This window comes from Acidovorax sp. FJL06 (assembly GCF_003852545.1).
Classification (GTDB): Bacteria; Pseudomonadota; Gammaproteobacteria; order Burkholderiales; family Burkholderiaceae_C; genus Acidovorax.
The window spans coordinates 283-56539 of the sequence record NZ_QAJR01000002.1; the positions used below are offsets into that span (position 1 = coordinate 283).

General features: G+C 66.9%; 50 protein-coding genes and 2 tRNA genes (1 of these 52 cut by a window edge). 17 read left to right on the forward strand and 35 right to left on the reverse strand.

Annotated elements, in window-relative coordinates:
* A partial coding sequence (locus DBV10_RS01090) for an ATP-binding protein (RefSeq protein WP_233589759.1) occupies positions 1 to 1405 on the forward strand: 1405 nt, incomplete at its 5' end.
* On the opposite strand, the gene mnmH is transcribed toward DBV10_RS01090, so the two are convergent.
* Together mnmH and selD are read right to left on the reverse strand one after the other, a co-directional pair.
* Positions 1402 to 2529, reverse strand: coding sequence for a tRNA 2-selenouridine(34) synthase MnmH (gene mnmH, locus DBV10_RS01095; RefSeq protein WP_124509787.1), 1128 nt, complete (start codon positions 2527 to 2529; stop codon positions 1402 to 1404). The two genes, DBV10_RS01090 and mnmH, sit on opposite strands and share 4 nt — an antisense overlap.
* A complete protein-coding gene (gene selD / locus DBV10_RS01100) occupies positions 2529 to 3581 on the reverse strand; it encodes a selenide, water dikinase SelD (protein ID WP_124509789.1) in 1053 nt (350 codons plus the stop codon). Before selD ends, mnmH begins: the two co-directional genes overlap by 1 nt.
* A gap of 289 nt (positions 3582 to 3870) precedes the next feature.
* Between selD and DBV10_RS01105 the strand changes: the two genes are divergently transcribed.
* Positions 3871 to 4983 carry a GGDEF domain-containing protein gene (locus DBV10_RS01105; protein ID WP_233589760.1) on the forward strand — a complete coding sequence of 371 codons (1113 nt, stop codon included), beginning with the start codon at positions 3871 to 3873 and terminating at the stop codon, positions 4981 to 4983.
* Between the two features lie 98 nt (positions 4984 to 5081).
* Here DBV10_RS01105 and DBV10_RS22735 read toward each other — a convergent pair.
* Positions 5082 to 5175 (reverse strand) — tRNA-Ser (locus tag DBV10_RS22735).
* A 137-nt stretch (positions 5176 to 5312) separates the two neighbouring features.
* Between DBV10_RS22735 and DBV10_RS01110 the strand changes: the two genes are divergently transcribed.
* The 6 genes from DBV10_RS01110 (at position 5313) to DBV10_RS01135 (ending at position 10591) form a co-directional block, all read left to right on the forward strand.
* Positions 5313 to 6632 carry an integrase family protein gene (locus tag DBV10_RS01110; RefSeq protein ID WP_124509793.1) on the forward strand — a complete coding sequence of 440 codons (1320 nt, stop codon included), beginning with the start codon at positions 5313 to 5315 and terminating at the stop codon, positions 6630 to 6632.
* Between the two features lie 452 nt (positions 6633 to 7084).
* The gene (locus DBV10_RS01115; protein WP_124509795.1) at positions 7085 to 7984 is read left to right on the forward strand and encodes a hypothetical protein; all 900 of its coding nucleotides are present in this window, start codon (positions 7085 to 7087) and stop codon (positions 7982 to 7984) included.
* 384 nt (positions 7985 to 8368) lie between these two features.
* Positions 8369 to 8773: a hypothetical protein gene (locus DBV10_RS01120; protein WP_233589761.1), complete on the forward strand. Its 405-nt coding sequence runs from the start codon at positions 8369 to 8371 to the stop codon at positions 8771 to 8773.
* Entirely contained in the window at positions 8766 to 9872 is a 1107-nt protein-coding gene (locus DBV10_RS01125; protein ID WP_124509797.1) for a plasmid recombination protein, read from the forward strand. The genes DBV10_RS01120 and DBV10_RS01125 overlap by 8 nt, the downstream gene beginning before the upstream one ends.
* Positions 9873 to 9877: 5 nt before the next feature.
* Entirely contained in the window at positions 9878 to 10315 is a 438-nt protein-coding gene (locus DBV10_RS01130; protein WP_233589762.1) for a hypothetical protein, read from the forward strand.
* A gap of 6 nt (positions 10316 to 10321) precedes the next feature.
* Positions 10322 to 10591 (forward strand): hypothetical protein, encoded by a 270-nt coding sequence (locus tag DBV10_RS01135; protein ID WP_124509799.1) that lies wholly within the window; start codon positions 10322 to 10324, stop codon positions 10589 to 10591.
* A 252-nt stretch (positions 10592 to 10843) separates the two neighbouring features.
* Here the strand turns inward: DBV10_RS01135 and DBV10_RS01140 are convergent.
* The 3 genes from DBV10_RS01140 to DBV10_RS01150 all read right to left on the reverse strand — a co-directional run bounded on the left by DBV10_RS01140 (position 10844) and on the right by DBV10_RS01150 (position 13258).
* Positions 10844 to 10933: transfer RNA gene (locus tag DBV10_RS01140), tRNA-Ser, on the reverse strand.
* Between the two features lie 33 nt (positions 10934 to 10966).
* Positions 10967 to 12283 (reverse strand): serine--tRNA ligase, encoded by a 1317-nt coding sequence (serS, locus tag DBV10_RS01145; protein WP_124509801.1) that lies wholly within the window; start codon positions 12281 to 12283, stop codon positions 10967 to 10969.
* 33 nt (positions 12284 to 12316) lie between these two features.
* Positions 12317 to 13258: a threonine/serine dehydratase gene (locus tag DBV10_RS01150; RefSeq protein ID WP_124509803.1), complete on the reverse strand. Its 942-nt coding sequence runs from the start codon at positions 13256 to 13258 to the stop codon at positions 12317 to 12319.
* A gap of 171 nt (positions 13259 to 13429) precedes the next feature.
* On the opposite strand from DBV10_RS01150, the gene DBV10_RS01155 reads away from it, so the two are divergent.
* Positions 13430 to 14140: an HPP family protein gene (locus DBV10_RS01155; RefSeq protein WP_124509805.1), complete on the forward strand. Its 711-nt coding sequence runs from the start codon at positions 13430 to 13432 to the stop codon at positions 14138 to 14140.
* 122 nt (positions 14141 to 14262) lie between these two features.
* Here the strand turns inward: DBV10_RS01155 and ispH are convergent, their stop codons facing one another.
* Positions 14263 to 15258, reverse strand: coding sequence for a 4-hydroxy-3-methylbut-2-enyl diphosphate reductase (gene ispH, locus DBV10_RS01160; protein ID WP_124509807.1), 996 nt, complete (start codon positions 15256 to 15258; stop codon positions 14263 to 14265).
* Positions 15258 to 15722, reverse strand: a complete 465-nt coding sequence (locus DBV10_RS01165; RefSeq protein WP_124509809.1) for a peptidylprolyl isomerase — start codon at positions 15720 to 15722, stop codon at positions 15258 to 15260. Before DBV10_RS01165 ends, ispH begins: the two co-directional genes overlap by 1 nt.
* A gap of 89 nt (positions 15723 to 15811) precedes the next feature.
* Between DBV10_RS01165 and radC the strand changes: the two genes are divergently transcribed.
* A complete protein-coding gene (gene radC, locus DBV10_RS01170; protein WP_124509811.1) occupies positions 15812 to 16525 on the forward strand; it encodes a DNA repair protein RadC in 714 nt (237 codons plus the stop codon).
* 185 nt (positions 16526 to 16710) lie between these two features.
* A complete protein-coding gene (locus tag DBV10_RS01175; RefSeq protein WP_370451082.1) occupies positions 16711 to 17457 on the forward strand; it encodes a Smr/MutS family protein in 747 nt (248 codons plus the stop codon).
* Between the two features lie 99 nt (positions 17458 to 17556).
* Here DBV10_RS01175 and DBV10_RS01180 read toward each other — a convergent pair whose 3' ends face one another.
* From DBV10_RS01180 to DBV10_RS01195, 4 genes are all read right to left on the reverse strand, one after another.
* On the reverse strand, positions 17557 to 19554 hold the full coding sequence (locus DBV10_RS01180) for a bifunctional 2',3'-cyclic-nucleotide 2'-phosphodiesterase/3'-nucleotidase (RefSeq protein WP_233589767.1): 1998 nt from the start codon (positions 19552 to 19554) through the stop codon (positions 17557 to 17559).
* 140 nt (positions 19555 to 19694) lie between these two features.
* Positions 19695 to 19910, reverse strand: a complete 216-nt coding sequence (locus tag DBV10_RS01185; protein ID WP_124509815.1) for a hypothetical protein — start codon at positions 19908 to 19910, stop codon at positions 19695 to 19697.
* A gap of 2 nt (positions 19911 to 19912) precedes the next feature.
* Positions 19913 to 20386: a RidA family protein gene (locus DBV10_RS01190; RefSeq protein WP_124509817.1), complete on the reverse strand. Its 474-nt coding sequence runs from the start codon at positions 20384 to 20386 to the stop codon at positions 19913 to 19915.
* Between the two features lie 110 nt (positions 20387 to 20496).
* Positions 20497 to 21918 (reverse strand): MFS transporter, encoded by a 1422-nt coding sequence (locus tag DBV10_RS01195; RefSeq protein ID WP_124509819.1) that lies wholly within the window; start codon positions 21916 to 21918, stop codon positions 20497 to 20499.
* A 115-nt stretch (positions 21919 to 22033) separates the two neighbouring features.
* Here DBV10_RS01195 and DBV10_RS01200 point away from each other — a divergent pair, with 115 nt between their 5' ends.
* On the forward strand, positions 22034 to 22879 hold the full coding sequence (locus DBV10_RS01200; RefSeq protein WP_124509821.1) for a helix-turn-helix domain-containing protein: 846 nt from the start codon (positions 22034 to 22036) through the stop codon (positions 22877 to 22879).
* Positions 22880 to 23026: 147 nt separating this feature from the next.
* On the opposite strand, the gene DBV10_RS01205 is transcribed toward DBV10_RS01200, so the two are convergent.
* The 3 genes from DBV10_RS01205 to DBV10_RS01215 form a co-directional block, all read right to left on the reverse strand.
* Positions 23027 to 23446: a group II truncated hemoglobin gene (locus DBV10_RS01205; RefSeq protein ID WP_124509823.1), complete on the reverse strand. Its 420-nt coding sequence runs from the start codon at positions 23444 to 23446 to the stop codon at positions 23027 to 23029.
* 81 nt (positions 23447 to 23527) lie between these two features.
* A complete protein-coding gene (locus DBV10_RS01210; protein WP_124509825.1) occupies positions 23528 to 26047 on the reverse strand; it encodes an ABC transporter permease in 2520 nt (839 codons plus the stop codon).
* A gap of 64 nt (positions 26048 to 26111) precedes the next feature.
* Complete coding sequence (locus DBV10_RS01215) at positions 26112 to 27788, reverse strand: C13 family peptidase (RefSeq protein ID WP_124509827.1); 1677 nt, start codon at positions 27786 to 27788, stop codon at positions 26112 to 26114.
* Between the two features lie 142 nt (positions 27789 to 27930).
* On the opposite strand from DBV10_RS01215, the gene DBV10_RS01220 reads away from it, so the two are divergent.
* Positions 27931 to 28986, forward strand: coding sequence for a DMT family transporter (locus DBV10_RS01220; protein WP_124509829.1), 1056 nt, complete (start codon positions 27931 to 27933; stop codon positions 28984 to 28986).
* A 39-nt stretch (positions 28987 to 29025) separates the two neighbouring features.
* Here the strand turns inward: DBV10_RS01220 and DBV10_RS01225 are convergent, their stop codons facing one another.
* From DBV10_RS01225 to apbC, 19 genes are all read right to left on the reverse strand, one after another.
* On the reverse strand, positions 29026 to 29373 hold the full coding sequence (locus DBV10_RS01225; RefSeq protein WP_124509831.1) for a hypothetical protein: 348 nt from the start codon (positions 29371 to 29373) through the stop codon (positions 29026 to 29028).
* Between the two features lie 65 nt (positions 29374 to 29438).
* Positions 29439 to 29897, reverse strand: a complete 459-nt coding sequence (locus DBV10_RS01230; protein ID WP_124509833.1) for a chromate resistance protein ChrB domain-containing protein — start codon at positions 29895 to 29897, stop codon at positions 29439 to 29441.
* Positions 29894 to 30814 (reverse strand): Fe-Mn family superoxide dismutase, encoded by a 921-nt coding sequence (locus tag DBV10_RS01235; RefSeq protein WP_124509835.1) that lies wholly within the window; start codon positions 30812 to 30814, stop codon positions 29894 to 29896. The genes DBV10_RS01230 and DBV10_RS01235 overlap by 4 nt, the downstream gene beginning before the upstream one ends.
* 25 nt (positions 30815 to 30839) lie before the next feature.
* Positions 30840 to 32039 (reverse strand): chromate transporter, encoded by a 1200-nt coding sequence (locus DBV10_RS01240; RefSeq protein ID WP_124509837.1) that lies wholly within the window; start codon positions 32037 to 32039, stop codon positions 30840 to 30842.
* A 130-nt stretch (positions 32040 to 32169) separates the two neighbouring features.
* Positions 32170 to 33150 (reverse strand): formate dehydrogenase accessory sulfurtransferase FdhD, encoded by a 981-nt coding sequence (locus DBV10_RS01245; protein ID WP_124509839.1) that lies wholly within the window; start codon positions 33148 to 33150, stop codon positions 32170 to 32172.
* A gap of 161 nt (positions 33151 to 33311) precedes the next feature.
* Positions 33312 to 33692: a hypothetical protein gene (locus DBV10_RS01250; protein WP_124509841.1), complete on the reverse strand. Its 381-nt coding sequence runs from the start codon at positions 33690 to 33692 to the stop codon at positions 33312 to 33314.
* A gap of 11 nt (positions 33693 to 33703) precedes the next feature.
* Positions 33704 to 34912, reverse strand: coding sequence for a formate dehydrogenase subunit gamma (locus DBV10_RS01255; RefSeq protein WP_124509843.1), 1209 nt, complete (start codon positions 34910 to 34912; stop codon positions 33704 to 33706).
* An 8-nt stretch (positions 34913 to 34920) separates the two neighbouring features.
* Positions 34921 to 35163 (reverse strand): hypothetical protein, encoded by a 243-nt coding sequence (locus tag DBV10_RS01260; protein ID WP_124509951.1) that lies wholly within the window; start codon positions 35161 to 35163, stop codon positions 34921 to 34923.
* Positions 35163 to 35780, reverse strand: coding sequence for a formate dehydrogenase FDH3 subunit beta (gene fdh3B, locus DBV10_RS01265; protein ID WP_124509845.1), 618 nt, complete (start codon positions 35778 to 35780; stop codon positions 35163 to 35165). Before fdh3B ends, DBV10_RS01260 begins: the two co-directional genes overlap by 1 nt.
* Before the next feature lie 22 nt (positions 35781 to 35802).
* Positions 35803 to 38772: a formate dehydrogenase subunit alpha gene (locus DBV10_RS01270; protein ID WP_124509847.1), complete on the reverse strand. Its 2970-nt coding sequence runs from the start codon at positions 38770 to 38772 to the stop codon at positions 35803 to 35805.
* A 14-nt stretch (positions 38773 to 38786) separates the two neighbouring features.
* Positions 38787 to 38996: a twin-arginine translocation signal domain-containing protein gene (locus DBV10_RS01275; protein ID WP_124509849.1), complete on the reverse strand. Its 210-nt coding sequence runs from the start codon at positions 38994 to 38996 to the stop codon at positions 38787 to 38789.
* 147 nt (positions 38997 to 39143) lie between these two features.
* On the reverse strand, positions 39144 to 39779 hold the full coding sequence (locus DBV10_RS01280; RefSeq protein WP_124509851.1) for a molecular chaperone: 636 nt from the start codon (positions 39777 to 39779) through the stop codon (positions 39144 to 39146).
* Complete coding sequence (locus DBV10_RS01285) at positions 39776 to 41845, reverse strand: 4Fe-4S binding protein (protein WP_124509953.1); 2070 nt, start codon at positions 41843 to 41845, stop codon at positions 39776 to 39778. The genes DBV10_RS01280 and DBV10_RS01285 overlap by 4 nt, the downstream gene beginning before the upstream one ends.
* Positions 41805 to 42506 carry a DUF3306 domain-containing protein gene (locus tag DBV10_RS01290; RefSeq protein WP_124509853.1) on the reverse strand — a complete coding sequence of 234 codons (702 nt, stop codon included), beginning with the start codon at positions 42504 to 42506 and terminating at the stop codon, positions 41805 to 41807. The genes DBV10_RS01285 and DBV10_RS01290 overlap by 41 nt, the downstream gene beginning before the upstream one ends.
* Complete coding sequence (locus DBV10_RS01295; protein WP_124509855.1) at positions 42499 to 43080, reverse strand: DUF3305 domain-containing protein; 582 nt, start codon at positions 43078 to 43080, stop codon at positions 42499 to 42501. Before DBV10_RS01295 ends, DBV10_RS01290 begins: the two co-directional genes overlap by 8 nt.
* Before the next feature lie 66 nt (positions 43081 to 43146).
* Positions 43147 to 46032 (reverse strand): formate dehydrogenase subunit alpha, encoded by a 2886-nt coding sequence (gene fdhF / locus DBV10_RS01300; RefSeq protein WP_124509857.1) that lies wholly within the window; start codon positions 46030 to 46032, stop codon positions 43147 to 43149.
* Complete coding sequence (locus DBV10_RS01305) at positions 46029 to 47927, reverse strand: NADH-ubiquinone oxidoreductase-F iron-sulfur binding region domain-containing protein (RefSeq protein ID WP_124509859.1); 1899 nt, start codon at positions 47925 to 47927, stop codon at positions 46029 to 46031. Before DBV10_RS01305 ends, fdhF begins: the two co-directional genes overlap by 4 nt.
* 192 nt (positions 47928 to 48119) lie before the next feature.
* Positions 48120 to 49076 (reverse strand): LysR substrate-binding domain-containing protein, encoded by a 957-nt coding sequence (locus DBV10_RS01310; protein WP_124509861.1) that lies wholly within the window; start codon positions 49074 to 49076, stop codon positions 48120 to 48122.
* Between the two features lie 25 nt (positions 49077 to 49101).
* Positions 49102 to 50193, reverse strand: coding sequence for an iron-sulfur cluster carrier protein ApbC (gene apbC / locus DBV10_RS01315; protein WP_124509863.1), 1092 nt, complete (start codon positions 50191 to 50193; stop codon positions 49102 to 49104).
* Positions 50194 to 50309: 116 nt separating this feature from the next.
* Between apbC and DBV10_RS01320 the strand changes: the two genes are divergently transcribed.
* Both DBV10_RS01320 and DBV10_RS01325 read left to right on the forward strand, forming a co-directional pair.
* Complete coding sequence (locus tag DBV10_RS01320) at positions 50310 to 50876, forward strand: restriction endonuclease (RefSeq protein ID WP_124509955.1); 567 nt, start codon at positions 50310 to 50312, stop codon at positions 50874 to 50876.
* 269 nt (positions 50877 to 51145) lie between these two features.
* Positions 51146 to 52423 carry a patatin-like phospholipase family protein gene (locus DBV10_RS01325; RefSeq protein WP_124509864.1) on the forward strand — a complete coding sequence of 426 codons (1278 nt, stop codon included), beginning with the start codon at positions 51146 to 51148 and terminating at the stop codon, positions 52421 to 52423.
* Positions 52424 to 52583: 160 nt separating this feature from the next.
* Here DBV10_RS01325 and DBV10_RS01330 read toward each other — a convergent pair whose 3' ends face one another.
* Positions 52584 to 53711 carry an SMP-30/gluconolactonase/LRE family protein gene (locus DBV10_RS01330; RefSeq protein ID WP_199740017.1) on the reverse strand — a complete coding sequence of 376 codons (1128 nt, stop codon included), beginning with the start codon at positions 53709 to 53711 and terminating at the stop codon, positions 52584 to 52586.
* Positions 53712 to 53886: 175 nt separating this feature from the next.
* Between DBV10_RS01330 and metG the strand changes: the two genes are divergently transcribed.
* Complete coding sequence (gene metG, locus DBV10_RS01335) at positions 53887 to 55977, forward strand: methionine--tRNA ligase (RefSeq protein ID WP_124509866.1); 2091 nt, start codon at positions 53887 to 53889, stop codon at positions 55975 to 55977.
* Between the two features lie 40 nt (positions 55978 to 56017).
* Positions 56018 to 56257, forward strand: partial view of a hypothetical protein gene (locus tag DBV10_RS01340; protein ID WP_233589769.1) — the 5' portion only. Its footprint extends 9 nt past the window's final position; only the first 240 of its 249 coding nucleotides appear in the window; it begins with the start codon at positions 56018 to 56020; the stop codon falls past the right edge of the window.

The following is a 56257-nucleotide window of genomic DNA, read 5'->3' on the forward strand; positions in this document are numbered from 1 at the left end:
CGTGGCCGCAGCCCTGCTGGCCTTGCTGCTGCTGGGCCCCCTGGCCGCGCTGCTGACCAGCGCCGGGCTGGCCCTGGCCACGCTGCTGCTGAGCGTGTGCCTGCCCTGGTGGGCGGGCCTGCAGTTTGCGCCAGCCGCCGCCTTGGCGGGCCTGGTGCTGGCCTACCCGCTCTGGAGCTGGCGGCGCCTGAGCGCTGCCGCGCATTTTCTGCGGCTGGAGATGGAGAACCTGCAGCAGCAGGGCCTGTCGATGCGGCTGCGCAAGCGGCCCGGGGAATCGGCCGATTTTCTGGAGCGGCGCATCAACGCGGTCGAGCGCGCCTCGCGCCAGCTGCGCGACCTGCACCACTTCGTGAGCGAAAGCCTGCAGCAACTGCCCTCACCCAGCCTCGTCTGCGACCCCGAGGGCCTGATCCTGCTGGCCAACCGGGCGGCCCGCGAGCACCTGGGCGGCGATGCGCAGGCCCCGCTGCAAGGCCAGTCGGTGGTCGATCTGCTGGCCGACTTGGTGCAAGCGGGTAGCCGCCAGCCGCTCATCACCCAGGAACATCTGCGCGACCGGTCCCTGCCCGAGCACAGCGAAGGCAGCGATGCACAGGGCCGCAGCCTGCTGGTGCAATGCAAGCCCTTCACCGACCTGGCCAACGCAGGCTGGCTGCTGACGCTGGTGGACCTGACCGACATGCGCCGCGCCCTGCAGCAGCGCGACCAGGCGATGAACTTCATCTCGCACGACATCCGTGCGCCCAATGCCTCCATCCTCACGCTACTGGAGATGCAGCGCGCCTACCCCGGCCGCATGGCGGGCGATGAACTGCTGCTGCGCATTGAGCGCTATGCACAGGCGTCCCTGGGCATGGCAGAGAGCTTCGTGCAACTGGCCAGTGCGCAGGCGCAGGAGTACCACATGGCGCCGCTGGACCTGGTCGCCCTGCTGGCAGAAACCACCGACGACCTCTGGGCCCTGGCCCGCGACCGCCAGGTGGACCTGCGCATCACCACGGCCCCCGAGACAGCCCTGTGCGAGGGCGACCGCGCCCTGCTGCGCCGCGCCCTGGCCAACGTGATCAACAACGCCATCAAGTTCAGCCCGGAAGGCAGCGTGGTGCAGTGCGCCATCGCAGAACGCGGCCCGCACTGGGTGCTGTCGGTGCGCGACCAGGGCCCGGGCATTGCGCCCGAACTCCAGGGCCAGCTGTTCACCCCCTACCAAAGGCTGCACGACCGCAGCCACCCCACCGTGCACGGCGTGGGCCTGGGCCTGGCGCTGGTGTCTACCGTGGTGCAGCGCCACGGCGGCAGCCTGGAGGTGGACAGCGACACGGGGCGCGGCGCCGAGTTCCGGTTGGTGCTGCCTCGGGGCGAGGGTGCGCCAGAGGGCGACGAGAACGGCAGCGCCGACTAAGCCGCCCTGCCACCTGCTGCACCTGCCGTGAAGGCAGACGCGCGCAGATAGTCCAGCACCGCCTGCCGGTCGCCCTGGAACACGATGCGGTCCGCCCGCTGGCGGCGCTGGTAGGCATACATCGGGTCGTAGTAATCGCGCACCAGCGCCGCGATCCAGTCCCGGTGCAGCGCAAAGTCGGCATGGTCTTTTTGCCGCACCAGCGCCGCCACCATGGTCGCGCGCAGCACCCGGTGCCGGTCACCGCCGAGCCGCTTGGCGAGTTTGTCCAGGCTGTCGAGCAACCGGGCAGCAAACAGATCCGCGCCTTCCGCCTCGCCAAAAGCCGCCACAAAATCGGCGCATTGCTGCACCACATAGTCCTGCAGGATGCGTTCGACCCGGGCCTCAAAGCCATCATCCAGGCACACGATGGGTGCCTGCTCCAGCCGCTGCCGCAGCGCCAGCGGCACGGAACAACTGCCCACATGCCGCCCCTCGTCTTCGAGCACAAACGCCCTATGCCCCTGGTTGCATTTCTGGAACAGGTCGATGGCCAGCCGGTTCTCGAAATCAATCTGCGAGGGCTGACCACTCACGCGGTGGCCAAAGCTGGAGCCCCGGTGGTTGGCATGCCCCTCCAGGTCCAGGCCATGGGCCAGCTGCGCAATCACCTCGGTCTTGCCGGTGCCGGTGAGGCCGCTCAGCACCACAAAACCGCACTGCACCGAGGCCGCCTCCAGGGTGTTGATGAGAAAGCCGCGCAGGGCCTTGTAGCCGCCCTGCACGCGGGGGTAGTCGATGCCGGCCTCGCTTTTCAGCCACTGCTGAACGATCTGGGAACGCAGGCCGCCCCGAAAACAATAGAGCACCCCCCCGGGGTGGGCCTGCGCAAACTGCGCCCAGGCGGCAACGCGGGCCTGCTTGGTGGCCCCGGACACCAGCTGGTGCCCCAAGGCAATCGCCGCATCCTGCCCCCTGTGCTTGTAGCAAGTGCCCACCTGCTGGCGTTCGCCATCGTCCATGAGCGGAAGATTGACCACCCCGGGGAATGCGCCCTGCGCAAACTCCACCGGCGCGCGCACATCCATCATGGGCACGCCGTTCAGGAAGATCTGCCGAAAGTCCGAAAGAGCACCCGCCATCAGCGCAACCCCACGGCCAGGGCGCGCCGCTGCGTCATCTCGCCAAGGGGCGCCAGGACCAGGCCCATCTCGCCTGCTACCGCCAGAAACTCGCTCTCGCCCTCAGGGCTGACGGCCACCAGCAGCCCGCCGCTGGTCTGCGGGTCGCACAGCAGGTGCTTCTGCGCCTCGGTGAGCGGCGCAATCTTGGCGCCATAGCTGTCGAAATTGCGCTGCGTGCCGCCGGGCACGCAGCCCTGGTCCATATAGTGCTCCACCCCCGCCAGGCGGGGCACGGCGGCGTAGTCGATCTCGGCACTCAGGCCGCTGCCCTCGGCCATCTCGACCAGGTGCCCCAGCAGGCCAAAGCCCGTGACATCCGTCATGGCCGCCACCCCCGCGAGCCGGCCAAACCGGCTGCCGGGCTGGTTCAGCGTGCACATCAGGTCGCGCGCCACGCCCACATCCTGCGGGCGCAGCCGGGCTTTTTTCTCGGCCGTGGTCAGGATGCCAATGCCCAGCGGCTTGGTCAGGTACAGGCGGCAGCCGGCCGTGGCCGTGTCATTGCGCTTGAGGTGGCGCTTTTCCACCACCCCGGTCACCGCCAGCCCAAAGATGGGCTCCGGCGCATCAATGGAGTGTCCGCCGGCCAGCGGAATGCCCGCTGCATCGCACACCGCACGCCCGCCGCGCACCACCTCGCGCGCCACCTCGGGCGGCAGGACATTGACCGGCCAGCCCAGGATGGCAATCGCCATCAGCGGGTCCGCCCCCATGGCGTAGATGTCGCTGATCGCATTGGTGGCCGCGATGCGGCCAAAATCAAAGGGATCGTCCACGATGGGCATGAAAAAGTCGGTGGTGGACACCACCCCGCGCTCGCCGTCCAGCGCGTACACGGCCGCATCGTCGCGCGAGGTGTTACCCACCCACAGCCGGGGGTCCAGGTTCTGCGCCCCGCTGCCCGCCAGGATCACGTCCAGCACCTGGGGGCTGATCTTGCAGCCACAGCCGGCGCCATGGCTGTACTGGGTGAGGCGGATCGGAGGGGCCGTGGTCGGTTCTTGGGACATACAGGGTTCTTTCGGGTCATCGGGCGCATTGCGCAACCCCCCATTCTGGCGGTGCAGGCCCGGCGGCTCAACCGGCTTGTGCGATCCATGGAAGCTGCTGAACGCTATACCAAGCCGGACATAGTCCCGACCCGGTCGCCCCCTAGAATCGCACCAGGCCGGTGCAATCAGCGCCTGCGCGCCGTTCGCACGCGCTCCGCCCGGTTCCGCCGCGCACCACCCTCCACCCCACCGCTGCCCCCAGGTCAGGAATCCAATGCCCAGTCTTGATCTTCGCTCCTTGACCATCATGGCCGGACTGATCGGCATCGTCATGGGCCTGGTCCTGCTGGGTTTGCGCCGCAACTACCCCGCCTCGATCCGTGGCATGCGACTGTGGGGGGCTGCGCCCCTGGTCTGCGCGGGCTCCACCCTGTTTTACGGCCTGGACGGCGTGCTGCCCGCCTCGCTGGTGGCATTGATCGGCAATGCGCTCCTGCTGTTGGGCGTCACGCTGTTCCTGCTCGGCAGCGAGCAATTGCACGGACTGCCCCCCTCGTGGCGCCGCTGGGCCATGGTGATCGTGGCCACCTTGCTGCTGCTCACCCTCTTCATGCTGGTGTATCCGGACTACCGCATCCGGGTGCTGATCTTCAGTGGCACCCTGGCAGCCATCGTGGTCGAACATGCACGGCTGCTGGGCCGCCATGGCAAAGGCTTTGCCCACCGCTTCACCGCCATGGCGCTGTGGGGGCAGGCGGCGGTGCTGGTGTGCCGGGCCGCAAGCACGCTGTGGCTGGACCAGGCCGACACGCAGCGCTTTGCGCAGTCCACGGTCCAGACCGTGTACATCGCCACTTTCAGTTTCTCGGTCTTGCTGATAAGCATCGGCGTGCTGCTGATGGCCGGCGAGCGCGTGCGCGCAGAGTTCGAGTACCTGGCCACCCACGACTCCCTGACCGGCGCGCACACCCGCAGGGCGGTGCTGGCCGCCTGCGCCGACGAACTGGCCCGCTGGAGCCGCTACGGCAGCCCGTTTTCATTGCTGATCCTGGACATCGACCACTTCAAGCGCATCAACGACGCGCATGGGCACCTCGCGGGCGACCAGGTGCTGGCGCATTTCGTCCAGATCATCCAGGCCCACCTGCGATCGGCGGACCGGCTCGGGCGCTATGGGGGCGAGGAATTCATGGTGCTCCTGCCCGAAACCGACATCGAAGCCGCCACCCATGTGGCCGAACGCATGCGCGCATCGCTCGACGCAACGCCGGATTCGGCGGGCCGTCCGCACTGCACCGTCAGCATCGGACTGACCACGGTGCAACCGGGGGACGGCAAGGTGGACACCCTCATCGCACGCGCCGATGCGGCTCTCTACGAAGCCAAGGCACAGGGCCGAAACCGGGTCCAGGCCGGCTGAAAGCCGTCAACGGGGGCAAGACAGGGCAAGGGCGCAACAAGGCCCAGAAACCAGAAAGGGTTTGCTTCTATTTTCATAGCAGCAAACCCTTTGGATACTGGCGGAGAGGGTGGGATTCGAACCCACGGTAGTGTTGCCACTACGCCTGATTTCGAGTCAGAACACACCATCTTTTGCCAACCTTGACCATCCTAGATACAATCTATGTAAATCAATGACTTAGTCTGATTTTTCGCTTTCGCTCCTTGATTGAAATAGGCTGTATTTTCGGAAATAGTCTTACATCCTCCCTTACATCCTGCCCAATGTAAGACCACAAGGGGCACCGCATGGCAAAGATTGCATTCACCGCTGGCCGGGTATCGGGTTTCAAATGCCCGCCTGACAAGAAACAGGCTTTCATGTGGGATGCGACCGCGCCGGGGTTGGGACTGCGGACAACGCCTGCGGGGAAGCCTGCCTATGTGTTTCAGAGCGTGTACCAAGGCAAAGACCTGCGCATCACCATCGGGAGCCCTGCCTCCTGGAGCATTCCAGACGCCCAGGCTAAGGCCCGCGAACTGCAGCGACTGATTGATGAAGGCAAAGACCCCCGCGACCTGAAGCGTGACGCCCTGGCCGCCCAGGCCGAACGGCGAGCCGCTGCCGCTGCCAAGGCTGTGACAGTGGGTGAGGCTTGGGCCGCCTACCTTGAAGCCCGCCGCCCACGCTGGGGCGAACGCCATTACAGCGAGCATCTTTTACTGGTAAAGCCCGGCGGAGTTGCATCCAAGCGGGTAGCAGGTGGTGTGACTGCACCCGGCATCCTGCATCCGCTGGTGGGGCTTGCGCTGCGTGAGTTGACCGCGCCCGTTATCGAGGCATGGGCCGCCCGCGAGACACAAACCCGCCCGGCGGCTGCCCGCCTTGCGTGGCGCTGCCTGAAAGCATTTCTAAGCTGGTGCACAGAACAGCCGGAATATGCGCCAGTGCTACCCAGCGCGAACCCGGCAAAAACGAAGAAGGCCCGCGAGTCACTGGGTAAGGCAGGAGCAAAGCAAGACGCATTGCTAAAGGAGCAACTGCCCGCGTGGTTCGCAGCCGTTACGCAGCAACAAAACCCAGTGGTGGCCGCATATCTGCAAACGCTGCTTTTAACGGGTGCCCGAGCTGGTGAGGTGCTGGGGCTGCGCTGGGAGGACGTGAATACAAAATGGCGCGGCCTGACCATCCGAGACAAGGACGCCAGTAGAGGCGGTGTGGACGGCGTGCGCGTCATCCCCTTGACTCCTTACGTTTGGCACCTGCTGCAAGCTCTGCCGCGCCGCAATGAATGGGTTTTCTCAAGCGCCAGCGCCAAAGGTGGCCGCATTGTCATCGCCAGAAATAACCACCATGACGCCTGCGCCGTGGCTGGCATTGAAGAGCTGACCATCCACGGCCTGCGCCGGTCGTTCAAGAGCCTGACCGAGTGGCTAGAAATCCCTGCTGGTGTCGTTGCTCAAATCATGGGACACAAGCCAAGCGCGACCGCTGAAAAGCATTACACCGTGCGCCCGCTAGACCTGCTGCGCGTACATCATGAGCGCATCGAAGCATGGATTCTGGAACAGGCGGGCATCCCTTTCGATGCCAAAGCCGAACCGGGCAAGCTGCGCGCTGTGAACTGACATGCGCGAAGCCATGGCGCGTTTCCATCCATGGCAAAACAAGCGGGGCTAGCATGTGCAGCAACACAGCGCCAGCCCCTGACCATCAACCACTATCAAGGAGTGAATCAATGGCTTTGCAGACTGTAAATCAATCGTTCAGACAAACCGACATAGACGACCTAGACGCACTTAGCCAAAAGACGGCCCAGTTAGACGCCCTTCTTTACATGACCTACGGCGAAGGCGGGGAAGTGTTCCGCCGAAGCTCAGACACCGTTCAAGACAACTATCTTTGGGCGTGTGCTGAGATTGCGTCCGAAGTCAGGAAGTTGGCTCAAAGGCTCAATAGCCCAGGGTAGGCCGACCGTTTCGCCCCAGCTAGGCAGGGCCGCAATCCTGCCGAAAAGTCGGACACCTTCACCGACCTGCTGGGGCTCCTTATGAGGGCCGCACTTTGAAGGGGTGTGACCGTGAGCGAAAAGAAGTTTCTGCATTGGCTGCCAGTAGAAGAAAGCAAGACAGTGCGCTTTTCAGAACTGGCGCACATGATTGCAAAGGCCATGCATCCCGGCGACCATGAGTTATCGGCCTATGCCAGCGCCCGCGAAAATCTGGACAGAGACTTAGAGCAAGCAGTAAGAGATGATGTGTTGACTGTGCGCAATGCCTCCGGATTGGGCCGCCACACGTTCCCGTATGGTGCTGCCCTGCAACGTGCCGTGGTCATTCCAAGCCTCGATTTAGAGCCATTCTTGAATGCACGGGGCATTGGATTACTTCTCATGCCGCATGGAAGCGGGCCTAAATATTGGACGCTGGAGAACGCCGCCCTTGCACTGCAATCGCAAGAGGGCTGGCACGGCGGAACGCGTGCCGAGTTTCTTGACCAATTGGAAGGAGCTGCCCAGCGTGACGAGCTTACCGTCCGCGACCCGCGAACATGCTTGCCGGTTAAGTCGCCGCGAGCCCGCACATTCTGGGAGTTGGTAACGCCTGCGGATGTGAATGCGTGGCTTGAAAACCTGGCTGCGCCCTATCGGTGGAATGTGGTTGCGTCCGAGGTAGAGCAGGAACTCAACCCACCGGAGCCCATCGGCCCAAGCAATGCGAAAAAACCGCAAGAACGGCCCATGAAAAAGGTCGCCTTAGTGGCTGCGCTCCAACATGAGTGGGCATCAATTGAAGCCGACCTGAGCGATGCTTCCCGTAACGGGCTTAAGGAAGCGGCACATGCTGGAAAACATGGCGAATGGTTCCAATCCAAAGCACGCGCGTGGGCGGTGAGCAGGAACAAGATTAGGCAAGCTGCGCTACCAATTCACCCGGCAACGTGGCCGGGGGGCGTCACGCGAAACAGGCTCTCAGGGTGATGTGACCGAGTCCCGAATATCGGGGTTTTGTCGGGTCTTTTTCGGGAAATTTCGGGGCTTTTGCAATTCATCCCAGCCAGCCAATCAAGGCGGGCGAAAGGTGAAAAATGACAGCACAGCAAGCCCCGTATGAGTCGGGAAACAAGCACAGCGAATTCCCCCCGCTGGAACAGGTGACTAAACCGAACCTGACCACAAGGGAATTTTGCTTTTACACAAATCTGGCAGAACAGACCGCATGGCTGTATGCCTGCAAGGAATCGGGACCGGTGCGTCCCATCCGTATTGGCCGCCGCCTTAACTGGCCGACCCAGGCAGTAAAGCAACTTTGTGGGGTGGCGTAATGATGGCCGCCGCTATCAATCACGCCTTGCTGGCGCTGTGGTGCGCTATGCCTTCCCGCTGGTTCAAGCGTGGGAGGGCTGCCAAGTGAAAGCACCAAAGAAAAAGCCCCAAACCGTTGCAGCGGACAAAGGGCTTTCCAAAGAACACACACCGAAGTTTACCGGCACCGACAACCCGCGCCACCTGCGCGCAATCGCTGCCCTGCTGCGCCGCCCTATGCCGCGTGAGAGCCTGGACAAAGAGGCCGGTTGCAGCAATGGGCCTGAGCTGGTTGCAGAGCTTCGCCGCCGTGGGCTTGAGGTGCCATGCCAGCGCATCAACTTTGTGGACCGCGACGGGTTTATGTGTCGTCCTGGCGTGTATTTCCTGACTATTGCCGACCGCAGCAAGCTGCACAAATGGAAGGCGCGCCGCAACCAACAGCAAGGGGGCGCGCATGGCTGAGTGCATCGCCCACTTTGCCGTGAAGAGCATCGGCCTTTCGCGTGTGAATGGCCGCAAGCCCTGCACCTTGCTGGAGGCCGCCCGGCACAACCTGCGCGAGATACAGGCAGAGCAAGGCTCTACAGGGCACATCGACCCGACCCGCACATACGGCAACACCGTTTTGCATGGGCCTGCTACGGCTGCCGAGGTGTGCGCCCATGCCGAGGCGTTACAGACCGCTGCGGGCATCATTTGCGGGAGTCTGCGCCGTGACCATTGCCAAGCCATCGAGGCGGTTTTTAGCCTGCCTCAACAGCCCGCAGTTCCTGACCCTGCCGATTACTTCGCAAAGTGCCTTGCGTGGCTGGCTGGTGCGCTGGCCCTGCCGGTCCTGAGTGCGGTAGTACACCGCGATGAGGCGGCAGTGCACCTGCATGTGTTGCTGCTGCCCGTGAAGGATGGCGCGCACGTAGGCAGCGCACCTATCGACCGCGCAGCCTTGAAGCACCTGCGGGAAAGGTTCTTTGCCAAGGTGGCCGGGCCTGCTGGCCTGAAACACTCAGGCGCAAAGGTGCGCGGCATGGCGAAGCAATGGGCCGTTGCAGCGGTTTTGCAACGCTGCGATGTGCTGGGGCTGCCCGCCGCGAACGGGCCGCTGTGGCCCTGTATGGTGGCCTGCATCGAGCGTGACCCGACTGCCGCAATGCTGGCACTGGGAATCGACGCGAACTCCATCCGTCCATCGGACACGCCGCCGCAGAGCGAGCCCCCGCAAAACCCCATAGGGATTGAATCAAACCCAATAGGGTTTCAAAACGAGGGGGGGAAATATCAAACCCTATCCTGTGTAGGGTTCGCCCATTCCCCATCCTCAAATGAGCCCCTCCCTGCCATCACATCGCCGGGGAAGCTTTGGGACATCGTGGGCCGCCGTTCGCAATGGACGGCACCACATCAAAACCGCTTGCGTGTAGCCCGCGCAGCGCAGCAACAGGCCATTGCACGGCACTCGCACAAACTGCCCCCGCAAAGACCGTCACCCACCCTGCGCATTGGTGACGATGGTTTGACCCGAGAGCGCGACGAGTACAGCCACGACCTGAGCGCGTGGGAATGACGCCCATGCAATCGACCACAACAAAACAAGCCACGCCCATGCAAAACAAACTCACCCACCACCATCTGACCGCTGAGGCTGTGAACGACGAACACGGGCCAGCCATCTTGCTGACCCAACAGGACGGCATCGAAGAGCCGCATTCCTTGCTGGTGCATCCGTTCCAGCTTCGCGCAGTCTGCGAGCAGTTCGGAATCATCGCCAGCGACCCGCAAGCGGCAAAGAGCATCGCTACCTTGCAGCGGCGCATGAAGGGCCTGCATGAGCGTATCGAGGCCCTCGCTGATTGGATGGCACAGCACAGCGACCACCGTAACGCCGACCTGAGCCACGAAACGACCCAGCTTCACGCGCTGCTAGACCTTGCGGGTGAGTGGTGCGCAGACTTCGAGAACGAGCAGGCAGCGCCGGGCATGACCGCCGCGCAAGGTTCATTGCTCTGAAAAACAATGAAAACAATCAAGGCGAATCAAACCACCGCAAGAGCTGGCCGGGTGCGGGTGGACTACATGCCGGGCGCTGCTGCCGTGGAGGCGCTACAAGCCGCGCAAGGGCTTTTCCCGAACAGTAACACCCAGGCACTGATAGACCGGCTGGTTATCACCGGGTTGTCTGCGCTGATGCAAGGCCACTGGAAGCCGCCGCCGCTGTATGGCCGCGACCGCGATGCGTGGAAGCTGCCTGACGACCTGCGCAGTAGTCCGGGTAAGGGGGCTTAAAGAAACCACCTGAAAGCCCTCTGGTTCCGGGAGAGCCGACCTAAAGTACCGCGAAGTGCGGAGGTAAACCCGGAACGTTCCGCGCGTGCGCGCGAGCCCCCTGTTATGTCAGACCCTAAAGAGCCCCTAACGTGGGGCTCTTTTGTTGCTAGGCACGGGGCTCCGTTTGGGAAATCGTCTTACATTCGCCCTTACATCGGACGGGAAAGAAAAAACCCCACTACCAAATTGATAGCGGGGTTTCTTTTGTACTGGCGGAGAGGGTGGGATTCGAACCCACGGTAGTGTTGCCACTACGCCTGATTTCGAGTCAGGTACATTCGACCACTCTGCCACCTCTCCTGTGTGTCGAAGCCTGCGATTATAGCAAGCTTTTCACGCTGCCAGCACAGCAACGCCGCCGATGTACGGGCGCAACACTTCTGGCACCACCACGCTGCCGTCGGCCTGCTGGTAGTTCTCCAGCACCGCCACCAAGGTGCGGCCCACGGCCAGGCCGGAGCCGTTGAGGGTGTGCAGCAGTTCGTTCTTGCCCTGGGCGTTCTTGAAACGGGCCTGCAGGCGGCGCGCCTGGAAGGCTTCGCAGTTGCTCACCGAGCTGATCTCGCGGTAGGTGTTCTGCGCGGGCAGCCACACTTCCAGGTCGTAGGTCTTGGCGGCGCCAAAACCCATGTCGCCGGTGCACAGGCTCATCACACGGTAGGGCAGACCGAGCTTTTGCAGCACGGCTTCGGCGTGGCGGGTCATTTCTTCCAGCGCTTCGTAGCTCTTGTCGGGGTGCACGATCTGCACCATTTCCACCTTGTCGAACTGGTGCTGGCGGATCAAGCCCCGAATGTCACGCCCGCCGCTCCCGGCTTCCGAGCGGAAACACGGTGTGTGGGCCGTGAGCTTGATGGGCAGGTCGGCCTCCGGCGTGACCACATCGCGCACAAAGTTGGTCAGCGGCACTTCGCTGGTGGGGATGAGGTACAGCGCGGTGTTGTCCGGCACGGGCTCGCCGTCCTGGCCGCCCTTCTTGGCGGCAAACAGGTCGCCTTCAAACTTGGGCAACTGGCCCGTGCCCTTGAGCGAGTCGGCATTCACGGCATAGGGCACATAGCACTCGGTGTAGCCGTGCTCCTGGGTCTGCACGTCCAGCATGAACTGGGCCAACGCGCGGTGCAGGCGGGCGATAGGGCCCTTCATCACGGTGAAGCGCGAGCCCGAGAGCTTGGCGCCCATGTCGAAATCCAGGCCCAGCGGCGTGCCCAGATCCACATGGTCCTTCACCTCGAACGCAAAGCTGGCGGGGGTGCCCCAGCGGCGCACTTCCACATTGCCGGCTTCGTCGCTGCCCACGGGCACGGATTCGTGCGGCAGGTTGGGCACGGCCACCAGCATGGCCTGCAGTTCGGACTGGATCTGCTCCAGGCGGGCAGCGGATTGCTCCAGCTCTGCCTTGCCTGCGGCCACCTGGGCCTTGATGGCTTCGGCGCCGTCCTTGTCGCCCCGGCTCATCAGCATGCCGACCTGCTTGGACAACTGGTTGCGCTGGGCCTGCAGCTCTTCGGTGCGGGTCTGCAGCGTCTTGCGCTCGGACTCCAGGGCCTGGAAAGCGGAGACATCCAGGAAGGCCTGGGGCTTTTTGCGGGTTTCCAGCCGCGCGATGGCGGTGTCGAGGTCTTTGCGGAGGAGAAAAATGTCAAGCATGGGCTGGATTTTAAAGGGGTGGTCGGCCTGGGCTCAGGCGAGGCTGGTGGGGTCAAAGTTGGCGCCGCAAAGAATGAGGGCCACCGTCTCCTGCGGCTGGGGCCGGTAGGCGCCGGTCTGCAGCGCCGCCAGGCCCAGGGCGGCGGCAGGCTCCACGGCCAGTTTCAGCTCCTTCCACAGCCAGCGCTGTGCCGCACGGATGGCGTCGTCGGGCAGCAGCAAAGCATCATGCACGTGGCGCTGGCTGACCTCCCAGCCAATAGCGCCAATGCGGCGGGCGCCCAATGAATCAGCAGCCACGCCACCCACGTCCACATCCACGGGCTGGCCCGCCGCGCGCGCCGCGTGCAGGGTGGGGGCGCGTTCAGGTTCGAGCGCCACCACATGGGCGCGGCTCTCCACCCACGCGGCCACGCCGCCGATGAGCCCACCGCCGCCCACGCTGACTAGCACCGTGTCGGGCAGGCGGCCGCCCTGCTCTTCGATCTCCAGCGCCAGGGTGCCCGCGCCGGCCACCACCTCGGGCTGGTCGTAGGCATGGGCCTGCAACGCGCCGGTGGTCTTCTGGCGGGCCACGCAGGCTTCAAAGGCCTGGGAATAGGCCGCGCCGGTGACGACCACATCGGCCCCCAGCGCGCGCAGGCGGGCGCGCTTGGCCTCGGGCGAGACCTCGGGCACAAACACCTCGCAGCGCACGCCCAGCGCCTGGGCGGCGGCGGCCACGGCGATGCCGGCATTGCCACCGGACGCGATGATCACGCCGCTCTCGGGCACGGGGTTGGCGAGCAGCCGGTACAGCATGCCGCGCGCCTTGAAACTGCCGCCCACCTGCAGGTGTTCGAGCTTGAGCCAGACCTCGGCGCAGTCCACCCCCAGGGATCGGCCGGACACGCGCATCAAGGGCGTGGTGCGCAGAAAGTCAGGCTGGGTGGCCAGTTGGCGGCGGGCGGCGGCGATGGCGGCGCGGTCGATCATGCGAAGGCTTCCAAAAGAACAGGAGGGGCAGTGTAGAGGCTGGCGGCAACATGCCGATACCCCCCTCGACGCAGCGGCCGCTGCAGATGCGGCCGGCAACTGCCGATAACATGGACAGAGCAGCCCCACGCGAACGCTGGTCGCGGGTCTGCCTGCCTGCAGGAGGAAAACATGTTCTTTGTGTTCGGCCCGTCGGGCCAGATGTACCGGGGCGGCCCGGAGAACCTGGCCCAGATCTCGTCGGTGCGGCGCGTGCAGCGGCCCCAGGCACTGCACACCCGGGCGCTGGACCTGCCGGGGGAACCCGTGCCCGTCTTCCCTGCCCCGCCCCACGCGGCCACGGCAGAAGCAGCCCTCCCTGTGGTCAACCTGCGCCTGCAGGACGCCGTGAGCGCCTACTCACAAGCCGAACAGGGCCCCCAGCACGCCCGCCAGCCGCTGACCCGGGTCAGCGACGTGATGACCGTCGGCGCGCTCAGCGTGCAGCCCCATGCGCGCGTGAACGATGCCTGGCAGACCCTGGCCGAGCACAAGGTGGCACAGGCCCCTGTAGTGGATGTGCTGGGCCGCGTGATTGGCCTGCTGGTGCGTGCCGACATGGCACCGCTGGACCTACTGCCCGAACCCGGCGCCGTGAAGCAGGCCATCGACCTGGCCCGGCGCCCGGTGGCGGAGGTGATGGTGAGCCCCGTGCCCACCGTCTCGGCCGACACCGAGCTGCGCCGCGTGGCGGCCGTGCTGCTGGACACCGACCTGCCGGGCCTGCCGGTGACGGACGAAGCGGGCGTGCTTTCGGGCTTCATCTCGCGCACCGACATCCTGCGCGCCGTGGCGGCCGACCCGCCGCTGGACCTGTGGAGCGGGCCTGCGGTGCCGCTGTGACGGAAAATTTGAATAGAAAGGGCCGCTACCGCGCTATGGACAAGCGATAAAAGCTATCAATTAAGGAGCGAGAAGGGCGCCTGTGAGCGCCCTTCTTTTCTCTACTGAACCGCCCGCCACCGTCAATGCGCAGACGGCCCCGTCTCGGGCGCACGCTCACGAATCTCCAGCCCTGTGGCCGCGTCGATCTTGAGGCCCTTGGGCAGCGGGAACTTGATGGTCTCCTCGATGCCCGCCATGCTGCGCACCGACACCGCCCCCAGCACCTTGATGCGGTCGATGACCTGCTGCACCAGGATTTCGGGCGCGGAAGCGCCCGCCGTGAGCCCCACGCGCGCGCGGCCCTTGAACCACTCGCCCTGCAGCTCGTCGGCACTGTCCACCATGTAGGCCGTGGTGCCCAGCTTGGCCGCCAGCTCGCGCAGGCGGTTGCTGTTGGAGCTGGTGGGGCTGCCCACCACAATCACCACGTCCACCTGCGGACTCAGCACCTTGACGGCGTCCTGGCGGTTCTGCGTGGCGTAGCAGATGTCCTGCTGCTTGGGCTCGCGCACGCTGGGGAAGCGTGCGCGCACAGCGGCCGAGATCTCGGCCGCATCGTCCACGCTCAGGGTGGTCTGCGTCACCACAGCGAGCTTGTCCGTCTGCCCTGGCTGCACGCGCGCCACGTCGGCCACGTCTTCCACCAGGTGGATGCCATGGTCGAGCTGGCCCATGGTGCCCTCGACCTCGGGATGGCCCTTGTGGCCGATCATGATGAACTCGTAGCCCTCTTTGGCGAGCTTGGCCACCTCGACGTGGACCTTGGTCACCAGGGGGCAGGTGGCGTCAAAAATGTGGAAACCGCGGTCCTTGGCCTCCTGCTCCACCGCCTTGCTGACCCCATGGGCGCTGAAGACCAGCGTGGCGCCGGGCGGCACATCCGACAGCTCCTCGATGAAGATCGCGCCCTTGGCCTTGAGGTCGTTCACCACATAGGTGTTGTGCACGATCTCGTGGCGCACGTAGATGGGGGCGCCAAACTTCTGGATGGCGCGCTCCACGATCTCGATGGCGCGGTCCACGCCCGCGCAAAAACCGCGCGGTTCGGCCAGCAGGATTTCTTGCGGGGCCTGCATCACAGGATTCCGATGAGCTGCACTTCAAAGGTCACGGGCTGGCCCGCCAGCGGGTGGTTGAAGTCGAACAGCACCGCGCCGTCTTCACGCACTTGCTGCACGGCGCCTGCATAGCTGCCCAGGCCGTCGGGCGTGGGGAACTGCACCACATCGCCCACGTTGTATTTCTCGTCGGGGTCGCCCAGCTCGTTCATCAGCTTGCGTGCCACCCACTGCTGCATGTCGGGGTTGCGCTCGCCAAAGGCCTCGCCCGCAGGCAGCTCGAACGTGGTGCGCGTGCCTTCGGCCAGGCCCAGCAGGCGCTGCTCCATGGCGGGCGACAGCTCGCCCGTGCCCAGGGACAGGGTGGCGGGTTTGTCGGCAAAAGTGTTGATCACATCGCCCGCCGGGCCGGCCAGGCGGTAGTGCAAGGTGAGGAAAGAGCCCGGCTGGACGGTGGGCAAAGCGGCAACGGTTGTGGTCATGACAGTCTCGATAAACTCCTGCGATTGTAGAAAACCGGGCAAAGCCCTACCGCTGCCACCGCTGCTGGCGCGTCCCACCTCCTCGTCCCATGGCCCTCAAAGACCTGCCCGCCGACGCCCAGCCCCGCGAAAAACTGCTGGCGCGCGGCCCCGCCGCCCTGGCCGATGCCGAGCTGCTGGCCATCCTGCTGCGCACCGGCATCGTGGGCAAGGGCGTGCTGCAGATGGCGCAGGAGCTGCTCGACCCGCCCGGCATCGACCCGGACACCGGGGTCCTCACCGGGGGTTTTGGCGGCATGGCCGGGCTGCTGCACACCAGCGCGGCCGACCTGGAACGCATCAAGGGCCTGGGCCCCGCCAAACGCGCCGAACTGGTGGCCGTGCTGGAGCTGGCGCGCCGCGCCCTGGCCCAGCAACTGCGCGAGCGTGAGGTGTTCGACTCGCCCGATGCCGTCAAGCACTACCTGCAGCTGCACCTGGCCGCCAAGGGCCACGAGGTGTTTGCCGTGCTGTTCCTGGATGCGCAGAACCGCCTGCTGGCGCTGGAGGAGCTGTTTCGCGGCACGCTCACCCAGACCAGCGTGTACCCGCGCGAGGTGGTGCTGCGCGCGCTGCACCACCAGGCCGCCGCCGTGGTGCTGGCCCACAACCACCCCAGCGGCAGCGTACAGCCCAGCCGCGCCGACGAGGCCCTGACCCAGACCCTGAAGACCACCCTGGCCCTGGTGGATGTGCGCGTGCTCGACCATGTGATCGTGGCGCCGGGCCAGGCACTGTCGATGGCGGAAAAGGGCCTGGTGTGACCGCCCCTGCCCCCGCGCCGGACCACCCGCCGACGGCGCTGCAGGCCGCACTGGCCCGTGCTGCGCGCGGCAACGAAGGCGCCACGGATGCTACTGAGCCCGCCCCGGCGCCCGCTGCCCCCACCATCCCCCGATCCACCCGGCGCGCAGGCCTGGCAGAGAAAAAAGCGGCGGCCAAGGCCGCCATGCGCCCGCTGCGCCACGCCCCCGCTGCGCCCGCAGCCGCAGACAACCCCGCACCACCCCGGCGCCGCGCCCCCCCGGCCCCGCGCCGCGCGGGCGAACGCATCACCCAGCTGCAAGACCTGGCCACCGTGGCCCGCCGCCTGCGCGAGGATCAGGAGCGCCGCGAGGCCGAAGACCAAGCCCGGCGCGAAGCCGCGGCCCGGGCCGAGGCCGAGCGCCACCTCTTCAGCCGCAGCGTGGGCCCCGTCACCCCGCTGCGCAACCCCAACCTGGCGCGCCTGCGCCGCCACCAACCGCCGCCGTTGCCGGTGCAGCACTGGCTGGACGAAGAACGGGTGCTGATGGAATCGATCAGCGACGACTTCGATGTGAGCACCCTGCTCGACACCGACGACCAGCTGAGCTTTCGCCGCCCCGGCATTGGCGTGGAGATCACCCGCCGCCTGCGCGCGGGCCACTGGAGCATCCAGCGCCAGCTCGACCTGCACGGCCTGCGCGTGGACGAAGCCCGCGAGGCGCTGGGCAACTTCATCCGCCACGCCCACAAGACGGGGCTGCGCTGCGTGCGCGTGGTGCACGGCAAGGGCCTGGGCTCCCCTGGCAAAAGCCCCGTGCTCAAGGGCCGCGTACAGCGCTGGCTGGTGCAGAAAAACGAGGTGCTGGCCTTTGTGCAGGCCCGGCCCATGGATGGGGGCGCGGGCGCACTGGTGGTGTTGCTGCAGCCCGTGCTGCACAGGCATTCATAAAAAAATAGCCGCTAGTGCCCGTCCAACAAGCGCTAGCAGCTATCAAAAAAGAAGCATCTCACTCCCACCTGGGGAGGCGACGCTCTCTGCAGGCAAGGCCTACTTGGACAGATCCACGCCGTACTTCGACGTGCCCTTGCCCGATCCGTCATCGGCCGCCAGCAGCGTCACGTTCGCCAGCCCTGCGGCCTGCGCCACGGCCAGCGCATTGGCGCCCGAGCTGAACACCACGGGCCCCGCCACGCTGGCCTTGGCAAAACGCCAGCTCTTGGCCGCGCCGTTGGCCGCACGGGTCACCGCCGGGTTCTTGCGGATGTAGTCGATCACCACGTCGCGGTTGGCATCGGGCGACGCCCAGATCGTGCCCGAGCCGTCCAGCTTGTCGATGAAGCTCTTGCCGCTGGTCGCGCGGTAGTTGTTGGTCGCAACCACGAACTCTTGGGCCACGTCGATGGGCTTGCCCAGGTAGCTGAGGTTCTTGATGCGGCTGCCCACGGGCTGGGTCACGTCGATCTCGTACTGCACGTCGGCCGTGGTGAACATGTCGAAGTTGTAGCCGGGGAAGCTGCTGATGAGCGCCTGCTCGCCGGTTTTGGCCGGGTCGATCTGGTTGAAGCGCTTGGCAGCGGCTTCAAGCCAGTTCTTGATGTCGCCGCCGTTGACCTTCACCGCGTACACGGTGTTGGGGTACAGGTACAGATCGGCCGCGTTGTTGATGGCCACCGGGCCCACGGCCACGTCGGTGTAGTCGGCGCTGCCCTGGAAGCCGCTCTTGAACGGTGCGCTCACCGACAGCACGGGCAGCTGCGCATACTGCGGCAGGCTGGCCTTGAGGTAGGCCGCCACATAGGCCTGCTGTGCCTGGTTCACGATCTGGATCGCGCCGGGGTCGCCCAGGTCGGCAAACAGCGTGCTCATGCGGAAGTCGGTCTGGCCGATGGGTGTCTTCACGTACTGAATGGCCGCCTGGTGCTGTGGCTCGATCAGCGGCGCCACCGCAGGGTCTGCATCCACATACACGTTGGCACCCGCCGCGTTCTTGCTCTGGATGTTGCGCAGCTCGCTCTTGCTGGCCGACTTGTTGACCGTCCATTTGCTGCCATCCCACTGCAGCGCCAGTTGCACCACACCCAGCGCCTTGCCCCAGGAGCTGGCCATCACGGCCGGCACGCCGTTCACCGTGCCGGCCTTGTGGTCCACACCCGGCAGGTTGAAACCGGGCGTGGCCGCCGTGTCGGGGAACACGCCGTGCTGGTGGCCCATCACCATGGCGTCGATGCCGGCCACTTTCGAGAGGTGCAGGCCGGGGTTCTCCATGGTGGGCGAATAGGCCGCGCCATCCAGCCCGCCGTGCAGCAGCGCCACCACGATGTCGGCGCCCTTGGCGCGCAGCTCGGGCACGTATTTGGTCGCGGCCTCCACCGCGCCTTCGGCGCTCACCTTGCCTTCCAGGTAGCGCTTGTCCCAGTTCATGATGCCAGGCGTGGTGAAGCCGATCACGCCGATCTTGATGGGCAGCTTCACCTCTTTACCGTCCGCGCCCTTCGCCGTCAGCGTGCGCTCCAGCACCGTGTAGGGCTGCACCAGCGGCTTCTTCGTCTTGTTGCTGGTCACGTTGGCCAGCACCATGGGGAAGCCCGCACCCGCGCACTTCTTGCTCGCGTCCACGCCGTCGACCTCCAGCCCGCCGCCCAGCACCTGGTTCAAAAACGGCAGGCCGTAGTTGAACTCGTGGTTGCCCAGCGTGCCGGCGTCAAAACCCAGCGCGCCCATGGCCTTGTACATCGACAGCTGCTGCGTGCAGGGGATGGGGCTGATGGTGGCCTCGTAGTCCGCCAGCGCCGTGCCCTGGATGGTGTCGCCGTTGTCCACCAGCAGGGTGTTGGCAAACTCCTTGCGCGCCGCGCGCACCAGCGTGGCGGTGCGCTCGAAGCCGTAGCTCTTGTCTTCGGCGAGCTTGAAGTAGTCGTAGCTGCGCACATTGAAGTGCAGGTCCGTGGTTTCCAGCACGGCCAGCGTGGCCGTGGCGCCCGCGTTGGTGTTGTCGCTGCCACTGCCGCAAGCGGCCAGCGATGCCGCCAGCGCCACCAGGCCCATGGCGGCCACGCGGCGTGAGAGCCGCGCAGGAGAAGAAGTCGAATGGTTTAGCGTGTGTTCAAACATGAACAGTCCCGGGATAAAACAAGGGACCGAGTGTCTGGCGGGGGTTTGACAGCGGTGTGACGTGGTGCCGGGCTTTAAGCGATGCGGTGCACGTCGCCGTTGTGTGGCGAAGCACTTTCGTGGAACAGGTCTTCGAGGAACTGCGCCAGCTCCGGCTCTTCCACAAAGTCGGGGATCACGAAGCCTGCCGGCGTGCGCTTGCCGTCGCCGCCCACGCGGTAGGCCTGCCACAGCGCGCCTTCGCGCCGCACTTCGACGATGCGGCCGAACACATTGAAACGGGGGTGCATGGTCAGGGCGCCACCGAGGCGATCAGGTCCACCTCCACGGTCGCGTTCTTGGGCAGCTGCAGCACCCCCACCGAGGTGCGCGTGTGCGCCCCGGCCTCGCCCAGCACGGTGAAAAGAATGTCCGACGCACCATCAGCCACCTCGCTTTGCTGCGTGAAGCTGGGCGCCGACTGCACGTACACCGTGATGCGCGGGATGGCCTGCACGGCATCGAGCGAACCCAGCGCACGCTGCAGCAGTGCCAGCGCCCGCATCGCACACACCTTGGCGGCCTTTTGCGCATCAGCCAGCGAGGCCCCGGCCCCCGCAGCGCCGGTGACGACCACGGTGTCGCCCACGCGCGGGATCTGCCCACTCAGGTAGATGTGGTGGCCATCGCGCACCAGCGGCACATAGTTGCCACCGATCTTGATTTCGCCATCGAAGCTGTAGCCCAAGGCCTGGGCTTGTTCCTGAAAACGGGCATCGCGGGACATGGCAGGCGGTTCTCCTTGAAAACAATGGCGAGTAGCTGGGAAGGTCCGGCCCCGCCGGTGGGCCGGACGCAGGGGCACATCGCCATCATAGGCACGCCCGCCCTACCCCCTCATCCCTTGCGCAGGCCCAGTGCCACCAGCCCGCACAGCAGGCTGATCGCGGCCGTCAAACCAAACGCCGCGTGGTAGCCCGCCAGCAGTGCGGCCTGCAGCCCCGCCCCTTCAGCCCCCTGCCCCACGGCACCGGCCAGGGTGGCCACGCAGGCCACCCCCAAGGCGCCCCCCAGGTGCCGCGCGGTGTTGGCCAGCCCCGAGACCAGGCCTGCATCCTGCGGCGGCACGCCCCGCGTGACCGCCAGGGTGGCCGACAGGATCACCATGCCCAGCCCACTGCCCACCAGCAGCATGGGCCCCAGCACGTCCACCAGATAGTCGGGCTGCAGCGGCAGCACACCCAGCCACGCCAGCCCGGCCGCTGCCATCATCGCGCCCCACACCGGCAGCCGTCCGACCTGGCCGTTCGCCAGGCGCCCCGCAAAACACTGGCGCATGGCGGCCAGCGCCACGGCCATGGGCAACAAGGCCAGGCCCGTATCGCGCGGCCCATAGCCCACGGCATGCTGCAGCGTGGCCGACAGCAGGTAGATCGACGCCGCGAGCGTGGCGCCCAGCGCCAGCATGAGCACATTGCCGGCGCGCAGCCCGGGCAGCGCAAACACCGACAGGCGCACCAGCGGGTGGGCGCTGCGCCGCTCCACCGCCACAAAACAGGCGCACAGCACCACGGCGGCCACCAGGCTGCCCAACACCCACGGGTCGCCCCAGCCCCGGTGGGCCGACTGCGTGATGCCCCACACCAGCGCAGCGCAGCCCAGGGTGGAGAGCAGCGCCCCCGGCCAATCCAGCCGCTGGGCCTGGCCCGCGCGCAACGGCGGCAGCAGCCCCCAGGCCACGCCCGCCATCAGCGCGGCCCCCACGGGCACATTGACGAGCATGACCCAGCGCCAGCCCACCGCCTCGGTCAGCAGCCCCCCGGCCACCACGCCAAACGCAAACCCCGCAGAGTTCAGCGCCGCCCAGAGCGACATCGCGCGGGCGCGCGCCTGCGGGTCGTGGTGGGTGGCGGCCATCACCAGCGTCATCGATGAGGTGGCCAACACGGCGGCGCCCACCCCTTGCACGGCCCGCGCGGCCAGCAGCAGGGGGGCGCCCTGCGCCCACCCGGCCGCCAGGCTGGCCAGCGTGAACAGCGCCAGCCCCCACTGCAATACCGGCCGGCGGCCATAAAGATCACCCGCGCGGGCCGCTAGCAGCATGCAGCCGCCCAGGGTGAGCAGGTAGGCATCGATCACCCACTGCTGGGCACTGAGTGCCAGGCCCAGGTCGCGTTGCATCGCAGGCAGGGCCACGTTGACGATGGACCCGTCCACCACCACCATGAACGAGGCAATGCAGGCCATGGCCACAATCAGCCAGGCAGGAAGCCCCGGGCGCAGCAGGGCGGCAGGAACGGGAGGGGAAACGGAAGACATGGCAATTGCTCCAGAAGTCAGACAGAAGAAGCCCGCAGTCTCCCGCCGCCACGCCCGAACGTGATAACGTTGTTCAGACCAAAAACAATGCATTTGGGCCACGATACCAAACCCCATGTCCCGCGCCCCCGCCAACCCCGTGAACGCAGCCCTGCGCGAACTCAGCGAAAGGGCCGATGGCCCGCCCCTGTTTGCAGTGTGGGGCGACCACCGGCCCGCCAGCGACTTTCAGCTGGGCACGCGCGAGACCGACTGGCACAGCCACCTGCGCGGCCAGATGTTCTGTATCGACAACGGCCTGATCCATGTGCGCACCCACCAGGGCTCGTGGCTGCTGCCCCCGCACCGCGCGGGCTGGATCCCGCCGGGCATGCTCCACACGGCCAGCATCAGCGGCGTGACGCGCGGCTGGAACGTGGTCATCACCCCCGAGGCGGCGCGCAGCCTGCCGCAGCAGCCCTGCGTCTTCGGGGTGAGCGAACTCCTGCGCGCCCTGGTGCGCCGCGCCACGGACTGGGGCGCACACGACCCGCCCACGCCCGCCCAGCGCCGCCTGGCGCGGGTGCTGCTGGACGAAATACAGGCCGCCCCCCACGAGCCGCTGCACCTGCCCCTGCCCAGCGATCGGCGCCTGCTGCGCGTGGCCCAGGCCGTGCTGGCCGCACCGGGCGACACCCGCACCCTGGCCGACTGGGCCGACTGGGCCGGCATGTCGCCCCGCACCCTCAGCCGCCTGTGCCAGGCCGAACTGGGGTCGAGCTTTGCGCAATGGCGCCAGCAGGCCGGGCTGGTGCACGCGCTGGAGGCCCTGGCGCGCGGCGAGGCCGTGGCCCAGGTGGCCGATGCGCTGGGCTATGCCACCCCCAGCAATTTCATCGCCATGTTCCGCCGCGTGTTCGGCACCTCGCCCGCCCGCTACTTCGCCCAGCGCGCGGGGGACGATCCGCTGGAGGGGGAGTGATCGAACCCTATGGCTTGGCACGGACACGGCGGTGAGCCGTGCCGGGGCAAAGGGTCAGACAGGGATGTGCGCTCGGCCACGGCGGGTGTTCGGGCTTGTCGAGACCCCGACGGGTGGCGGGGAGCGGCGCCCAGGCGGCAACAGGCTCTAGACCCCTTTGTTGCGCATCCAGTCCGCCGTGCCCATGAAGCTCTCCTTGAGCCGGGTGCGCAGGTCCTGCGGCACGCCGGTTTCGCCCATCGCCTGGTCCATGCAGGCCACCCACTGGTCGCGCTCCTTGATGCCGATGGCAAACGGCATGTGGCGCATGCGCAGGCGCGGGTGGCCGAAGCGGCTCTGGTAGTGGTCGGGGCCGCCCAGCCAGCCGCAGAGGAACCAGAACAGCTTTTGCCGCGCGCTGGCCAGGTCGCTGCCATGGGCGGCGCGCAGCTCGGCGTAGGCGGGTTCCAGGTCCATGAGGTCGTAAAAGCGCTCGACCAGCGCGTGCACGCGGTCTTCGCCGCCGATCCACTCAAAAGGGGTAGACACAGCGGCGGCACCAAGGGGGTTGTCGGCTTCGGAATTCATATCTATCAAAACAGGCCTTAGCGCTTATCCATCAAGCGCAACAAGCTATCAAATTCATATCTTTCGGGGTGCGAGCCAGGCCTACTCCGCCGCGCGGCGCAGGGTGTCCACCACGGGGCGCAGCAGCACCTCGCGCAGGCCCCACCAGCCCGCGGCCAGTGCCAGCACGGCCCCTGCCAGCGCACCGGCCAGGGGCACCCAGGGGGCGGCCGTCCAGGTGAAGTCGAACACGAAGCGCGCCAGCGCCCAGCCCACGCCCACCGCCACCACACTGGCCAGGAAGCCCGCCAGCAGGCCCACGCCCACCAGCTCGGCGCGCTGCACCTGGCGCAGCAGGCTGGCGCGTGCGCCCACGGCGCGCATGATGGCGTATTCGCGGGCGCGCTCCTCGCGGGTGGCCGTGACGGCGGCAAACAGCACCACCAAGCCGGCGGCCAGCGTGAAGGCGAACAGGAACTCCACCGCTCGGATCACCTGCTCCAGCACGCGCTGCACCTGGGCAATGGTGGCGCCCATGTCCACGTTGGTGATGTTGGGAAACTGGCGCACCAGCGCGTTGTCGAAGCCGTGGGTATCGGGCGCACGGTAGGCCGCCAGGTAGGTGACCGGCACGTCCTTAACCTCGGCCACGGGGTACATCACGAAGAAGTTGGCGCGCATCGAGCCCCAGTCCACCTTGCGCAGGCTGGTGATGCGCACCTCGTCCTGCACGCCGCCCATGTCGAATTTCAGGCGGTCGCCCAACTGCAGACCCAGGGTCTGGGCGATGCCTTCCTCCACACTGACGGCGCTCTCTTCCCCCGGTGTCCAGCGCCCGGCCACGACCTGGTTGTGCGCGGGCTGTTCCACGGCGTTGGAGAGGTTGAACTCGCGGTCCACCAGGCGCTTGGCGCGGTCGTCGGTGTAGTTGTCCGGGCCCACCGGCTGGCCGTTCACCGCCACCAGGCGGCCCCGGATCATGGGGTACCAGTCGTAGCGCACCACGCCGCTGTCCTTGAGCGTCTGCTGGAAGGCGTCGGCCTGGTCGGGCATCACGTTGATGACAAAGCGGTTGGGCGCATCGGGTGGCGTGGCCTGGCGCCAGCTGCTGATGAGGTCGGTGCGCAGCAGCACCAGCAGCACGAGCGCCAGCAGACCCACGGCCAGGCTGCTGACCTGCACCACGGCATAAGCCGGGCGCGCCGAGATCTGCCGCGTGGCCAGCACCAGCCAGCGCGGTGCAGTACTTTCGTTCACGCTGCGCCGCAGCAGCTTGACCGCCACCCATGACAGCCCCGCAAACAGGGCCACGGCCCCGGCAAAACCGCCCACGGCGATCAGACCCAGCTTGATGTCGCTGCTCACGGCCAGCAGCAGCGCCGCAAACCCGGCCACGCCAATGCCCAGCACCGCCAGCGAGGCAGGCTTGAGCCCGCCCACATCGCGCCGGATGACGCGCAGCGGCGGCACCTGGGCCAGTTGCAGCACCGGCGGCAGGCCAAAAGCAAACAGCAGCGTGAGCCCCATGCCCATGCCAAACGCCACGGGCCAGAGGCTGGACGCGGGCAGCGCCGACTCCACCAGCCCCGCGAGCAACAGCACAAAGGCGTAGTGCACCGCATAGCCCAGCAGCACGCCCAATGCGCTGGCAAACAGGCCCACCAGCGCAAACTCGGTGGTGTAGGCACCGGCAATGGTGCGCTGGCTCTGGCCCAGCACGCGCAGCATGGCCGAGGCATCGAGGTGGTCGGCCGCAAAACCGCGCGCGGCCAGCGCCACGGCCACGGCCGAGAGCAGGGCGGCGAGCAGTGCCACGAGGCTCAGGAATTTTTGCGCGCGGTCCAGCGTCTCGCGCATTTCGGGGCGACCGCTTTCGAGCGATTCGACGCGCACGCCGTGCACCTCGGGCTTCTTGGCTTCGGCCACCGCCCATTCGTTGAAGGCTTTGACGGCAGGCGCGGAGCCCACCACGGCGAACCGGTAGGTCAGGCGGCTGGCGGGCTGCACCAGGCCGGTGGCAGGCAGGTCGCGCTCGTTCAGCATCACGCGCGGCGCAAAACTCATGAAGCCCGCGCCCCGGTCGGGCTCGATGACGATGATGCGTGCGATGCGCAACTGGGCATCGCCCAGCAGCAGCTTGTCGCCCATGGCCAGGTTGAGCGATTCAAGCAGGGGCGCATCCACCCACACGTCGCCCTGCGCCGGGATGTCGCGCGTGGACTGCTCCAGCGCGCCCGGGGCATCGGCCACCGTGAGGCTGCCGCGCAGCGGGTAGCCGGGCTGCACGCTCTTGAGCGCCACCAGCTTGCTGGCACCACCCTGCGCGTCGCTGGCGCGGCCCATGGTGGGGAAGCCCAGCGTGGTCACCGACTGCAGCCCCAGCGCTTGGGCACGCTCCACAAACGCAGCGGGGGTGGGGTTGTCGCTGGCCACCACGGCATCACCGCCCAGCAGTTGCAGCGCATCGCGCTGCAGCCCGCCTTGCAGGCGGTCGGCAAAAAACCCCACCGAGGTGAGCGCGGCCACCGCCAGCGTGACCGCCACGATCAGCAGGCGCAGCTCGCCCGCGCGCAGGTCCCGGCCCAGGGTGCGCCAGCCAAGGCGGAAAAAAGACAGATTCATGGCATGGAACCTTAGCGCAAAGCGAACGGGCGGGCAGGCCGTGGGGTGTTTGCAGGGGGCTGCGCTACGGGGCGCGGCTGGCAGGGGCGGCCACCGCCGCCGTGGTTGCTGCCAGGCTGCCGCCGCTGGCCTCGGGCTCCGCCGTGGCCGTCTGCAAGCGCTGCTCCAGCGCCTGCAACACCGGGGCGATCTGCTTGCCCACGCGGATCTGCGGGTTGGAGAAACCATCGGCCTTGCCCGCCTCCACCTCGCGCTGCCGGATCAGCGGCACGGCCTTGGCAAACGCCTCGGTGAACGAATGGGTCTGGCGCAGTTGTTCATTGAACACCGCGCGGCCAAAAAAGGTCAGCTCCGACAGCCTGCCGCAGCCATACGAGGTGTGCGTGGCATCGGCCGCCGTCATGACGAGGGTGCTGTCGGTGGCCAGGGGCTCGATCCAGCCACCGGCGAAGCAGGCCGACACCGCAATCACCCGGTGGCGGATGCCCGCCGCATCCAGCGCGGCGCGCAGCATCTCGGGGGTTGCGGGCGCCACCTGCAGCGGCCAGTGCGAGGCCGCCAGCGCGTGGTCGCGTGCGCCGTGCGAGGTCAGGTACACCACCAGCACGTCCTGCTCGCGGTCCATGCGGGCCGCCAGCGCGGCAATGGCCCGCTGCAGGTTCTCGGGCGTGGCCCAGGCATGGGTCTCGGCGGTGTCGGCATGGTTGAGCAGGTGCAGCACCCGGCCCTGGGCATCAAAGCGCTCCTGCAGCAAGCGGCTGACCATGGTGCTTTCGCGGCGGAACACGTCTTCGTCGGCATAGGGGGCAAACACCAGCCCATAGACATCGACCACCCCGGGGCGCTCGGGCGCGAGCGCCTCCACCTGCTGCTGCCACAAAATTTGCTGCTCTTCAAACATCGCCTGGGTCAAGGCCAGCGGCACGGGTTCGGGGGCCTGCGCCTCGTCGGCCGATGCGGGTGCGGCATCGGCCATGGCCTGGGCCTCCGGCTCCCAGGGCTGGTCCTGGAACTGCCACATGCCCACCCCAATCACGGCCGCCAGGGCCACCGCAAACACCGCCGTTCGCACCCGCGAGCGGATGAAACGCGCGCTCACCACCACCAATGCGGCCAGCACCCACAGCGTGAGCCCCCCATAGGCCACCCAGAACACAATGGCCGCCACCATGCCGTCCCACAGGCCGGGCCGGTGCACGGCTGTGGCCATGAGCGCATACAGCACCAGCAAGGGCACCAGCGGGGCCCAGGCCGTCAGCACATACCAGGCCGCCAACCCGCCCGTGGGTGCGGGCACACCCGACACCCATGCCGCCGCGCCCGCAGGCGCACGCTGGGCAGGCGCCATGGCCCACCAGGCCAGCCACAGCAGCACCAGGCTGCTCCACATCGGCGTGAGCCAGCCGCGCAGATTGAACTGTGCCGGCCCTTCCACCTGCCACCGCGCGGCCGCCACCAGCAGGGCGCCGCCGACCAGCGACAGCACCAGCAACTGCCAGGGCGTGGGCGCAGCCGCCGCCGTGCGGGGCGGCAAGAACAGCGCGGCACGCAGGCCCTCGCGCATCCAGCCCCACAGCGGCAGGCGCTCCGACGCCGCAACGGGCGGGGCGGGCGGCTGCGCAGGCGTGTCTTGTGGCGGACGATTCAGCGGGACTTCGATCTCGGTCTGCGCAAGTTCCGGCCCCCACTGGCTGGGCAAGGTGTCGGCCCAGGTGCTGCTGCTGGCGTTCAAATCTTTCATGCGCGCATCATGCCATTGGGGGATGACGGGGACGGGGGTGCAGCAGCGGCTGCAGGCCTTGGACACGGGGCTCAGCGCACTCGGGACTGCTTCTCTTCAGATGCACGCAGCCCCCGGGGTTCGTGATGAAATCGCTCACACCATGACGCGTGACCTTTTGCACCTCCCCGCCTTGCGCGGTGGCTTGCTCGCCCTGCTGGCTGCAGTTCTTTTTGGCATCAGCACGCCTGCGGTGCAGAGGCTGGGAGCGGGGCTCGGCGCCTTCACGACGGCGGCGCTGCTGTACGCAGGAGCGGCCCTGGTCGGGGCCCTGTCGCTGCAGGCCGCTGCGCACGAAGCGCGGGTGCAGAGGGCCGACATTCCGCGCCTCCTGGCGATGGCCGGCTTTGGTGCAGCGCTGGGGCCGGTGGCCCTGGCCTGGGGCCTGCAGCACACGAGCGGGGCCAGCGCATCGCTCATGCTCACGCTGGAAGCGCTGTTCACCGCCACGCTGGCATGGTGGCTGTACAGCGAAACCATGGACCGCCGCGTGTGGGCCGCCATGCTCTTGCTGCTCGCAGGAGGAATGGCACTGGTTCTGGGCCAGGGCCTGCAGGGGGGCGTGCAGCTGCTGGGGCTGCTGGCCGTGCTGTTGGCCACCGTCGCCTGGGGGGTGGACAACACCTTGTCCCGTGGGCTGGCTGAGCGCGACCCCAGCCAGGTGGTGATGGCCAAGGCCACCTTGGGGGCCGCAGCGACGGCGGCCTTGGCGGTGGGGATGGGAGAACCCCTGCCCCCGTTGTCCGCTGCCTTGGGGCTTCTCGCCGTGGGGGCCACAGGCTACGGCCTGAGCCTGCGCTTTTACCTTCTGGCCCAGCGGGCGTTTGGTGCGGCGCGCACGGGCTCGGTGTTCGCCTTCGCGCCCTTCATTGGTGCTGCCGTGGCCTTCGGCTTCGGGGAGCGCTCTGCCGGAGGGCTGATGCTGCTGGGTGGGGCGCTCATGCTGGCCGGGGTGGCGCTGCACCTGGCGGAAAGCCACGGGCATGAGCACACGCACGAAATGCTGGAACATGAGCACGCCCACCGCCACGATGACGGACACCATCTGCACACCCACGATGCGATGCCACAGGGCAGCCACAGCCATTCACATGTGCATGAGGCGATGACACACGCCCACGCACATGCACCCGATGTGCATCATCTGCACAGGCACTAGGCGCCCCCTTTCATTTCCCCCACACGCGGGCCGCACCACTCATGGCGGGGCCGGTTGCAACCGGGCCGCGCTCTTTCTGACCGTGCCTGCATACACCACGCTCCCGGCATCGCGGTACTGCAGTTCGTCCCCCACACGCACCACATCAAAGCAGACCGGGGACTCCTTGCTGACCTCGGGCAGCAAGAGGCACAGTTGGTTGTTCTGTGCGCTCCAGCGCCCGTTGCGCGTGCGGCCGTTTTCCGAACGCTCCAGGCGGCCATCCAGAAAGTAGTCATGCCCCCAATGGCGCCCGTCGGAGACGTGGCGTCCCCCCACCATGGAGCGGATCTGCGCCGTGGTCAGTTTGGTTTCAGGGGGCGCCGCGCAGGCAAAAGGCACCAGCATTCCGCACAGAAAATGCACCCACAGTCCCCTTTTGAAGCGGCGGGGCCACCGCACAGCCGCCGCCGTCATGCCGCCATGCTCGGAGGCCAGTTATGGGTTTCTGCCTGGCAGGATTGGCACCACGCATAGAGCGCGTCGTACATCACCATGCCATGCCCGAGCATCTCGTGGTCATTGCTGAAGGTCTTGGACAAACCGAGCGAGAGCGCGTACAGCCCCGCAGACTGCGGCGCCAGGTCCAGCCGGGAGGTGTCCGCGCCCCGCACGATCACGGCCAGTTGCTGCAAGGCGGGATCGGTGAGCGCGTACTTCTTGAGAAAAGCATCGAAGCTGCACAGCTCACCGTCGTGGGTCATTTCGACGCCGGGCACGTCGTAGGGGATGGCTCCCGTGTCCTGGGCCACCTGAAGCACCGAGGCCGCAGGCACATAGAGGAATTCTGGCGCCTGGTCGATGAACCGGGCAATCAGCCAGGGGCAGGCAATGCGGTCGATCTTCGGGCGTTCGCGGGTGACCCATTTCATGCGGCACCCCCTTGCGCCTGCAGAGGCAGGCCAGCGGCCTGCCAGGCCTCGATGCCGCCCACGATGTAGCGCGCATCCATGCCCCGTGCCCGCAGCGCCAGGACGGTGGAGCGGCCAATGTCCTTGCCGCGCAGGCAGTACAGCAGCACCGGCTTCGTGGCGTCCAGTTCCTGGCACCACTCCAGCACACGTGCCGGATCGCGCCAAGAGGCCCCGGCAATGACCTGCGGGCTCTGCAGGTAGTCCTCCTCACGCCGCACGTCAAACGCACCCGGCGCACCGGCTAGCGCAGCGCCCGTGTCGAAGCCGAAGGCCAAGGCATCCGCCTCGACGGCCGCCCCGTAGCGCTTGTAAACCTTGTCCCACTGGATGTTGGCCATGAAGGCATCCACATAGGCGCCCGCCTTGGCACCAAAGTCCAGGTGGTACGCATGCTCGTACATGTCCAGCGCCAGCACCGGCGTGGCACCCGCCAGGAGCTGCGTGTGGTCGGCCGCCCCGTGGTTGATGAGGCGGCTTTCGCGGGAGGACCAGGACAGCAGCGCCCATCCCGACCCTCCCCCCATGGCCTTGGCCAGCCCGGTGAACTGGCTGCGCCAGGCCTCGACGGAGCCAAAGTCGCGCGTGAGCGCAATGGAGAGTCCGCAGGAAGGCAGCACGCCGTTGCCGCCCAGGTTGTCGAAATACAGCTCATGCAGGAAGGCCGAGTTGGCGGCGATCAACTCCTCGCGCTTGAGGCCGTTGATGGTGAAAGTGGCGGCGGTGTTCCAGTCCAACGCTGAGAGTTGGCTGCGTATGGCGTTCAGGCGCTTGACGGCACCGGCGTAGTTGTTCTCGTGGTGGCTGGTGATCAGGCGATTCGACAAGCCAGAAAGCTGATCGGGGTTCAGCACCAGGGGGCGGATTGGGTAGTTCATGCAGTTCTCCTTCAGATGGTCCGAGTCAGACGTGGGCAACAAGTGGATAGACAACCAGGCCAATCAAGGCGGCGGCCAGCACCACCACTGGCTCGGGCAGCTTCTTGAAACGCCACAGGACCGCAGCGGTGGCGAGAAACAGTGCAACAGTGGGCAGGTCCACGATGGACCGCTGGCCCAGCACCACCACCGCGCCAGTGATCGCGCCCACGGCGGCGGCGGTGACGCCATCCACGAACGCGACCACGCCGGGGTGCTTGCCGTGTTTCTTGAAGTACGGCGCCGGGATCACGGTGAGCAGGTAGCAGGGCAGAAAAGTGGCAGCCGCCGCGACGACCGCGCCCCAGAAGCCGCTGGTCAGGAAGCCGATGAACCCGGTGGTGATGACGACCGGCCCCGGGGTGATCATGGCCACGGCCACCGCGTCCACAAACTGCCGGTCCGTGAGCCACGCATACTCCTTGACCACGCCGCCGTACAGAAACGGCACGATGGCCAAGCCGCTGCCAAAGACGAAGGCGCCCGCATAGGTGAAGTACGCGGCAATCTGCCCCAGCCTGTGCCAATCGAGGTGCTCCAGGCTGAGGGCCCCGGCGACAGGGGCCACCCACGCCATGCTGTGCAGTTGCCCGCCGGTTCGCTTCAACGGGCCGCGCACGGCCCACACCAGCAGCCCGGCGCCCAGAAAGACCCAGATCACTTCGGACTGGGTGACGATGGTCACGCCGGCGCTGACCAGGTAGATGGCCCCGAGCAGCCTGTCCTTGCCCACGCTCTTGGTCGTGAGCTTGTAGGCACTCAAGGCAATGATGCCGATGACGGAGGCACCCACGCCGTAGAAAACGGCCTGCATCCACGAGAGACCGCCATACGCCTTGTAGGCCACACCCAACGCCACCACCATCACAAAGGACGGCAGCACAAACGCGAGGCCGGCCAGCGTGGCGCCCCACAAGCGGAAATGCACGTATCCCAGGTAGATGGCCAACTGCGCGGCCAAAGGGCCCGGCATGAGCTGGGCCAGGGCCATGCCCTCCTTGTAGTCGGCGTCCGAAATCCAGTGGCGCTGCTCCACCAGATCGCGGTACATGTAGCCAACCAAGGCCACCGGGCCGCCAAAGCCGAGCGTGCCCAGGCGCAGCATGTAGCGCACCAGTTGCCACAGCGTGTAGCCCGGCAAAGCCGTTGCCTGTTCAGCAGGGGGAATCGAAGGGGACGAATTCAAGTCGAGCTCCTAACTGGGCGCAGTGGCCCATGATCAGGAGCAGTACTTGGGACAGGGGCTGTCCTAGGGTACGGGGAGACCGCTCAAGTCCCCGCAGCGCAAAGTATAGCCCGGCAAACCGGGGGTCACCTCAAACCCTATCGCCATCCCCAGCGCCCGCACCAGCACTAGCACCGACCGCTGGCACCACCGCCTGTTGCGCCAGCTCCGGCTGCAGCACCAGCCGGTGCGTACCGCTATAGCAAACAAAACGGCGGTTGGTGGCCCGCCCAATGGCGCACAGGCCCAGCTGCTGTGCCACCGCATGGCCCATCTGCGTCATGCCGCTGCGGGACACCACGATGGGCACGCCCATCTGGGCGGACTTGATGACCATCTCGCTGGTGAGCCGGCCCGTGGTGTAGAAGACCTTGTCGGCGCCGGACATGGGCACAGCCGGCGCGCTTGCCACCACATTGCCCGGCACGGCGCGGGCTGAAGGTGGGGTGGCCTCGGGGTTCATCCACATCCAACCGGCGATGGTGTCGATGGCGTTGTGGCGGCCCACGTCTTCCACGAAGGTCAGCAGCTCCTCGCCTTGGAACAGGGCGCAACCATGCACCGAACCCGCGGATTTGTAGGTGGTCTCCTTGAGGCGGATGGCGTTGACGATGCCATAGAGCTGGGCCTGCGTCAGTTGCGCCTCGGGCAGTGCAATGCGGTCCACCTCGTCCATGAGGCCGCCAAACACGCTGCCCTGGCCGCAGCCCGTGGTGACCACCTTGCTGGCGGTGCGCTCTTCAATGCGGGCAATGCCATGGCGCGTGCGCACGGCGGCGGCGTGCACTTCCCAATCGACGGTGATGGATTCGATGTCGAACACCGATTCGACCAGCCGTTGGTTGCGCAGATAGCCCAGCACCAGCAGCTCGGGCTGCGCGCCCAGCGTCATCAGGGTGACCAGCTCGCGCTTGTCCACATAGAGGGTGAGGGGCCGCTCGGCGGGGATCTGCACCTGCTCGCGTTCGCCCCGTTCGTTGACGACCTCCACATGGTGGGTGAGGGGCGCGTGGGCTTGTGTGAGGCGCGGCAGCACGGGGGGCGCTGCGGGGGGCTCAGGGGCATCGGGCATGGGGGACGAATCGGAAGGCGGCAGAGACCAGGTCATGGGGTGAATATACGCACTGCCGCAGGGTGGCACGGTCGGCAATTCCACAAATACAAAAGCCGCGCCACCAGGGTGACGCGGCTTGCAGCCGGCACGCAGACCCCAGGCCTGCGGGGGCCGATCGATCAGGACTTGGACGCGGGGGCCGCAGCCGCTGCAGGCGCCGGGGTGCCGGGCGCGGTGCCGGTTGCGGCCGGGCTGGCCGCCGCCTCGGCGGGCTTGGGGGCGGGCGGCGTGTAGGCAAAGGGGCCGGGGTCGGCACAGGCGGCCACGGCTGCGGCAGGTTTGGCCGATGGCGTGGCCTTGCGGTAATGCGCCGCCACCTTGTCCTGCGACAGGCAGAGCTTGTAGTTGTCCACCTTGCCCGCCCAGGCGGTCTTGGCAGTGGCTTCTGCGGCCTTGGCGGCAGCCTCGGGCGATGGGGCGGGGAGCTTGGCGGATGCCAGGGTGCACACGCCTGCAGCGCACAGCGCCAGCAAACAGGAACGGATGGTGGGTGTCGTCATGGTGCGGGTCCTCATACCTGCGCGGGCTGCTGGCCCGCTGTTGGCGTGGCGGCGGCATCGGCCGCTGGCTGGCCGGCGGCGCTGCGCTGGCGGGGGATCTTGCCCGCCTGCACGTCGTCGTGCCACAGCTCGTGGTGCTCCTTGGCCCAGGCCTCGCTCACGTAGCCGGTCTTCATGGCCTTGTAGGCGCCACGCATGCCCACGGTACCCATGTAGATGTGGCCGCAGATCAGCGCCATCATCCAGATGGCCAGGGTGGCGTGGACCATGTGGGCGATCTGCATGTCGCCGCGCACATCGCCAAAGCCGGGGATGAGCTTGTCGAGCACCAGGCCCGTGGCCACCACCAGGATGCCGGGGATGGTGATGCCCCACCAAAACAGGCCCTTCTCACCCGCATTGAAGCGGTGCGAGGGCACTTCGTGGTCGCCGCCCAGCATGCCACCACCCTTGGCCAGCCACACGAAGTCGGCGCGGTTGGCGATGTTGTCCTTGATGAAGGTGAGGACGATCACCAGCAGCGACACGGCAAACAGCGGCCCCATGAAGTTGTGCACATTCTTGAGCGCATAGGCCAGCCAGCCGAACAGGGTCGCGCCCAGCACCGGCAACAAGAAGAACTTGCCAAACGCCATCACGATGCCCGACACCGCCAATGCGATGAAGGCAAAGGCATTGGCCCAGTGCGCCGCGCGCTCGAACGGCGTGAAGCGCTCGATGCGGCGGGCATCCGGGCCTTCGGGGTGGTCATGCCCCAGCGGGCCCTTGACGAAATAGAAGATGCCGAGCGCCAGCAGCACGATGGCGAACAAGGCCGCACCGTACGGAATGATCCACTGGTTGCGCACCTGGCGCCAGGCTTCGCCCGCGTTGGTCACGCGCGAGCCCGGGTACTGCACAAAGGGCTGGATCAGGTTGCCGGCCTCGGGGGCCTGGGTTGTGGGCAGGCTGCTGTAGCCCGTCACGCCCTGCCCCACCTGGCGCCACATGGGCGCGTTGTTGCCGGGCTGCACCTTCATGCGCTCGCCGTTGGTCTGCTCCGCATACTTCGGATCGGAACTGGCGTCGGGCTTGACCTCGAAGATGTTCTGGCCCTGGATGCCTGCGGCGGCAGGGGCAGCAGCGGCGGTATCCGGCGCTGACGCGGCAGGCGCCTGGGCTCCTGCTGGCCCGCCGGCCAGGCCAGCCAGCAAAGCCAGGGACCACATGATGTGTTTCATGGCGGGCCTCACTTCGCTTGCGTGCGACTGTATTCGTTCTGGCCGTACTGCTGGCGCGCCTTGAGCTGCGCCTCCCACGCGGCCTTGTCCCCGGCCTTCCAGCCGGGCTGCATGAAGTTGCTGCCCGTGCCGGCATAGGGTGGGGCATCGCTGCGGATGCCCGCGCCCGTCTGGGGCTTTTCGCCGCAGGCGGTGAGGGCGACCAGGGCCACGGCGGCAGCCAGGGTGGTGGGGATCAGGCGCTGGACCATCATGACTTGCCTCCTGCAGGCTGGCCTGCCTGTTTGGAACCATAGGCCGTGCCCCAGCCCCACACTTCAGCGCCCTTGCCGCGCTGCACCACACGGTTGCGGAAGATGTCGGCCACCACATCGCCATCGCCGGCCAGCAGGGCCTTGGTGGAGCACATTTCGGCGCACGCGGGCAGCTTGCCTTCGGCCAGGCGGTTGCGGCCATACTTTTCAAATTCGGCCTGGCTGCCATGGGCCTCGGGGCCCCCGGCGCAGAAGGTGCATTTGTCCATCTTGCCGCGCACGCCGAAGGTGCCTTGGGATGGGAATTGCGGCGCGCCAAACGGGCAGGCATAGCTGCAGTAGCCACAGCCGATGCACACGTCCTTGTCGTGCAGCACCACACCCTCTTCGGTGCGGTAGAAGCAGTTGACGGGGCACACGGCCATGCAAGGTGCATCGCTGCAGTGCATGCAGGCCACCGAGATGGACTTCTCGCCGGGCACGCCGTCGTTGAGCGTGACCACGCGGCGGCGGTTCACGCCCCAGGGCACCTCGTGTTCGTTCTTGCAGGCCGTGACGCAGCCGTTGCACTCGATGCAGCGCTCGGCGTCGCAGATGAATTTCATTCGTGCCATGTCGTGTCTCCTCGCGCGGCGATCAAGCGCGTTCCACGTTGCAGATCGTGGTCTTGGTTTCTTGCATCATGGTCACGCTGTCGTAGCCATACGTCGTTGCAGTGTTCACGGCCTCGCCGCGCACCACGGGCGCTGCGCCCTTGGGGTAGTAGGCCAGCATGTCCGCGCCTTGCCAGCGGCCCGAGAAGTGGAATGGCATCCACACCGTATCGGGTGCCACGCGCTCGGTAACCAGCGCCTGAACATTGAGCCGCGCGCCGGTGGGCGAACTCAGCCACACGCGCTCGCCGTTGCGGATGCCGCGATCGGCCGCCGTCTTGGGGTTGATCTCGACGAACGACTCCTGCTGCAGCTCGGCCAGCCAGGGGTTGGAACGGGTTTCCTCGCCACCGCCCTCGTACTCGACCAGGCGGCCCGAGCTGAGGATGAGCGGGAACTTCTCGTACGCCTTGTCGGCCACGTTCTTCTGCTGCACGCTCTTGTACAGCGTGGGCAGGCGCCAGAAGGCCTTCTTGTCGTCGTGCGTGGGGTACTTGGCCACCAGCTCGGGCTTGGTGCCGTACAGCGGCTCGCGGTGCTGCGGGATGGCGTCGGGGAAGTTCCAGACCACGGCGCGCGCCTTGGCATTGCCAAACGGGTGGCAGCCATGCTTCATGGCCACGCGGATGATCGCGCCCGTGGGGTCGGTCTTCCAGTTCTTGCCTTCGGCCTTGGCCTTCTCGGCATCGCTGAGGTCATCCCACCAGCCCAGCTTTTTCAGCAACACATGGTCAAACTCGGGGTAGCCCGTGGTGATCTCGCTGCCCAGCGAGTGCGATCCGTCCTCGGCCAGCAGGTTGACGCCGTCCTTCTCAACGCCAAAGTTGGCGCGGAAGTTTCCGCCGCCATCCATCACGTGCTTGGAGGTGTCGTACAGGTTGGGCGAGCCGGGGTGCTTGAGCTCGGGCGTGCCATAGCAGGGCCAGGGCAGGCCAAAGTAGTCACCAGCAAAGTCGTAGCCCGTGTCCTTGTCCTTGCCCCCCTTGGCCTTCAGGGTCTTCACGTCGAACAGGTGCATGTTCTTCATGTGGGCCTTCAGGCGCTCAGGGCTCTGGCCGGTGTAACCAATGGTCCAGACCGACTTGTTGATCTCGCGCAGGATGTCCTCGGGCACGGGCTCGTCCATGCCCTTGACCTTCTGCATCTTGTAGTTCTTGACCAACTCGTCCGCAAAGCCGAGCTTCTGCGCGAACTGGTACATGATCATGTGGTCGGAGCGGCTCTCCCACAGCGGCTCGATCACCTTCTCGCGCCACTGGATGGAGCGGTTGGAGGCCGTGCACGAGCCACTGGTCTCGAACTGCGTGGCCGCAGGCAGCAGATACACCGCGCGGTTGGGGTTCAGGTCTTCGGCCTTGCCCGGCATGGCAGCCATGGCGGCGGTGGCCGAGGGGTACGGGTCCACCACCACCAGCAGGTCCAGCTTGTCCATGGCACGCTTCATTTCGAGGCCACGGGTTTGCGAGTTGGGCGCATGGCCCCAGAAGAACACGCCGCGCAGGTTGGAGTCCTGGTCGATGAGCTCGTTGTTCTCCAGCACGCCGTCGATCCAGCGCGACACGGTGATGCCGTTCTTGGACATCATCGCGGGCGAGGCGTACTGCTTCTTGATCCACTCGAAGTCCACACCCCACACGGCGGCGAAATGCTTCCAGGAGCCTTCGGCCAGGCCGTAGTAGCCGGGCAGCGAATCGGGGTTGGGACCCACATCGGTGGCGCCCTGCACGTTGTCGTGGCCGCGGAAGATGTTGGTGCCGCCACCGCTCTTGCCCACGTTGCCCAGTGCCAGCTGCAGGATGCACGAGGCGCGCACGATGGCGTTGCCGATGGTGTGCTGCGTCTGGCCCATGCACCACACGATGGTGCCGGGGTTGTTCTCGTGCAGCATCTTGGCGACCTTGAACACCTGGTCTTCCTTGACGCCGCAGGCCTCTTCCACCTTGTCGGGGGTCCACTTGGCCAGCACTTCGTCGCGCACCTTGTCCATGCCATAGACACGGTCGTTGATGTACTTCTTGTCTTCCCAGCCGTTCTTGAAGATGTGGTGCAGCACGCCGAACAGGAAGGGGATGTCGGTGCCCGAGCGGATGCGCACATACTCGTCGGCCTTGGCCGCCGTGCGGGTGAAGCGCGGGTCGACCACGATCATCTTGCAGCCGGTTTCCTTGGCGTGCAGCATGTGCAGCATGCTCACCGGGTGGGCCTCGGCCGCGTTGGAGCCAATGTACAAAGCGACCTTGCTGTTCTGCATGTCGTTGTACGAGTTGGTCATGGCGCCATAGCCCCAGGTGTTGGCCACGCCGGCCACCGTGGTGGAGTGGCAGATGCGCGCCTGGTGGTCGCAGTTGTTGGTGCCCCAGAAGCTCACAAACTTGCGCAGCAAATAGGCCTGCTCGTTGTTGTGCTTGGACGAGCCCACGAAGTACACGCTGTCGGGGCCGCTGGCCTTGCGCAGCTCCTGCATCTTGGCGGTGATTTCGTTCAGCGCCGTGTCCCAGCTGATGCGCTCGTACTTGCCGTTGACCAGCTTCATGGGATAGCGCAGGCGGTACTCACCATGGCCGTGCTCGCGCAGTGCAGCACCCTTGGCACAGTGCGCGCCCAGGTTGATGGGCGAGTCGAACACCGCCTCCTGGCGCACCCACACGCCGTTCTCGACCACGGCATCGACCGCGCAGCCCACCGAGCAGTGGGTGCAGACGGTGCGGCGCACTTCGATCTTGCTGTCGCCGATGCCGACCTTGGCGCCTTCGGCGGCGTTGGATTTCTTGACCAGCGTGAGCTGCGATGCAGCAATGCCGACGCCCACCCCCAGGCCAGAGCGGCGCAGGAACGAGCGGCGGTCCATCGTGGGCAGGGCCTGCGACAGGCCCCGGCGCAGGCTGTGGACAAACGGGGAGGCAGACGACGATGTGGCCTGCGCAGCATGGGAGGACTTCTTGGTGAGCAACATGGAGCGCCCCGCTGTCAGAGTTGGGTGGTTTTGTAGTACTGCTTCACGTGGGCCGACAGGTGGTAGCCACCCCCCTTCTCGGGCGCCACGCGGACGGGCTCGGACACCGTGGCATCAGCGGGGACAACCTGAGGAAGCGCCACGGCCGCAGCGGCGGCAGCCCCTGCGGTGGCGGCGCCGGAGAAGAAGCTCCGGCGTGAGGAATGGGGCTGGCGGTTCTGCATGCTTGTCTCCAGAATGGCTGGCGCTATGAAACGTAATTCATACGAGTCTATGCGAGGGTGCCTTACATCGCAATGACGCAGCGCACCACCCACTAATGCACTCATCTTTTATAGCGCCCGCATCAGGGTTTCTGCGGGCCTGCGGGGTCACTCCAACATGTCGAAGCCCTGGGCCTCCACCGCCACGAAAGCCCGTGTGAACTGGGCCAGAGCGGCATAGAAACGGGCCTGCGGATGGGCCTGCAGGGCATCGCACAGCAGCAGCACCCAGGGCTGAAAATGTGTGGCAAAAAAGTCGCGCTGGGCCGTCAGGTTGCAGACAGCCGCATCGTCTCCGGCGATCAGATAGCGCATCACCTCGCACAGGTAGGCGATGTGGTCCTCCGTCTCGGGCATGGTGTCGCCACGCGCCAGCCCCAGGCGGTCCAGGTCGGTGCGCAGCCGGGCCAGGGGCTTTTCGTTCAAGAAGCCGCTCAGGTAGTGCGATCCATACAGATACACCTCGGGCTTGCCCACGCCGCCAAACAGGCGGTCGAACTCCTGTGCAATGGCGGCATCGCCCTGCGCGCGGGCCGCGCCCACCAGTTGTTGCCAGGGCTCCTGCAGAAAGCCGCCCTCGGCGGGCGCCTCGGTCACCGCCGCGCGCAGTGCCGACAGCAGCGGTGCGCCCGGCGCGGCGTAGTACAGCGGTGCGAGCAGGCCATACAGCTCGGCGCGCGCGGTTTCCTCGTCCAAGGCCGAGCTGCCACCGGGGGATGTCAAAGAAGCAGGTTGGGCGCTCACAGGTCGGTCACTTTCGTTTCGCTTTGGGAGGAATACAGGTCGATCACGCGGCAGTCGCTGCACATCTTCAGGCGCTCCAGCGCCTCGCCCTGGAACATGGGGTGGCCCGACAGCTTGCCCAGCATGGCCTCGATGGCTTTGACGGTGCCAAAGGGTTTGCTGCAGCGCACACAGGCCCAGGGTTGGGCCTCGTTCAGCACGCGCAGCTGCGCGCGCTCGGGCGTCAACAGCAGGCGCGGTTGCAGGGTGATGGCGTCTTCGGGGCAGGTGGTGGCGCACAGGCCGCACTGCACGCAGTTCTTTTCGATGAAGCGCAGCTGGGGCAGCTGGGGGTTGTCCTGCAGCGCGCTGGCGGGGCAGGCGCTCACGCAGCTCAGGCACAGGGTGCAGCGGTCCTTGTTGACTTCAATCGTGCCCAACGGCGAGCCCACGGCAGGTAAGGCAACGGCTGCGGGCCGATCGGCCACGGGCATGGGGGCCTGTTCGATCAGGTGGTCCAGCGCCATCTCCAGCGTGCTGCGCTTTTCTTGCGCCACGGCAAAGCGCGCGGCAACAGCCGGGGTCTTCTGACGGGTCTGGCCCAGGGACTGCAGCGCGGCGTCCAGCTCGGTGGGGTGCGCTGCGCGCAGCAACTGCACATGGGTGCCGGTATAACCCAGGCCGCGCAAAATGCCTTGCGCCACATCCATCTGCGCCTGCAGGCCATCCAGGTACTGCGGCGCTTCTTCCTGGGTGGCCAGCACCACGATCTGCGAAGCCCCGTAGGCGATGGCGCTGAGCCACAGGTCCACCCCCGTGCTGGCCGTGTGCCACAGCGCCACCGGGATCACATGGGCGGGCACGCCATGCGCCAGCTTCAATTGGGCTGCGCGGCCCAGCTCTTCCACCAGCGCCTGGCCGCGCTCCTGGCTGTGCAGCAGCAGCACGGCGTCCTTGCCGCCTGCAGCGGTGTAGGTGGACAGCAGGGTTTTGAGCTTGCTGCCCTGGTCGGTGGCACTGGGGTAGGCGTAGGTCAGCGCGCCCGTGGGGCACACGGTGGTGCAGGCGCCACAGCCCACGCACAGGTTGGGGTTGACGACGATGCGCTGGCGGGCCTTGTCGCTGCTCACGGCCTCGGCCGAGCAGATGTCCACGCAGGCGTTGCAGCCCACGGTGGCATTGCGGCTGTGGGCGCAGAGCTTTTGCTTGTAGGCAAAGAATTTGGGCTTCTCGAACTCGCCCACCAGCTCGCGCAGCTTGAGCAGCGCGGCCATGTCACGCCCATCCCAGCGGAAGTAGCCCTGCGGCAGCGCGTGCTGCAGAAAGGTGGGCGTGGCCGTGGCAGCGCGCAGGTCCAGCACCAGGTCAAAGCGCTCGGTCTGCGCGGCGGCGTCGCGCGTGAAGTCGATGGCACCCGCCACCTGGCACACCTTCACGCAGGCGCGGTGCGACTGGCAGGCCGCCAGGTCGATCTGGTAGTCGAGGCCAATGGCGTTCTCGGGGCAAGCGGCCATGCAGGCATTGCAGCGGGTGCAAAGATCAAGGTCGATGGGGTTATCGGCCGCCCATTGCAGCTCGAACGCACCCAGCCAGCCCGTGAGGCCCGTGATGCGCCCGCCCAGCACGGGGTAGCGCCGGGCCTGCGCGCCCCCGGCGTTGCCGGGGCCCTGGGTGAACAGGGTGACATCGAGCACATCCGACACCAGGGCCGCGGCCTGCTCGGCGGCGTCCAGCGGGCCGATGATGAGCAGGCGGCCCGCGCTTTTGTACGTGACCGTGGGCACGGGCTCCGGGTCGGGCAGGCGCGCCGCCGCCAACAGTGCCGCGATCTTGGGGCTGGCCTTGGCCGCGTCGCGGCTCCAGCCGCCGGTCTCGCGGATGTTGACAAAACGGAGGGGCGACACCGCGCCTTCGGTCTGCTGGCCCAGGTCGGCAAACAGGCGCTGCTCTTGGGTGCAAGCCACCACCACGTCCTGCCCGGACCGGATGGCTTGCTGAAAGGCCCCTGCGTCGCGCCGGCACAGGGTGGAGTGGAGGGTCAGGTCTTCATGCAGTGCCTCGCCCAACGCCTTGGCGTTGAGGGGCATCGTCTGGTTGCAGTCGCAAATGAGCGTCGTGGTCATCGTGGGTGTGGCTGGCTGGCGTGGCCACCCCATCCTCTGCAGAACGGGCGGCCAGCGCAGGCTCGCTGGTGGGGGCGCTAGGAATAGCGCTGCATACCCCGGACTGTGCCACGTCTGCGGCGCCCGTCGCCCCCGCATCATCCCGAGGCTGAGTGACCGCCGGGGCTATTGCGCCCGCGTCTGGCGGCTCCACGCCAGCCGGTTGATCTTTGTCAAAGAACCCCAGGGCATGGGCGCTGGCAATTTTGCGCAGCATGCCGGCGGGCAGCGGGTCGGGCTGGGTGTAGTCGCCCACGTAGATGTCCAGGCCATCCATCACATTGAAGTGGGGGTCGGCGAACAGTTTTTTCATCGCCAGGTTGCGCACCTCGGGCGACACGGCGCGGCCCACGAACGGCGTGAAGTCGGACGCGGGCGTGAGCGCCTGCGCGTCGGCCAGCGTGGGCGGGGGCGGCTCAGGCGGGGCGGGCACAGCCACCGCCCCGGGTGCAGGTGCACGGACGGGCGCTACGGCCTGCGATGCCGGTGCGGGAGCGGGAACGGGCGGTGGCGGCTCTGCCACCGGCTTGCCCTCCCGCACCTCCTGTTTGCGGCGCGACCAGCGCCCCAGGAATCCGTCAGCCATGGCCGCCGCCTCCTGCATCACCACGTCCGCCTGCACCACCGCCACGCAGCTTCTCGGTCGATACCGACGCCGGGTTGCCAAAGCGGTCCTGCAGCGGACGGAAGCTGTCCGGCCGCTTGCGGCGCTTGGGCTCGGGCTGGTAGTGCTCAGCCACAAAGGCGCGCAGGGCTTCCACCACCTCGGGGGCAGCGGGCACCTGCTCCACGGTTTCCTGCGCGTCCAGCCAACGGCCGGCATCGTGGTAGCTCAGGCTCACGGCCACGGGGCGGGCCAGGGGCTCCTCGCCCGTGCCCGGGTCCTCGTCGGCGCGCCACATCACGAACCAGCAGGGCGCAGGCGAGGTGAGGTTCAAGTGGTAGCCCTCGGCGTCGTCGCGGAACAGCTCCACCCGGACCGCCGGAAACAGCCAGCGCTGCTCGCGCTCGCCCTGGATCAGCGGGCGGGGTTCGGTGCCGAAGGCAGCCTCATGGGGCACCACCTCGGCCAGCGACCAGCGCCAGGGCTGCCAGCGGTTGGCGATGTGCTCGCGCCGCATGATCACGGCAACGTCGGTGTGGGGGCGCAGGGCAGTCATGGGCGCCGACTGTACCCCGACGTTGCACCACGGACGGCACCACCCACAAAGCCCCTTTGCGCCGCGTCAGCTTGCAGCGCCTTCCAGCCGCTCCACCGCCACCGCGCAGTACTTGAACTCGGGGATCTTGCCGAACGGGTCCAGCGCCGCATTGGTCAGCAGGTTGGCCGCCGCCTCCACATACGCAAAGGGCATGAACACCGTGCCACGCGGGGTGCCATCGTCGCGCCGCACGCGCACCTGCAGCATGCCGCGCCGCGAGCGGATGCCCACCAGCGCACCGGGCGCCACGCCCAGCCGCGCCAGTTCGTCGCCATGCAGCGATGCGGTGGCCATGGGCTCGATGGCGTCCAGCACGGTGCTGCGCCGCGTCATGCTGCCGGTGTGCCAATGCTCCAGCTGGCGGCCGGTGATGAGCACCAGGGGGTAGTCGGCATCGGGCTTCTCGGCCGCCGGGATCACGCTGGCGGGCACCAGTTGCAGGCGGCCCGTGGGCGTGGGGAATTTGTCAGTGAAGACGATGGGCTGGCCCGGGTCGTCGGCCGTGAGGCAGGGGTAGGTCACACTGGAGTCGCGCGCGAGGCGCTCCCAGGTGATGCCCTCGATGCTGGCGTGCATGGCCTGGCGCATCTCGTCGTACACGGCGGCCACGCCCGATTCCTCGCCCGCGTAGTTCCAGCCGAGGCCCATGCGTGCCGCCATCTGCTGGATGATCCACAGGTCGGGCCGTGCGTCGCCCGGCGGGTTCAAGGCACGGCGGCCCATCTGCACCATGCGGTCGGTGTTGCTGGCGGTGCCGGTCTTCTCGGGCCAGGCGCTGGCGGGCAGCACCACGTCGGCCAGCCAGGCGGTTTCGGTGAGGAAGATGTCCTGCACCACCAGGTGCGACAGGCTGGCCAGCGCATGGCGCGCATGGTTCAGGTCAGGGTCACTCATGGCCGGGTTCTCGCCCATGATGTACATGCCGCGCACCTTGTGCGGGTCACTGTCGTCGGCCAGCGCCTTGTGCATGATCTCGACCACGGTGTAGCCCGGCGCCTCGTCGAGTTGGGTGCCCCAGAAGTCTTCAAACCAGGCGTGGGCCCCCGCGTTGTCCACGCGCTGGTAGTTGGGGAACATCATGGGGATCAGCCCCGCGTCGCTCGCGCCCTGCACATTGTTCTGCCCGCGCAGCGGGTGCAGGCCCGAGCCGGGCTTGCCGATCTGGCCGGTGACGGCGCACAGCGCAATCAGGCAGCGCGCGTTGTCGGTGCCATGCACATGCTGGCTCACGCCCATGCCCCACAAAATCATCGACGCCTTGGACTGCGCAAACGCCCGCGCCACCTCGCGCAGCGCCTCGGCCGGGATGCCACACACGGGCGCCATGGCCTCGGGGCTGCAGCCCATCACATTGGCCTTGAGCGCCTCGAAATCGGTGGTGCGGTCGCGCACAAAGGCTTCATCCACCAACCCTTCGTCGATCACCGTGTGGATCAGCGCATTGAGCATGGCCACGTCGGTGTCGGCCTTGAACTGCAGGGTGCGCCAGGCGTGGCGGCCGATGTCGGTGATGCGCGGGTCGGCCAGCACGATTTTTGCGCCGCGCTGTGCGGCGTTTTTCATCCAGGTGGCGGCCACGGGGTGGTTGGCCGTGGGGTTGGAGCCGATCACAAAGATCAGCCCGGCATGCTCCACGTCGTGCACCGGGTTGCTCACCGCGCCGGAGCCCACGCCTTCGAGCAGCGCGGCCACGCTGGAGGCGTGGCACAGCCGCGTGCAGTGGTCCACGTTGTTGCTGCCAAAACCGGTGCGCACCAGCTTCTGGAAAAGGTAGGCCTCTTCGTTGCTGCCCTTGGCCGAGCCGAAGCCCGCCAGCGCCTTGGGGCCATGGGTGTCGCGCAGCGACTTGAGCGTGCCGGCAGCCATGTCCAGCGCCTCGTCCCAGGTCGCTTCGCGGAAGGTGTCGCGCCAGTCGGCGCCGTAGGGGCGTACATCCTTGGGCACGCCGGGCTTGCGGACCAGCGGCACCGTCAGGCGGTCGGGGTGGTGGGCGTAGTCAAAACCAAAGCGCCCTTTCACGCACAGCCGGCCCTGGTTGGCCGGGCCGTCGCGGCCTTCCACACTGATGATCTTTTCATCGCGCACGTTGTAGGTGATGAGGCAGCCCACGCCGCAGAACGGGCAGACCGAATCGACCTGGCGGTCCACCTTTTGCGAACCGATGTGCGTCTTGGGGCTGAGCGCGCCCGTGGGGCAGGCCTGCACGCACTCGCCGCAGGCCACGCAGGTGCTCTCGGCCATGGGGTCGTCCAGGTCGAACACGATCTTGCTGTCGGCCCCGCGCAGTGCGTAGCCGATCACGTCGTTCACCTGCTCCTCGCGGCAGGCGCGCACGCAGCGGTTGCACTGGATGCAGGCGTCGAGGTTGACCGCCATCGCGGGGTGGCTCAGATCGGCGGCGGGCTGCTCGCGGCGCAGGGCTTTGAGGGCCGGGCGCACCGAAACGCCCAGACGGTCGGCCCATTCGCTCAGCTCGCCGTGCTGGCCCACTGTTTCAGAAAAATTTGAATCAAATGAGCCGATATCGCTTGATAGACAAGCGCTACCAGCTATCAATTCAGGAGTATTTATCTTTTCATCGTTCCACCGGTACCCCACATCGGGCATGTCGGACAGCAGCATCTCCACCACCATCTGCTGGCTCTTGCGCGCGCGCGGGCTGGCCGCCTGCACCTTCATGCCTTCAGTCGGTGCGCGGCAGCAGCTGGAGGCCAGCGTGCGTTCGCCGCCGATCTCGACCACGCAGGCGCGGCAGTTGCCATCAGGGCGCAGGCCGTCGGTGTAGCACAGGTGCGGGATGTCCACCCCGTGGCGCTGCGCGGCTTTCAGGATGGTTTCGCCGGGGTGGGCCGTGATGGGCTGGCCGTCCAGTTCGAAGTCCACGCCGAGGGTGTCGTGCGCCGCGTTCATGGCTTGCCTCCTGGGGGCAGTTGCTCGGCCAGCGGGCTGTTGCGCGGCTTGGGCAGGTCGCCCGGCCAAGGCCCCTCCCCCACTTCGTGCGGGAAGTATTTGTGGATGCAGCGGATGGGGTTGGGCGCGGCCTGGCCCAGGCCGCAGATGGAGGCATCGGCCATCACCTGTGCCAGGTCGTCGAGCAGGTCGGCGTCCCACACTGGCGCCTCCATCAGCGCGGCGGCCTTGGCCGTGCCCACGCGGCAGGGCGTGCACTGGCCGCAGCTTTCGTGCTCAAAAAAGCGCATCACGTTCAGCGCCGCATCGCGCGCACTGTCGTGCTGGCTGAGCACGATCACGGCGGCCGAGCCAATGAAGCAACCGTAGGGCTGCAATGTGTCGAAGTCCAGCGGGATGTGGTTCAGGTGCGCAGGCAAGATGCCGCCCGAGGCGCCGCCGGGCAGGTAGGCGTAGAGCTGGTGGCCGTCCAGCATGCCGCCACAGTATTCGTCGATGAGTTCCTGCACCGTGATGCCCGCGGGTGCAAGCTTCACACCCGGGTGCTTGACCCGCCCGCTCACGCTGAAACTGCGCAGCCCCTTGCGGCCGTGGCGGCCGAAGCTGGCAAACCACTCGGGGCCTTTTTCGACGATGTCGCGCACCCAGTACAGGGTCTCGAAGTTGTGCTCCAGCGTGGGCCGGCCAAACAGGCCCACCTGCGCGATGTAGGGCGGGCGCATGCGCGGCTCGCCCCGCTTGCCTTCAATGCTCTCGATCATGGCCGACTCTTCGCCGCAGATGTAGGCGCCCGCGCCGCGCCGCAGCTCGATGTGGGGCAAGGGGCAGGGCGGCTCGGCGCGCAGGTCGTCGAGCGCGGCCTGCAGCAGCGCACGGCAGCCGTGGTATTCGTCGCGCAGGTAGATGTAGACCGCCTCGGTGCCCACCACCTGGGCGGCAATGAGCACGCCTTCCAAAAAGCGGTGCGGGTCGCGCTCGAGGTAGGTGCGGTCCTTGAAGGTGCCGGGCTCGCCCTCGTCGATGTTCACCGCCATCAGGCGCGGGGCGGGCTGGTCCCGAACAATCCGCCACTTGCGCCCGGCCGGAAAGCCCGCGCCGCCCAGGCCGCGCAAGCCCGAATCTTCCATGGCTGCGAGCACGGCGTCGGCCTCCGTCTCGCCGTTGACCAGCGCGGCGGCCAGCTGGTAGCCGCCATGGGCGCGGTAGGTGGCGAGGTCGGTGTGGGCCGGGCTGACCTCGCCGGGTGGCACGGGGACGCTTTTCTCCGCCAGTTCCGCAACATCAAAATTGATAGCTGTCAGCGCTTGTGGGTGGCGCGCAAGAGCCCTTTTTGGTTTGGACTCCACCACCTCCAGCACGGCATCGACCGTGGCGTGCGGCACAGGGCACTGGTGCACCACGGCCACGGGCGCCTGTTCGCAGCGGCCCACGCAGGGCACGGCCTGCACCTGCACATCGGCCTGCCCCGCAGCACGCAGGCGCTCGGGCAGCGCGGCCAGCAGTTCGCGCGCACCGGCCAGGCTGCAGCTCAGGCTGTCGCACACGCGCAGCACCAGGCGCGGGGCGGCAGCGTCCTCGCCGCGCACGATCTCGAAGTGGTGGTAGAAGCTGGCCACCTCGTACACCTCGGCCATGGGCCGGTTCATCTGCTGGGCCAGCGCCACCAGATGGCGGTCATGCAACACGCCGAAATGGTCGTTCAGGCGATGCAGGTATTCGATAAGCAGATCGCGCCGAAAACCGGTGGCCGGGCGCGGGCCCAGCAGTTGCGCCACGTCGGCCATCGCCGCGTCTTCGGGCTGGCGGCCCTTGAGGCGGCTTTTGCGGCGGATGCGCTCGCGCATGTCGGTGACCGACACGGCGGCCACGGTGGGGGCTTCGGGGGCAAGATTCATGGACCGGGGCGCGGGGGCGTTGATCTGGTTGTATGCAGGCACCTGCATAGGGTGCCCGGGCCGCCGCAGTGTCGGCCACGGGCGCCTGCGGCGTCAAATTGCCGATGCACATGGGTCGATCACAAAAACAAATGAAACGGCCGTTTTTGCAGCTGCCCATGAATCACCCACCGCAACCCGTGCGGTCAGTGCTCAATCGGCGACCAGAAGCCCACTGTGTGCTGCGGCGTGCTGTAGCCAGTCGGGGGCCTGCGCCAGTGCCAGCGCTGCATCGAGGGCGCGGGTGGGCTGCACCTGCCGGTGCGACATGAATCCGATGGGGGTGGTCAGCACCGGGCCTTTGAGCGGCAGGGCCTCCAGCCCCTCATGGCCGCGCACGGCATCGACCAGCGCTCCGGGCAGGACGCTGCACAACTGGCCCGCCACCACGCTCAGCGCCAGGGTCAGCACCGAATCGGTTTCCATGGCGGGCATGACCGCGGCGCCTGCCGCGCGGAAGGCGCCATCGACCAGGCTGCGGTTGTGCATCTCCGGGGTGAGCAGGCACAGCGGCAAGGCCGCTGCATCGGCCCAGGCCATGGGCGGGCCGATCTGCAGCCCACGCGCCGGGCCCTGGGGCGGGCGCGGTGCGCGGCGCAGCAGAAAGTAGTGCTCCACGTACTGCGGCCAGGCCCGCAGCGGGCCGCCGCGTGCGGGCATGCGCTCGGTGTAGCCCAGCGCCAGGTCCAGCGAAATGCTCTCCAGCCCCGCCTCGAGCGCCTGCGAGCTCATCGACAGCGCCACCGGCACGATGCCCGGGTGCCGCGCCTGCAACTGCGCCGCAAACCGCGCCAGGATGGGCATGGCCGTGGGCACCGCCCCCAGGCGCAGCGTGCCGCGCGGGTGGGCGGCGTCGCTGCTCAGGTCCTGCTGCAGCACCTGGTGCTCGTGCAGCATGCGCTGGGCCGAGGCCAGCACCCGCTCGCCCTCGGGCGTGAAGCCTTCGAAGCTGCGCCCCCGGCGCACCACCACCACGCCAAACTCCTTTTCCAGCGCGCGCAGCGCGTTGGACAGCGCCGGCTGCGTGATGTGGCAGGCCTGCGCCGCCCGGCCAAAGTGCCGGTGCTCGTGCAGCGCCACCAGGTAGCGCAGGGACGCGAGCAGGTTCATGGCACGGTGCGGCGGCTTGAAAAGATCAGGTGTTCTTGCTGATCGAGATGGTGGGGAACTTGTTCGAGAAGTCCTTGGCCTGCTGGGCGATCTTCACCGCCACATCGCGCGCCACCTTCTTGTAGATCTTGGCCACGTCGCCGTCGGGGTCGGCCACCACCGTGGGCTTGCCGCTGTCGGCCTGCAGGCGGATGCTCATGTCCAGCGGCAGCGCGCCCAGGTAGTCCATGTTGTAGTCCGCCGCCATCTTCTTGCCGCCATCGGCGCCAAAGATGTGCTCCACATGGCCACAGTTGCTGCACACGTGGGCGGCCATGTTCTCGACGATGCCCAGGATGGGCACGCCCACCTTCTCGAACATCTTGATGCCCTTCTTGGCATCGAGCAGGGCGATGTCTTGTGGCGTGGTCACGATCACCGCGCCGGTCATGGGCACGCGCTGGCTCAGGGTGAGCTGGATGTCGCCGGTGCCGGGCGGCATGTCGATGATGAGGTAGTCCAGGTCTTTCCAGTTGGTCTGGCGCAGCAGCTGCTCCAGCGCCTGGGTGGCCATGGGGCCGCGCCAGATCATGGCTTCGTCCTGGTCCACCAGAAAGCCGATGGACATGACCTGCACACCGTAGTTTTCGAGCGGCTCCATGGTCTTGCCGTCTTCGCTTTCGGGGCGGCGGTGGATGCCCAGCATCATGGGCTGGCTGGGGCCGTAGATGTCGGCGTCGAGCACGCCCACGCTGGCACCCTCGGCGGCCAGGGCCAGGGCCAGATTGGCGGCCGTGGTGCTTTTGCCCACGCCGCCCTTGCCCGAGGCCACGGCGATGATGTTCTTGACCTGAGGCAACAGCTGCACGCCGCGCTGCACGGCATGGGCGATGACCTTGGTGGTGATGTTGACCGAGACGTTCTCGACGCCCGCCACACCCTTGGCGGCGGCCACCAGGCTGCGGCGCAGCTCGGGCACCAGGCTCTTGGCGGGGTAGCCCAGTTCCACGTCAAAGGCCACGTCGCCACCGGTGATCTGCAGGTTGCGCAGGGCGCGGGTGCTGACGAAATCCTTGGCCGTGTGGGGGTCCAGCACGCTGGAAAGTGCGGCCAAAAGGCCCTGTTCGGTGACTGACATGCAAATAACTCCTGTGGGGCGGGTAGTCTATCCAAGCGCTCCAACCTCTGTAACTGCAGGACAATGCGCCGTTTTCCTTCAGAACCATCCCCCAAAGGCGCCCCGTGAAATTCAAGATGTCCGAGAACTCCCTGTTTGCCGTGCTGCTGCGCTCGCCGTGGTGGATCAGCTTCGTGGTGGTGGGCCTCATCGCGCTGGCGGCCGGTGCGTTCTTGCCCAAGGAATATTTTGTGGTGGGAGCGCTCGCGGGCTTTCCCATCTTCGTGGTGGGCTGCATGGCCGCCTGGCGGCAACTGCGTGCACCCCACCCCGCCAAGGTCGCCGAGATGCTGGAGGCCGTGGCCAGCATGCCCTGGCGCAGCTTTGCCGACACCCTGGATGCCGCCTGGGCTCGGGCCGGCTACACGGTGGAGCGCCTGAACAGCAACAACACCAGCGCCGACATGCGCCTGACCCAGGGCGGCAAGACCACGCTGGTCAGCGCCAAGCGCTGGAAGGCCGCCACCCATGGCGTGGAGCCCCTGCGCGAATTGCATGCCGCCATGGTGGCAGCCGATGCGCCGGCCGGCGTGTATGTGGCAGCGCTGGGGCAGGTCAGCGACAACGCCCAGGTGTTTGCGCGCGACCACGGCATCGTGGTGCTGCAGGGCGACGCTGTGGCGCAGTTGCTGCTGCGGGGCTAGTGTCCCGAGTTAGAAATTCATCTCACAAAGATGCCGAGAATCGTCGCCATGCTGCGTTGCAAATCCTCGCGATAGCTATGGCTATCGCTGTGGTTTGCGCCTTGCCTGGCAACGATTTCGACATCTTTAGTTTTTCAACGAACTTCTAACTCGGAACACTCGAACAGGCCTCGGCCCACCGGCGGGACCCGGGGCCTCATGCGGGTTTTCCCACATGAAACGCCGGGGGCGCCCCTCCACACTTGGGGTATCTGCCCGCACCCCCTGCCATGCCACCCTTCGCCCCACCCTCCCCGGCCCCATCCGGCGCAGCCCCCCAGACGCCCGCCACCGGCCTGCTGCTGACCGGCGGCGGCGCCCGCGCGGCCTACCAGGTGGGCGTGCTGGAGGCGATTGCCGACCTGCGCCTGGCCTGCGGCGAGGGCGACGGCCCCAACCCCTTCCCCATCATCACCGGCACCTCGGCCGGGGCCATCAACGCTGCTGCACTGGCCTGCGGGGCCGACAACTTCGACCGGGCCGTGCGCCGCATTGCCCGGGTGTGGCGCCAGTTCCACGCCAGCCAGGTGTATGGCGCCGATTCGATCAGCGTGATGCGCAGCGGCGCGCGCTGGCTCACGCTGGTGTCGATAGGCTGGGCGCTGGCGCGCTGGCGGCGCATGCGCCCCCGCTCGCTGCTGGACAACACCCCGCTCGAAAAACTGCTGGTCAAGATGGTGCCGCTGGTGCGCCTGCCCCGGCTGATCCGCAAGGGCCACCTCACGGCGCTGGCGGTGACGGCATCGAGCTACAGCTCGGGCGAACATGTCACCTTCTTCGAGGCCGCCACGCCGGTCAAGCCCTGGGTGCGTTCGCAGCGCAAGGCGGCCAGTGACCGCATCACGCACGAGCACCTGCTGGCATCGTCGGCCATTCCGTTCATCTTCCCGGCCAAGGGCATCGAGCTGGACGATCATGTGGAGTATTTTGGCGACGGCTCCATGCGCCAGTCGGCGCCCATCGCCCCGGCCATCCACCTGGGGGCCGAGCGCATCCTGGTGATCGGCGCGGGCCGCATGCACGAGCCCAAGGGCGATGCCGCCGCCAACCCCACGGCCACCTACCCCACGCTGGCGCAGATCGCGGGGCATGCGCTGTCCAACATCTTTCTGGATGCGCTGGCAGTGGACGTGGAGCGCGTGCAGCGCATCAACCAGACCCTGTCGCTCATCCCCGAAGAAAAGCGCCTGCACAGCGCGCTGCGCCCCATCGAGCTGCTGGTGATTGCGCCTTCGCAACGGCTTGATGCTGTGGCCGCTCGCCATGTGGGCGACCTGCCCGGCCCTGTGCGCACCATGCTCGGCGCCCTGGGCGTCACGTCCAACATGGCCGATGTGCGTGGCGCGGCGCTAGCCAGCTACCTGCTGTTCGAGTCCGGCTACACGCAGGAACTGATGGCCCTGGGCCGGGCCGACACCCTGGCCATGCGGGCCGAGGTGTGCCAATTTTTTGGCTGGACAGATACCGGCGCCGAGGTGCGGACCAGGGAGCACGGAGCGGAAGACTGAAACGGATTCGCACGGGATCCGACAGAACCGTTCGGGCTGAGCTTGCCTGTCCTGAGCGCGTCGAAGGGTCGAAGCCTCGCGCGGCGCTTCGACAAGCTCAGCGTGAACGAGTTCATGGTTTTGCATGCATCCGGGGTCCAAAACGCTCCGGCCTTGACCCCTATGGCTGTGGCTTGGGCAACCAGCCCAGGCCGTGCGCGTGCAGGCTCTGCACATACAGCCGGTCGGCGGTTTCCGTGATCGCCGTGGTCTCGGGGTAGGCGCCGCTCGGGTCCTGCAGGTCGGCCACCACCTTGCCATCGTCGGTGAATGCGATCACGTGGCCGTAGGGCTTGGGAATCGGCCACAGCGCACGCGGCAGGCGCAGGGTCAGGCTGCGCAGCCAGGGCTTGCCGGACATGTTGTCGATGGCCGCCCCGCGTGGTTTGGCAAAACCCAGCCACACCTTGCCGCCCTGCCCGCGCATCAGGTTGTCGGGGTAACCGGGCAGGTTGTCGAGCAGCACGCGGGCCTGGGGGCTGGGCTGGGCAATGTCCAGGTCGCGCGCCTCCACGGCGATCTTCCACACGCGGTATTTGCCGGTTTCGTTGACGAACAGGTGCTTTTCGTCCTGGCTCAGCGCCACGCCATTGGCAAAGCTGAGGCCCCGGGCCACCACCCGCGTGGCGCGGGTGGCGGGGTCGTATTCGATCACCCGCCCGGTGCTGGCCTGCTCCAGGATGTCGAGCACGCTGGCTTCAAAGGTGCCGCCCCAGTCCTTGGGCGCAAAGCGCGTGGAGGCGTCACTCAGGTACATCTTGCCGCTCTGGGCCACCACCACGCCATCGGCATAGCGGATGGGGTCGTTGTCGCCCACCTTGTCGGCCAGCACGGTGACGGCCTTGCCATCGGGTGCGATGGACAGCAGGCCCTTGACCGCATCGGCCGCGATCAGATGGCCCGCCGCATCAAAGTCAAAGCCCAGCACCCGCCCGCCGGTGTTGGCAAACACCTCCTGGCCCGAGCCATCGGCGTTCATGCGCAAAATGCTGCCGCTGAGCACCGTGGTGTAGAGCTTGCCGTCCTTGCCAAAAGCGATGTGCTCGGGGCCCACCTCGCCCTTCAGGTCGATCATCTGCAGTTGGGCCAGGCGCTGGTTGGGCGCGTGCACGCCCTGGTAGCCGGGCGCGGCGGGCGCGCTCCAGGCCACCGGCTGGATGGGCACGGGCCACGCCGCCAGGTAGGCGGCCACCGCCAACACAGCGCAGCCGACGCCCCACCCCACCCGTTTTGCCCATGTTCTGGCCATGTGTGATCTCCTCGTTGCATGTTGGAATGCGGCGCATTGTGGCGCCATCGGGGGCCTGCGCGCACGCCCTGATTGGCACCTGCGCGACCCGGCCGGGCTGGTGCAGCGCCTGTGGCGGTCAAGGACACTGCCGACCGCCTAAAATCACGGGTTCCGCCTGAGAAAGCCGCTTTTCATGACGTCATCCGCCCGCAAACTCTTCGTTACCACCGCCCTGCCGTATGCCAACGGCAACTTCCACATCGGCCACATCATGGAATACATCCAGGCCGACATCTGGGTGCGGTTCCAGCGCATGCAGGGCAATGCGGTCAACTTTGTGGGCGCGGACGACACCCACGGCGCACCCATCATGATTGCCGCCGAAAAGGCGGGCAAGACGCCCCAGCAGTTCGTGGCCGACATCGCCGCAGGCCGCAAGCAGTACCTGGACGGCTTTCACATCAGCTTTGACAACTGGCACAGCACCGATGCGCCCGAAAACCACGACCTGGCCCGCCAGATCTACCGCGACCTGCGCGACCGCGCGGACGGCAGCCTGATCGAGGTGCGCACCATCGAACAGTTCTTCGACCCCGAGAAGAACATGTTCCTGCCCGACCGCTACATCAAGGGCGAATGCCCCAAGTGCCACGCCAAGGACCAGTACGGCGACAACTGCGAAGTGTGTGGCTCGGTCTATGCGCCCACCGACCTCATCAACCCCTTCTCGGCCCTGTCGGGCGCCAAGCCCGAGCTGAAGAACTCCGAGCACTTCTTCTTCAAGCTCTCCGACCCGCGCTGCGTGGAGTTTCTGGAAAACTGGACGCAGGATGGCAAATTGCAGCCCGAGGTGGCCAACAAGATCAAGGAATGGTTCAGCGTCCGCACCAACCCCGACGGCACCACCAGCGAAGGCCTGGGCGACTGGGATATCAGCCGCGACGCGCCCTACTTCGGCATCGAGATCCCCGATGCGCCGGGCAAATACTTCTATGTGTGGCTGGACGCGCCCGTGGGCTACCTCGCCTCACTGAAGAACCTGCTCGAAAAGCGCGGCGAAAGCTACGACGCCTACATGGCCGACCCGGCGATGGAGCAGTACCACTTCATCGGCAAGGACATCGTCACCTTCCACACGCTGTTCTGGCCCGCCATGCTGCACTTCAGCGGCCGCAAGACGCCCAACAATGTGTTCGTGCACGGCTTCCTCACGGTGAACAACGGCGAGAAGATGAGCAAGAGCCGGGGCACAGGCCTGGACCCGCTCAAGTACCTGAGCCTGGGCATGAACGCCGAATGGCTGCGCTACTACCTGGCGGCCAAGCTGTCGGCGCGCAATGAAGACATCGACTTCAACGCCGACGACTTCATGGCGCGCGTCAATAGCGACCTGATTGGCAAGTACGTGAACATCGCCAGCCGCGCCGCGGGCTTTTTGACCAAGCGCTTTGACGGCAAGCTCACCAGCGACTTCGGTGCCACGGGCGCCGCCCTGCTGGCCGAGGTGCGCGGCGCCAGCGATGCGCTGGCCCAGATGTACGAAGCGCGCGAATACGGCAAGGCCACGCGCGAAATCATGCTGCTGGCCGACAAGGTCAACGCCTATGTGGACCAGAACAAGCCTTGGGATCTGGCCAAGGACGTGGCCAACAACCAGGCGCTGCACCAGGTGTGCTCGGTGCTCATCAACACCTTTGCCACGCTCACCCGCTACCTCTCGCCCGTGCTGCCTGGCCTGGCCCAGGCCGTGCAGGGTTTTGTGGGCGTGGACATGCAGCAGTGGCACGTGGCGGGCGACGTGCAGGCCATTGCGCCTTACCAGCACCTGATGCAGCGCGTGACGCCCGAGCAGCTGGAGGCATTGTTTGAGGCCCCAGCGCAAGCAGAACAAGCGCCAGCAGCTACAGAAACCGTAGCAGCACCCGGTGGTGAGGAATTGGCCCCCACCATCACCATCGACGACTTCACCAAGATCGACCTGCGCATTGCGCTGATCGTGAACTGCGAGCCGGTCGAGGGTTCCACCAAGCTGCTGCGCCTGACGCTGGACGTGGGCGAAGGCCGCACACGCAATGTGTTCAGCGGCATTGCCAGCGCCTACAAGCCGGAAGACCTGGTGGGCAAACACACGGTGATGGTGGCCAACCTGGCGCCGCGCAAGATGAAGTTCGGCATCTCCGAAGGCATGGTGCTGGCCGCCAGCCATGGCGACGAGAAAGCCCACCCCGGCATCTACGTGCTCAACCCCTGGCCGGGCGCCACGCCCGGCATGCGAGTGCGCTGAGCAAGGCGGCCCCATGCGCCCTGTGGTGTACCGGGCGGCGATGGCCGCCATGCGAGCTCTGCCACTGTGGGCGGTGTTGCCCACGCTCACGGGCTGCACGGTGGTCGCAGTGGCCAGCACGGCCGTGAGCGTCACGGCCTCGGCCGTCGGGTTGGCGGCAGATGCCACGGTGGGCACCGTCAAAGTGGTGGGCAAGGGCGTGGGCATGGCGGCAGACGCGATGTCCAGCAGCCCGGCGCCGGACACCAGCGGCATCCAGATCCGCGAATCCATCCGGCCT

Bases quoted from the DNA above. Each gene is read 5' to 3' on its own strand.
- DBV10_RS01175 (WP_370451082.1), top strand. From the start codon at position 16,711: ATGCGCCCGCTGCGCCACGCCCCCGCTGCGCCCGCAGCCGCAGACAAC.
- DBV10_RS01225 (WP_124509831.1), bottom strand. From the start codon at position 29,373: ATGCTGGTGCCTTTTGCCTGCGCGGCGCCCCCTGAAACCAAACTGACC.
- DBV10_RS01205 (WP_124509823.1), bottom strand. From the start codon at position 23,446: ATGAATTCCGAAGCCGACAACCCCCTTGGTGCCGCCGCTGTGTCTACC.
- DBV10_RS01200 (WP_124509821.1), top strand. From the start codon at position 22,034: ATGTCCCGCGCCCCCGCCAACCCCGTGAACGCAGCCCTGCGCGAACTC.
- selD (WP_124509789.1), bottom strand. From the start codon at position 3,581: ATGTCCCAAGAACCGACCACGGCCCCTCCGATCCGCCTCACCCAGTAC.
- mnmH (WP_124509787.1), bottom strand. From the start codon at position 2,529: ATGGCGGGTGCTCTTTCGGACTTTCGGCAGATCTTCCTGAACGGCGTG.
- metG (WP_124509866.1), top strand. From the start codon at position 53,887: ATGACGTCATCCGCCCGCAAACTCTTCGTTACCACCGCCCTGCCGTAT.
- DBV10_RS01325 (WP_124509864.1), top strand. From the start codon at position 51,146: ATGCCACCCTTCGCCCCACCCTCCCCGGCCCCATCCGGCGCAGCCCCC.
- DBV10_RS01245 (WP_124509839.1), bottom strand. From the start codon at position 33,150: ATGCCCGATGCCCCTGAGCCCCCCGCAGCGCCCCCCGTGCTGCCGCGC.
- DBV10_RS01125 (WP_124509797.1), top strand. From the start codon at position 8,766: ATGGCTGAGTGCATCGCCCACTTTGCCGTGAAGAGCATCGGCCTTTCG.
- DBV10_RS01285 (WP_124509953.1), bottom strand. From the start codon at position 41,845: ATGCCCCTCAACGCCAAGGCGTTGGGCGAGGCACTGCATGAAGACCTG.
- fdh3B (WP_124509845.1), bottom strand. From the start codon at position 35,780: ATGGCACGAATGAAATTCATCTGCGACGCCGAGCGCTGCATCGAGTGC.
- ispH (WP_124509807.1), bottom strand. From the start codon at position 15,258: ATGCAGGCCCCGCAAGAAATCCTGCTGGCCGAACCGCGCGGTTTTTGC.
- DBV10_RS01330 (WP_199740017.1), bottom strand. From the start codon at position 53,711: ATGGCCAGAACATGGGCAAAACGGGTGGGGTGGGGCGTCGGCTGCGCT.
- DBV10_RS01255 (WP_124509843.1), bottom strand. From the start codon at position 34,912: ATGAAACACATCATGTGGTCCCTGGCTTTGCTGGCTGGCCTGGCCGGC.
- apbC (WP_124509863.1), bottom strand. From the start codon at position 50,193: ATGTCAGTCACCGAACAGGGCCTTTTGGCCGCACTTTCCAGCGTGCTG.
- DBV10_RS01190 (WP_124509817.1), bottom strand. From the start codon at position 20,386: ATGTCCCGCGATGCCCGTTTTCAGGAACAAGCCCAGGCCTTGGGCTAC.
- DBV10_RS01220 (WP_124509829.1), top strand. From the start codon at position 27,931: ATGACGCGTGACCTTTTGCACCTCCCCGCCTTGCGCGGTGGCTTGCTC.
- DBV10_RS01320 (WP_124509955.1), top strand. From the start codon at position 50,310: ATGTCCGAGAACTCCCTGTTTGCCGTGCTGCTGCGCTCGCCGTGGTGG.
- DBV10_RS01150 (WP_124509803.1), bottom strand. From the start codon at position 13,258: ATGATCGACCGCGCCGCCATCGCCGCCGCCCGCCGCCAACTGGCCACC.
- DBV10_RS01290 (WP_124509853.1), bottom strand. From the start codon at position 42,506: ATGGCTGACGGATTCCTGGGGCGCTGGTCGCGCCGCAAACAGGAGGTG.
- DBV10_RS01155 (WP_124509805.1), top strand. From the start codon at position 13,430: ATGTTCTTTGTGTTCGGCCCGTCGGGCCAGATGTACCGGGGCGGCCCG.
- DBV10_RS01180 (WP_233589767.1), bottom strand. From the start codon at position 19,554: ATGGGCCTGGTGGCGCTGGCGGCATCGCTGGCCGCTTGCGGCAGTGGC.
- DBV10_RS01250 (WP_124509841.1), bottom strand. From the start codon at position 33,692: ATGACGACACCCACCATCCGTTCCTGTTTGCTGGCGCTGTGCGCTGCA.
- DBV10_RS01165 (WP_124509809.1), bottom strand. From the start codon at position 15,722: ATGACCACAACCGTTGCCGCTTTGCCCACCGTCCAGCCGGGCTCTTTC.
- DBV10_RS01215 (WP_124509827.1), bottom strand. From the start codon at position 27,788: ATGAAAGATTTGAACGCCAGCAGCAGCACCTGGGCCGACACCTTGCCC.
- DBV10_RS01195 (WP_124509819.1), bottom strand. From the start codon at position 21,918: ATGTCTTCCGTTTCCCCTCCCGTTCCTGCCGCCCTGCTGCGCCCGGGG.
- DBV10_RS01105 (WP_233589760.1), top strand. From the start codon at position 3,871: ATGGCCGGACTGATCGGCATCGTCATGGGCCTGGTCCTGCTGGGTTTG.
- DBV10_RS01305 (WP_124509859.1), bottom strand. From the start codon at position 47,927: ATGAATCTTGCCCCCGAAGCCCCCACCGTGGCCGCCGTGTCGGTCACC.
- DBV10_RS01275 (WP_124509849.1), bottom strand. From the start codon at position 38,996: ATGCAGAACCGCCAGCCCCATTCCTCACGCCGGAGCTTCTTCTCCGGC.
- DBV10_RS01210 (WP_124509825.1), bottom strand. From the start codon at position 26,047: ATGAATCTGTCTTTTTTCCGCCTTGGCTGGCGCACCCTGGGCCGGGAC.
- DBV10_RS01310 (WP_124509861.1), bottom strand. From the start codon at position 49,076: ATGAACCTGCTCGCGTCCCTGCGCTACCTGGTGGCGCTGCACGAGCAC.
- DBV10_RS01230 (WP_124509833.1), bottom strand. From the start codon at position 29,897: ATGAAATGGGTCACCCGCGAACGCCCGAAGATCGACCGCATTGCCTGC.
- radC (WP_124509811.1), top strand. From the start codon at position 15,812: ATGGCCCTCAAAGACCTGCCCGCCGACGCCCAGCCCCGCGAAAAACTG.
- DBV10_RS01260 (WP_124509951.1), bottom strand. From the start codon at position 35,163: ATGGTCCAGCGCCTGATCCCCACCACCCTGGCTGCCGCCGTGGCCCTG.
- serS (WP_124509801.1), bottom strand. From the start codon at position 12,283: ATGCTTGACATTTTTCTCCTCCGCAAAGACCTCGACACCGCCATCGCG.
- DBV10_RS01130 (WP_233589762.1), top strand. From the start codon at position 9,878: ATGCAATCGACCACAACAAAACAAGCCACGCCCATGCAAAACAAACTC.
- DBV10_RS01110 (WP_124509793.1), top strand. From the start codon at position 5,313: ATGGCAAAGATTGCATTCACCGCTGGCCGGGTATCGGGTTTCAAATGC.
- DBV10_RS01135 (WP_124509799.1), top strand. From the start codon at position 10,322: ATGAAAACAATCAAGGCGAATCAAACCACCGCAAGAGCTGGCCGGGTG.
- DBV10_RS01235 (WP_124509835.1), bottom strand. From the start codon at position 30,814: ATGAACTACCCAATCCGCCCCCTGGTGCTGAACCCCGATCAGCTTTCT.
- DBV10_RS01270 (WP_124509847.1), bottom strand. From the start codon at position 38,772: ATGTTGCTCACCAAGAAGTCCTCCCATGCTGCGCAGGCCACATCGTCG.
- DBV10_RS01185 (WP_124509815.1), bottom strand. From the start codon at position 19,910: ATGCACCCCCGTTTCAATGTGTTCGGCCGCATCGTCGAAGTGCGGCGC.
- DBV10_RS01295 (WP_124509855.1), bottom strand. From the start codon at position 43,080: ATGACTGCCCTGCGCCCCCACACCGACGTTGCCGTGATCATGCGGCGC.
- fdhF (WP_124509857.1), bottom strand. From the start codon at position 46,032: ATGAACGCGGCGCACGACACCCTCGGCGTGGACTTCGAACTGGACGGC.